The organism is Lamprocystis purpurea DSM 4197 (assembly GCF_000379525.1).
Taxonomy (GTDB): domain Bacteria; phylum Pseudomonadota; class Gammaproteobacteria; order Chromatiales; family Chromatiaceae; genus Thiodictyon; species Thiodictyon purpureum.
Genome location: NZ_KB902491.1, coordinates 1 through 57671, shown reverse-complemented (window position 1 = coordinate 57671; position 57671 = coordinate 1). Strand labels below are relative to the sequence as shown.

48 protein-coding genes (1 of these 48 running past the window's edge) are annotated in these 57671 nt (G+C 66.5%); 33 read left to right on the top strand and 15 right to left on the bottom strand.

Going from position 1 to position 57671, the window contains the following annotated elements; translation table 11 throughout:
- The 6 genes in view from A39O_RS0112025 to A39O_RS0112000 are tightly spaced (at most 28 nt apart) and all read left to right on the top strand, a layout consistent with a single transcriptional unit that may run on beyond the window.
- A protein-coding gene (locus A39O_RS0112025; protein WP_020504905.1) for a tubulin-like doman-containing protein crosses the window boundary here: on the top strand, window positions 1-1665 show its 3' portion. Its footprint begins 1620 nt before the window's first position; only the last 1665 of its 3285 coding nucleotides appear in the window; its start codon lies beyond the left edge, outside the window; its stop codon occupies window positions 1663-1665.
- Window positions 1666-1670: 5 nt separating this feature from the next.
- Window positions 1671-4160 carry a hypothetical protein gene (locus tag A39O_RS0112020; protein ID WP_020504904.1) on the top strand — a complete coding sequence of 830 codons (2490 nt, stop codon included), beginning with the start codon at window positions 1671-1673 and terminating at the stop codon, window positions 4158-4160.
- 2 nt (window positions 4161-4162) lie between these two features.
- Window positions 4163-7081 (top strand): Zn-binding domain-containing protein, encoded by a 2919-nt coding sequence (locus A39O_RS0112015; protein WP_020504903.1) that lies wholly within the window; start codon window positions 4163-4165, stop codon window positions 7079-7081.
- 28 nt (window positions 7082-7109) lie between these two features.
- On the top strand, window positions 7110-9413 hold the full coding sequence (locus A39O_RS0112010) for a coiled-coil domain-containing protein (protein WP_020504902.1): 2304 nt from the start codon (window positions 7110-7112) through the stop codon (window positions 9411-9413).
- Window positions 9403-11127, top strand: coding sequence for a TRAFAC clade GTPase domain-containing protein (locus tag A39O_RS0112005; RefSeq protein ID WP_020504901.1), 1725 nt, complete (start codon window positions 9403-9405; stop codon window positions 11125-11127). The genes A39O_RS0112010 and A39O_RS0112005 overlap by 11 nt, the downstream gene beginning before the upstream one ends.
- A complete protein-coding gene (locus A39O_RS0112000) occupies window positions 11124-12578 on the top strand; it encodes a hypothetical protein (RefSeq protein ID WP_020504900.1) in 1455 nt (484 codons plus the stop codon). Before A39O_RS0112005 ends, A39O_RS0112000 begins: the two co-directional genes overlap by 4 nt.
- 140 nt (window positions 12579-12718) lie before the next feature.
- On the opposite strand, the gene A39O_RS0111995 is transcribed toward A39O_RS0112000, so the two are convergent.
- Together A39O_RS0111995 and A39O_RS0111990 are read right to left on the bottom strand one after the other, a co-directional pair.
- Complete coding sequence (locus tag A39O_RS0111995; RefSeq protein ID WP_020504899.1) at window positions 12719-13825, bottom strand: hypothetical protein; 1107 nt, start codon at window positions 13823-13825, stop codon at window positions 12719-12721.
- A gap of 199 nt (window positions 13826-14024) precedes the next feature.
- Window positions 14025-16043 (bottom strand): hypothetical protein, encoded by a 2019-nt coding sequence (locus A39O_RS0111990; RefSeq protein WP_020504898.1) that lies wholly within the window; start codon window positions 16041-16043, stop codon window positions 14025-14027.
- A gap of 772 nt (window positions 16044-16815) precedes the next feature.
- Between A39O_RS0111990 and nifE the strand changes: the two genes are divergently transcribed.
- The 7 genes from nifE to A39O_RS0111955 all read left to right on the top strand — a co-directional run bounded on the left by nifE (window position 16816) and on the right by A39O_RS0111955 (window position 21937).
- Window positions 16816-18285, top strand: coding sequence for a nitrogenase iron-molybdenum cofactor biosynthesis protein NifE (gene nifE / locus A39O_RS0111985; RefSeq protein ID WP_020504897.1), 1470 nt, complete (start codon window positions 16816-16818; stop codon window positions 18283-18285).
- Window positions 18286-18289: 4 nt separating this feature from the next.
- A complete protein-coding gene (gene nifN / locus A39O_RS0111980) occupies window positions 18290-19678 on the top strand; it encodes a nitrogenase iron-molybdenum cofactor biosynthesis protein NifN (protein ID WP_020504896.1) in 1389 nt (462 codons plus the stop codon).
- A 147-nt stretch (window positions 19679-19825) separates the two neighbouring features.
- The gene (locus tag A39O_RS0111975; RefSeq protein ID WP_020504895.1) at window positions 19826-20266 is read left to right on the top strand and encodes a NifB/NifX family molybdenum-iron cluster-binding protein; all 441 of its coding nucleotides are present in this window, start codon (window positions 19826-19828) and stop codon (window positions 20264-20266) included.
- A gap of 214 nt (window positions 20267-20480) precedes the next feature.
- Window positions 20481-20954 carry a NifX-associated nitrogen fixation protein gene (locus A39O_RS0111970; protein ID WP_020504894.1) on the top strand — a complete coding sequence of 158 codons (474 nt, stop codon included), beginning with the start codon at window positions 20481-20483 and terminating at the stop codon, window positions 20952-20954.
- A gap of 27 nt (window positions 20955-20981) precedes the next feature.
- Window positions 20982-21197 (top strand): CCE_0567 family metalloprotein, encoded by a 216-nt coding sequence (locus A39O_RS0111965; RefSeq protein WP_020504893.1) that lies wholly within the window; start codon window positions 20982-20984, stop codon window positions 21195-21197.
- 26 nt (window positions 21198-21223) lie between these two features.
- Entirely contained in the window at window positions 21224-21541 is a 318-nt protein-coding gene (gene fdxB, locus A39O_RS0111960; RefSeq protein ID WP_020504892.1) for a ferredoxin III, nif-specific, read from the top strand.
- Between the two features lie 24 nt (window positions 21542-21565).
- A complete protein-coding gene (locus tag A39O_RS0111955; protein ID WP_020504891.1) occupies window positions 21566-21937 on the top strand; it encodes a hypothetical protein in 372 nt (123 codons plus the stop codon).
- A gap of 22 nt (window positions 21938-21959) precedes the next feature.
- On the opposite strand, the gene A39O_RS0111950 is transcribed toward A39O_RS0111955, so the two are convergent.
- From A39O_RS0111950 to A39O_RS33190, 9 genes are all read right to left on the bottom strand, one after another.
- A complete protein-coding gene (locus A39O_RS0111950; RefSeq protein WP_020504890.1) occupies window positions 21960-22982 on the bottom strand; it encodes an HD domain-containing phosphohydrolase in 1023 nt (340 codons plus the stop codon).
- Entirely contained in the window at window positions 22975-26232 is a 3258-nt protein-coding gene (locus tag A39O_RS0111945; RefSeq protein ID WP_245561883.1) for an ATP-binding protein, read from the bottom strand. Before A39O_RS0111945 ends, A39O_RS0111950 begins: the two co-directional genes overlap by 8 nt.
- 21 nt (window positions 26233-26253) lie before the next feature.
- Window positions 26254-26421 carry a hypothetical protein gene (locus A39O_RS40720; protein WP_020504888.1) on the bottom strand — a complete coding sequence of 56 codons (168 nt, stop codon included), beginning with the start codon at window positions 26419-26421 and terminating at the stop codon, window positions 26254-26256.
- A gap of 84 nt (window positions 26422-26505) precedes the next feature.
- Window positions 26506-27999 (bottom strand): GAF domain-containing protein, encoded by a 1494-nt coding sequence (locus A39O_RS0111935; protein WP_020504887.1) that lies wholly within the window; start codon window positions 27997-27999, stop codon window positions 26506-26508.
- Window positions 28000-28058: 59 nt separating this feature from the next.
- A complete protein-coding gene (tsaE, locus tag A39O_RS0111930) occupies window positions 28059-28550 on the bottom strand; it encodes a tRNA (adenosine(37)-N6)-threonylcarbamoyltransferase complex ATPase subunit type 1 TsaE (RefSeq protein ID WP_020504886.1) in 492 nt (163 codons plus the stop codon).
- A 167-nt stretch (window positions 28551-28717) separates the two neighbouring features.
- Window positions 28718-30226: a bifunctional ADP-dependent NAD(P)H-hydrate dehydratase/NAD(P)H-hydrate epimerase gene (locus A39O_RS0111925; RefSeq protein ID WP_020504885.1), complete on the bottom strand. Its 1509-nt coding sequence runs from the start codon at window positions 30224-30226 to the stop codon at window positions 28718-28720.
- A gap of 11 nt (window positions 30227-30237) precedes the next feature.
- Entirely contained in the window at window positions 30238-31704 is a 1467-nt protein-coding gene (locus tag A39O_RS0111920) for a glycogen synthase (protein ID WP_020504884.1), read from the bottom strand.
- Between the two features lie 164 nt (window positions 31705-31868).
- Window positions 31869-33044, bottom strand: a complete 1176-nt coding sequence (locus A39O_RS36525) for a hypothetical protein (RefSeq protein WP_026199346.1) — start codon at window positions 33042-33044, stop codon at window positions 31869-31871.
- A gap of 100 nt (window positions 33045-33144) precedes the next feature.
- The gene (locus A39O_RS33190; protein WP_211211572.1) at window positions 33145-34803 is read right to left on the bottom strand and encodes a polysaccharide deacetylase family protein; all 1659 of its coding nucleotides are present in this window, start codon (window positions 34801-34803) and stop codon (window positions 33145-33147) included.
- A 206-nt stretch (window positions 34804-35009) separates the two neighbouring features.
- On the opposite strand from A39O_RS33190, the gene A39O_RS0111905 reads away from it, so the two are divergent.
- Window positions 35010-35804: a hypothetical protein gene (locus A39O_RS0111905; protein ID WP_020504882.1), complete on the top strand. Its 795-nt coding sequence runs from the start codon at window positions 35010-35012 to the stop codon at window positions 35802-35804.
- A gap of 32 nt (window positions 35805-35836) precedes the next feature.
- On the opposite strand, the gene A39O_RS40715 is transcribed toward A39O_RS0111905, so the two are convergent.
- Window positions 35837-36115: a hypothetical protein gene (locus A39O_RS40715; RefSeq protein ID WP_157640013.1), complete on the bottom strand. Its 279-nt coding sequence runs from the start codon at window positions 36113-36115 to the stop codon at window positions 35837-35839.
- On the bottom strand, window positions 36109-36660 hold the full coding sequence (locus tag A39O_RS36520) for a DUF72 domain-containing protein (RefSeq protein WP_020504881.1): 552 nt from the start codon (window positions 36658-36660) through the stop codon (window positions 36109-36111). The genes A39O_RS40715 and A39O_RS36520 overlap by 7 nt, the downstream gene beginning before the upstream one ends.
- Window positions 36661-36936: 276 nt before the next feature.
- Between A39O_RS36520 and A39O_RS0111895 the strand changes: the two genes are divergently transcribed.
- The 13 genes from A39O_RS0111895 (at window position 36937) to ptsP (ending at window position 47407) form a co-directional block, all read left to right on the top strand.
- Entirely contained in the window at window positions 36937-37956 is a 1020-nt protein-coding gene (locus tag A39O_RS0111895) for a KpsF/GutQ family sugar-phosphate isomerase (RefSeq protein WP_026199345.1), read from the top strand.
- A gap of 8 nt (window positions 37957-37964) precedes the next feature.
- Entirely contained in the window at window positions 37965-38492 is a 528-nt protein-coding gene (gene kdsC / locus A39O_RS0111890) for a 3-deoxy-manno-octulosonate-8-phosphatase KdsC (protein WP_020504879.1), read from the top strand.
- A 28-nt stretch (window positions 38493-38520) separates the two neighbouring features.
- Entirely contained in the window at window positions 38521-39105 is a 585-nt protein-coding gene (gene lptC / locus A39O_RS0111885; RefSeq protein WP_026199344.1) for an LPS export ABC transporter periplasmic protein LptC, read from the top strand.
- Window positions 39102-39692 (top strand): lipopolysaccharide transport periplasmic protein LptA, encoded by a 591-nt coding sequence (gene lptA / locus A39O_RS0111880; RefSeq protein ID WP_020504877.1) that lies wholly within the window; start codon window positions 39102-39104, stop codon window positions 39690-39692. Before lptC ends, lptA begins: the two co-directional genes overlap by 4 nt.
- Window positions 39689-40414 carry an LPS export ABC transporter ATP-binding protein gene (gene lptB, locus A39O_RS0111875; RefSeq protein WP_020504876.1) on the top strand — a complete coding sequence of 242 codons (726 nt, stop codon included), beginning with the start codon at window positions 39689-39691 and terminating at the stop codon, window positions 40412-40414. Before lptA ends, lptB begins: the two co-directional genes overlap by 4 nt.
- Before the next feature lie 107 nt (window positions 40415-40521).
- Window positions 40522-42006, top strand: coding sequence for an RNA polymerase factor sigma-54 (locus tag A39O_RS0111870; protein ID WP_020504875.1), 1485 nt, complete (start codon window positions 40522-40524; stop codon window positions 42004-42006).
- A 29-nt stretch (window positions 42007-42035) separates the two neighbouring features.
- On the top strand, window positions 42036-42365 hold the full coding sequence (gene hpf, locus A39O_RS0111865; protein ID WP_020504874.1) for a ribosome hibernation-promoting factor, HPF/YfiA family: 330 nt from the start codon (window positions 42036-42038) through the stop codon (window positions 42363-42365).
- A 235-nt stretch (window positions 42366-42600) separates the two neighbouring features.
- Entirely contained in the window at window positions 42601-43050 is a 450-nt protein-coding gene (gene ptsN / locus A39O_RS0111860) for a PTS IIA-like nitrogen regulatory protein PtsN (protein ID WP_020504873.1), read from the top strand.
- A 20-nt stretch (window positions 43051-43070) separates the two neighbouring features.
- Window positions 43071-44096: an HPr(Ser) kinase/phosphatase gene (hprK, locus tag A39O_RS0111855; RefSeq protein WP_020504872.1), complete on the top strand. Its 1026-nt coding sequence runs from the start codon at window positions 43071-43073 to the stop codon at window positions 44094-44096.
- Between the two features lie 36 nt (window positions 44097-44132).
- Window positions 44133-44990, top strand: a complete 858-nt coding sequence (gene rapZ / locus A39O_RS0111850; RefSeq protein WP_020504871.1) for an RNase adapter RapZ — start codon at window positions 44133-44135, stop codon at window positions 44988-44990.
- Entirely contained in the window at window positions 44987-45409 is a 423-nt protein-coding gene (locus A39O_RS0111845) for a PTS sugar transporter subunit IIA (RefSeq protein WP_020504870.1), read from the top strand. The genes rapZ and A39O_RS0111845 overlap by 4 nt, the downstream gene beginning before the upstream one ends.
- A complete protein-coding gene (locus A39O_RS0111840; protein WP_026199343.1) occupies window positions 45399-45668 on the top strand; it encodes an HPr family phosphocarrier protein in 270 nt (89 codons plus the stop codon). Before A39O_RS0111845 ends, A39O_RS0111840 begins: the two co-directional genes overlap by 11 nt.
- The gene (gene ptsP, locus A39O_RS0111835) at window positions 45665-47407 is read left to right on the top strand and encodes a phosphoenolpyruvate--protein phosphotransferase (protein ID WP_020504868.1); all 1743 of its coding nucleotides are present in this window, start codon (window positions 45665-45667) and stop codon (window positions 47405-47407) included. Before A39O_RS0111840 ends, ptsP begins: the two co-directional genes overlap by 4 nt.
- A gap of 1189 nt (window positions 47408-48596) precedes the next feature.
- Here ptsP and msrA read toward each other — a convergent pair.
- Window positions 48597-49850: a peptide-methionine (S)-S-oxide reductase MsrA gene (msrA, locus tag A39O_RS0111830; protein ID WP_026199342.1), complete on the bottom strand. Its 1254-nt coding sequence runs from the start codon at window positions 49848-49850 to the stop codon at window positions 48597-48599.
- A 552-nt stretch (window positions 49851-50402) separates the two neighbouring features.
- Between msrA and A39O_RS0111825 the strand changes: the two genes are divergently transcribed.
- The gene (locus tag A39O_RS0111825) at window positions 50403-52289 is read left to right on the top strand and encodes a sigma-54-dependent Fis family transcriptional regulator (protein ID WP_020504866.1); all 1887 of its coding nucleotides are present in this window, start codon (window positions 50403-50405) and stop codon (window positions 52287-52289) included.
- Window positions 52290-52517: 228 nt separating this feature from the next.
- Here the strand turns inward: A39O_RS0111825 and A39O_RS0111820 are convergent, their stop codons facing one another.
- Window positions 52518-54218, bottom strand: a complete 1701-nt coding sequence (locus tag A39O_RS0111820) for a hypothetical protein (RefSeq protein ID WP_026199341.1) — start codon at window positions 54216-54218, stop codon at window positions 52518-52520.
- Window positions 54219-54617: 399 nt separating this feature from the next.
- On the opposite strand from A39O_RS0111820, the gene A39O_RS0111815 reads away from it, so the two are divergent.
- The 5 genes from A39O_RS0111815 to A39O_RS36515 all read left to right on the top strand — a co-directional run bounded on the left by A39O_RS0111815 (window position 54618) and on the right by A39O_RS36515 (window position 57505).
- Window positions 54618-54881: a BufA1 family periplasmic bufferin-type metallophore gene (locus A39O_RS0111815; protein WP_020504864.1), complete on the top strand. Its 264-nt coding sequence runs from the start codon at window positions 54618-54620 to the stop codon at window positions 54879-54881.
- A 67-nt stretch (window positions 54882-54948) separates the two neighbouring features.
- Complete coding sequence (gene bufB, locus A39O_RS0111810) at window positions 54949-55797, top strand: MNIO family bufferin maturase (protein WP_020504863.1); 849 nt, start codon at window positions 54949-54951, stop codon at window positions 55795-55797.
- On the top strand, window positions 55790-56596 hold the full coding sequence (locus tag A39O_RS33180; RefSeq protein ID WP_020504862.1) for an HvfC/BufC N-terminal domain-containing protein: 807 nt from the start codon (window positions 55790-55792) through the stop codon (window positions 56594-56596). Before bufB ends, A39O_RS33180 begins: the two co-directional genes overlap by 8 nt.
- Entirely contained in the window at window positions 56574-57050 is a 477-nt protein-coding gene (locus A39O_RS0111800; RefSeq protein WP_020504861.1) for a DoxX family protein, read from the top strand. Before A39O_RS33180 ends, A39O_RS0111800 begins: the two co-directional genes overlap by 23 nt.
- Window positions 57050-57505, top strand: a complete 456-nt coding sequence (locus A39O_RS36515; protein ID WP_026199340.1) for an SDR family NAD(P)-dependent oxidoreductase — start codon at window positions 57050-57052, stop codon at window positions 57503-57505. Before A39O_RS0111800 ends, A39O_RS36515 begins: the two co-directional genes overlap by 1 nt.
- The last annotated feature ends 166 nt before the right edge of the window (window positions 57506-57671 follow it).

The window sequence follows — 57671 nt, the reverse complement described above, 5'->3', positions numbered from 1 at the left end:
ATCGCCGAGCGCTATCTGGTGGTGCGCCTGCTCGAGGTCTGCGGCGGCGCCTGGATCCCGGAAGCCGAGAGCCAGGTGGAGGCGACCGGCCGCGGCGATCTGCTGACCAACCCGGCGGTGCGCAAGCGCCTGCGCGAGGACATCTACGGCTCGCTGCAGCGGGCCGCCGGGGCCCCCAATCTCTTTGGCCGCGGCGAGCGGGAATTCGAGCAGGTCAAGCAGGAGGCCCAGGCCGAGTACACCAAAACGCGCGGGGCCGCGGTCAATCTACTCGACGCCAAGGTCCGCCTGGCCCAATTTCGCGCCCTGCTCGACTATCTGGCGCGGCGCTCGCGCCAGTACGTGCGCCTGGCCACGCGGATGGATGGTCTGGTCAGGGAACTGGAGGCCCAAGCAGAGCAGTTGCGCCGCGGTGATGCGTCGCGGGTGCCGCCGTTCGCATTGCGCGTGGAGGTCTTCGAGACCCTGGAGGAACCCCGCACGCGGCTGTGGCGGGAGGTCTACGACACCCTGTTCATCGCCGCGGGCCGCTATCTCGGGACCTTCGACCGCCAACTGCTCGCCCGTACGGTCGCCCAGCAGTTGAAGCCGGTGGTCCAGGGCGACGGGCGCGTCGTCGAGAAGGGCGTCGACCAGACAGTAACGGATCTGCGCGAGGCCCTGGTCCGGTTGGGTCGCGAGCGGCTGGGACTGCGCATCCTCGGCGGCACGGAGGAAGCGGGGCTGGATATTGCCGCGGGCCTGGCCCTGGAGTCCGCCCTGGTGCTGGGCGCCGGAGCGGACGCGGCGGCCGGCGCCGCTTATCGCACCCGCAAGCTGCGCGCCCTGGACCAGATCGCCGGCCTGCTCGGACGGGTCGACTCGGCGGAGTCCCGCGCCTTGGACGACGGGGTCATCGTCAACCGCACCCGCCTCGCCGTCCTCGGCGGATCCGCCGCGGACGGGCGCGGCACCCAAGGTCTGCGCGCGGCGCTCGAGGACGTCCTGTCCAGCGGCGGACGCCAGGTCAAGGTCATCCCCGGGCACGACCCACGCCTGGTCATTGTCCACGATGTGGAGTTGCCCATCCCGCTCTATTACTTTTCACCCGTCACTCACGAGATCGAGGACGCCTACCTCAAGGTCACCGCCAACGAACGCCGCGGCTACAAACTACACACCGACTTCCACTGGGAGGAATCGCTTCCCAATCTCAATCCGCGGCGTGCCGAGTTGGTCGTGGGCTGGGCGCTGACGACCTTCGCCCGCGGTTTGACCGCGGGTGTGTTCTCCTTCGAGACCGGCGGCTGGACTTGGCACCGCGACGGCACCACCCGCGCCGTACCCCTGCACCCGAGCCTTGCCGGGGCACTCTATCGCCTGGGCGAGATCCACGCCGGCGACGAGCTGCGCAAGGACCTGGACGATCAGCTCGAGGCGGCGCTGGACGACCTGGGACCGGCGGGCGTGGCGCAGGAGGCAGCAGCGGCCGCGCGGTCCCTGCGGGGGGTCTTGGGCGAACTCAACCTCAAACGTCTTGACGGCGCCTTCACCCGGGAGGATGCCCTTGACCAACCCATCCTGCGCGCCCTGCTCCCGGTCTTGGAGGCGTTGACCGGTGACCGGGGCCCGGCGGCGGCGTCGGCCGATAGCCCGTACCGCGGCTTCGGGCGCCGCGGGACCTGACCGGCATGTCCAGGGCGACGATCCTGGTGGGGCACAGCGACTTCGGGCGCGACGTCCTGCAACGCCTGCTCACGAGCGCCGCCCCGCGCGGCGTGCTGTCCTGGACGCGCCGCCCCCAGGGTGGTCCCGGGGCCGGTGAACGCCAGTTGCGCGACCTCGCCCTGCTGTGGCTACCGGATCGCCCAGGGTTGGCGGGCGTCCCCGATCAGCACCTCCCCGACCCGGCCGCCGTCGGCACCGACACGGAGTTTTTCCGCGACCTTTATCGGCAGATCCTCAAGGTCGCTCCCGAAGGCGAGTCGGCCACCCCAGAGCAGGCCCTCGGGGCGGCCGTGGACGAAGCCAAGCGGGCGCTGCTCTCACCCCAGGCGCGCCGGGAACGGCCCGGTCAGGAGGGTGCCGTGCACGGACTCGATCTCATCGTGCTGGCGCGCCCGGGGACCGCGGCGGCCCTGGGGCAGATCGATAACCTGTTGCGCGCCGCATTGCGTCCACTCTGGGATGACCCGACCCTGCGCCGGGTCGGCAGCGAGGCACAGGTCGTCAACTGTATCGCGGTACTCGACTTCGACGACTTCTGGGCCAGGAACGAGGACGCCCGACGCCTACGCCGCGCGCTGATCAACTCGGCGCGGACCTGGGAGAGCGCTGGCCGCGACCGGCCGGGACCGGGGCGCATTTATCTCATGGACAGCAAGACCGCGGGCGCGCAGCGCGACCGCGACGCCCGCCTGGACGAGGCGACGCTGTTTCTGGAGTTCCTGCTCTTCGAAGGGAAGCGGGCGGACTTCGATTGGCTCTACCGCCAGCCGAGCCACGGCCAACCGCCCCTCGCTGCCTTTGGCATCCGCCTCTTGGAGCGCAGCCCGGCACTCCTCGGGCAGATCGCCGCCGCCCGCTTCGGTCAGGAGTGGCTGCCCTATCTCGCCGGGGACAAGTCCCCCCGGCCGCGGGCGACGCGCGTGCGCGCGGCACTGGCCCCGTTGCGTCAGGTCAGCACCCCAACCCCCGGGGTCGAAGACCCCTTGGTCAAGTGCTGGCGGATCGGCGTCGACCGTCTGGTGAACGCGATCCTGACGCTGTCCAACCAGGAGACCCCGGACTGGGCCGAGCGCGCCGGCCTGCGTTTCCGGCAGGGGTGTCGGGAGTTGGAATTGGACCTGGCCCGGACCATTGATCAGGTGGTCCTCGACCTGCGCAAGCGCCACCTCCAGCAAGGGGACAAGGTGCGCCAGGCGATCATCGATGACTTGCATGACGAGCGCGAGCCGGTCCCGCTGGCCAGCGTCCAGGAGGAGATTAAGGCCGCCGTCACGGATTTGATAAAGGCCCAAGTCGCGGCCCATCGTCCCCGCGGCAGCGACGGTCCCGTTGGGCTTGACGACCTGCACCGGCGTTTTCTCAGCCAATCGCGGGAATGGATCGGTCGCCAGGGCCGCGCCCTGACGCCCTTCTGGCTGCTGTTCGGCGCGCTTCTGGGCCTGGGTCTCGCGCCCTTTGCCCAGGCCTTCCTGCTGAGCCTGCCGGAACCCGACCCCTTGGCCCAAACACGCCATTGGCTTCATCAAGCCTCCCAATGGCTCGCCGAGCCGGCCCCCTTGGCGCTGGTCTTAGGCGCACTCGCGGCGACGCTTCTGAACTTGCTGCTCGGTCGCGGCGTACACCGGCGCATCGCCCGTGCCCGTGACCTCTATCTGGACCCCGCGGCTGGGCGCTTCGCCGCCGTGATCCGCGCCCAGGACGATCCCCTGACCATCTACCTGGAGCAGGCCCGCGCCGACCTCACCGCCACCCTGGCGGGCGAGGCACTCCAGTTCCTCGGTCAACTTGGCGAGCGCCTGGCGCAACGGCGTCGAGAACTGGGTTGGCTGCGCGAGCAGCTCGGCGGGTTCCTGCGCCTGCACGGGCAACACCCGGACCCCCTGGGTGTCCAAGGCAAACCGCGTCGACCGCAACTCAGCGTCCGCCAGTGGGTCGAGGCACCGGGTGACCTCGAGCGGATGTTGCAGACGAATCCACTGACCGAGGAGCGCTGGCGCGCCTACCAGGCGGATCTCCCGGAGCCCTTTCAAGGATGGGACGAACGTGCCGCCCGCGACGCGGCCAAGGAGCTGCATCAAGACCCTGGGCCCTGTCGCGGTTGGGCGGGGCATTATTGCGACGCCTTCCTGGACCCGTTGAAGTTCGTTGCGCTGCTCAGCCAAGGCTATGTCCGCCCCTTCAAGGCCGCCCTTGCAGCGTCCGACAGCACCGAACAGCAACTGCGGCAGACGGCCATCACGGACCTGCTCAAGCGTCCCGATTTTTCGTTGGCATTCGCCTTCGCCCCCGCCGCGGATACCCCGGTGAGCCGCCGTTGCTGCGTCATGCCGTCGTCCTGGAAACAGGGTACCAAGGTCGACGGGGTGAGTAACATCTATGAAGGCAAGGACGATACCCGAGTCTATCTCTTCGAGGTCGTCACCGGGGTCCCGACGACCGGCCTGGGCGATTGACCATGTCCGGCTTCACGCTGCCCACCTGGCTCCCGGCGCTGCTGCTGCTTGCCGCCGCGGCCACCATCGCCGTCATCGCCGACCGCCTGGCCGCCCTGGCGCGACTCGATCGCGGGCTGTACTGGACCCGGGTCACCGCCTGGACGATCCCGCTTTTCACCTTGGGGCTGCTCCATGCCTGGTGGCTCAAGTGGCTCCGCGATGACCTGTGGCGCACGGGTCGGCACGCCATGCCCGACGCCTCCGGAGGACTGGCTTTCGGACCGGAAGGGGCCTACTGGATAGCGCTGTGCCTGCCGCTGGTGCCCTGGCTCCTGGCGCTCACCGTCGCACACTTCCCCCGTGGCACCGAGCCCCAGCGCGCGCGCTGGTTGGCCGGGGCCATCGGCCGACGCGACACCCGGACCTGGGTCCTGGTCATCCCGGTCCTCGCCCTGCTGGTGCCCCTGTTGGCGGGGGCCGCATCCTTGGGACCCGCATCCGCCCCTTACCCGGCGGCACTGTGGTCGGCACTGGCCCTGACCTTGGCGACCCTGGTCGGGGTCGCGCTCAGCAAGGACCCGCCCGCCCGGGTGCGCACTCCCAAGCCCCAACCCGCCCCGCCGCCGCCACTGCCCGACTGGCCGGACGCGATGCGCCGGCAAGGTTTCACGGTCACGACCCTGGCGTCCTACCCGGCGACCGCGCAGATCCAGACCGCCCCGCCGCCGGGCGGGCTCGCCGGGCACTGGCCGGAACTGTCCCGCCACCAGCCGACCCCGGAACTGTTTGCGGCCATCGAGGAGTTCCTGAATACAGCCGACGGCACCGCGGGGGCCTGCAACCGGCTCATCCTGGCCCCTGAGGATTGCGGACAGATCGAATCCTTGGCCCTGGCGGCACAGATCGTGCGCCGCCGCGCTCAGGCCACCACCCTGGTCTTGGTCCCCGCGGCGGCGACCGCCTTTGCGACTACCCTCACCGGCTGGCTGGCCGACGCCGCCGCGGTGGACGCACCCTGCCCGGGCGCGGCCCCGCATCCACGCGCCTTCGTCTGGGTGACGGATGCCGAGGCTCTGTCGAGCCGACTTATCCCGAAGCTGGAGCAGGACCGCGCCCTGCTCCACCGGGTGGGCCTGATCGTCTTCTGGGACCTGCACAGCTATTCGGGGGTGCCGGCGGCCAACTTCTGGGCGATCTCGCAGCGCCTGCATCGGCTTACCTCGCGCCACGGGCGCCGCGACCTGCGTCACCTGGCATTCGTACGTGCGGCCCACACGCCCGACGCCCGGTTCATCCCGTTCTTAGGCGAATCCCTCCCGCAGCGTTTCCCGCCCGAGACCCAGGTCGTGATCCCACCGCGCCTCGCCCTACCGCTGTCGCTGCACCTGCTCGAGCCGACCGCCGCCGCCTCGGCCGGGGCCGAAACCCGGCCCCCCGTGACCGAGGCCGTGTTAGGGGCCGCGCGCGCCTCGGTGACCGCCGGTTGGCCGACCTACGCCGTGATCCCTGAGCATCTGGACCATGATGAGGCCGGGGCCTTCCTCCAACAGACCGTGGCCGGACGCCCCCTGCGGGCGTGCCTGGAGGCGGACAATGCCACGGCCGGGGCCGAAATCCGCGAAGTCGGGGCGGCGGAGGTCCTGTCACTGGCCCTGATCCTGGCCGCCGGGGGGCGCGCCGTCCCCGGACTGCGGTCGCGCCACGCCGGCCTCTGTCTCGCCTTCGGCAACCCTTATGTGGGCTACGCCCTGCGGCGTCTGATGGAAGACCCCGCCGCGCTGTTCCGGCGCAGCCGGACCCTGGTGGCCACCGGCCCCCAGCCGGGCGTCGTTCAACGCCATCTGCTCCTGGCTCTGAACGAGCTGCCTGAGGTCACCAGCGGTCTCATGGCCAGCTTCCATCACGAGGGTTCGGAGATCCAGCGCGTATTGCGCCAACTCGCCTCCAAGGGCCTGATCGACCGCCGCGATGTGCGCCACCTCAAGGACGGCCGCCTGGTGGCGGAGCTCGAGTTCAGCGGCCGCATCACGCGCGACTTCCCCCGTCCCCTGGATACCGTGGGGACAGACCTGGTCGCGGTCATCGATCCCGCGGCCGGGGAGGGCGAGCCCCGACTCCTGAGCCTGGACCCGGAGCGCATCACCATTCGCGCCTATCCGCAGCGGGTCTTCGTCCACGCCGGCCGGCGCTACCGCGTCCAGCCCTGGGGCTCGGTCGCCGCCGTACTCGACGCCCAAGGCGGCGACGGGGCAGGCCTGGGTACGGGCATCCTGTGCCGGCGGGAACAGGCCGCCGTGTCGACTTGGCGGGTTTTCGCCCCGCGCCTCGGCCGAATTGCTGCCGTCCCGGGCCGCCAGCGCATCGCCTTCGGCCACCTGCCCCTGGCACGCTCGCTGGTCACACTGGACTATCAGGAGGACATCTCCGGTTATCTCGAGTACGCCCGCGACCCCGTGAGCGGTACCTGGACCGCGGGTCAAGGTGGGACCTATAACCCCATTTCCAGCCTGTCCATGCACACCCAGGGTCTTTTCCTGGAAATCGAGGCGGAACGCCTGCGCGACTTCCCGAGCGGACTCAACTCACTGGCTCAAGCCCTGCGCCACAGTCTTCCCGTGCATGTGGGCATCGCCGAGGACGATATCGCCATCGTCGCCTGCGAGGGACGACTGTTGGCCGGCCGGCCGGCCTGGGGGTTGCTCTTCGTCGACCTCTACCCCGGGGGCATCGGACTCGCGCAGGCCATCGAGGCGGACCAGGGGCTCGTGGAACAACTGCTCGCGGACACGCGCGCCTGGCTCAGCGCGTGCCCCTGCGCCAGCGCCGAAGGCTGCCCCGCCTGCCTGCGCTCCCCGCTGGGGCGCGCCCATGGCGGGCTGTCCGCCCAGCCGCCCTATCGCGGCGAGGCCCTCGGGATACTCGCCGCCATTCTGGATTGAGCCGCATGGGGATACCCTGGGAGGAATCATGAGCACGACTGAACGCCTGCGCGGGCTGCAACAACGCCTGCAAGACCTCGGCGCGCTGCCGCCGCGCCTGCGCGGCTTCCATGACCGTCGTCTCGGCCTGCTGCACGAGGTCGAGGCGCAGGCGCAGCGTCTGGCCTGGATGATCCGGGGCCGGGACCTGCAAGCCCTGGAGACTCGCGCGGCGGCACTCGCGCGCCTGGCCAGCGAACTGAGCGTACTGACCGACGAAGCCGAGTCCCTGTCCATCCGCCTGAGGGGCCTGCGCGACACCGCGGGCCAGGTGCGCGATAGCCGCCTTGGCGCCTGGTTCCTCGAACGGGCCCAGGCACTTGCCGATGAGCTCGCCGGGACCGGGGAAGCGACGGTCGCGGCCGAGGCGCTGCCCGCGGAGCGCCGCCGCCTCAAAACGGTCCTGGACGCCCTGCCCGACCTGGAGCGGGCTTTGGATCTCTATCGTGAAGCCGAGGACTGGCTCCAGCGGCTGCAGGCCGAGACCCGTCGGGCCGCACTGAGTGCGGACCTGCCGGTGCTCAGTCAGCGCCTGCTTACCGAGGGAGTCGGCGCGGACTGGATCGCCGCACTCCAATCTCTGCTCGAACCGGTGAAAGACTTCGCCAATCGCCCGCAACCGCCCGGGCTCCAGGAACTGGGGGGGCGTATCCAGGGGCTGTTGCAGTGGCGCGCGGCGCTCGGCGAGCCCTGCCCGGAGTGCGACGGGCTGGCGCAAGAGTTCACCCGCAAGCGACAAGATTGGACCAACCAGGACGAGGATACCTTCGAGGTCCTGCGCGTCCGCACCGCGGTTCTGGAAGGCCGGCTCCAGCAACTCGCCGCCGAGCGGCAACACCTCGCGCTGGCCGAGATCGATGCCCAGCGGTCGCTGTTGCGGGATGTCGGGGTACAGGATGCACCGCTCGAGCAACGCTGGACTGAACTGCGACAGACCACTCCTGCGGATGCTGAAGGCTTTGCCGCCTGGCGCGACAACTGCACCCAGGCGCAAGAGGATTTCCGGTCCGTGGTCAGCAACAACAGCCAAGTGCTTGTCACGAGCTATGCGGACATGACGAAGACCTGCCGCGAGCGTGCGGCGCGGTTGGCGGAGCGGCCGCGTCTCGACGCCGCCGACCGCCGACTGCGCGACCTCGCGCTGGAACTGAAGCAGATGGAGGCCATCCCCGATGGCGCGGAGCTACTGAACGGCATCGGCACCCTGCGCGAGCTGGGCGCGCGCCTCGACACCCTGGAGCAGGACATCAACCAGGATTGGACAGTACTGGAGGCCCGCCGCACCGCCGTCGCGGCCCGCTGTGCCGATCTGACGAAATTGGCGCAACGCGTTGGACAGCCGCCCCCGGGCTTGACCGAGCTCGCAGCCACGGGGTCGGTCCGCCTTGAACAGATGCTGGCGCAGGCCGACGTCCAGGACCAGGGCCTGGACACGCTGGAGGCGGACTTGCTGGCGACCGGTGTCGCCAGGCTGGCCGCCCGGCACGGACGGGCTGCCGAGATCCAGCGCTTGCTCGGGGCCATTCCCATCCTGGGACTCGGCGACCTGAGCGAGATCGCCCCACCCCAATTGCGATCAGCCACCGGTCTCAGCCTGGCCCTCGACCGCGCTCAGGCTTCCCTGGAAACCGCCGAGACCGGGCTCGAGCAGGCGCTGATCCATCTGCAGCAACAGCGTGAGGATCTGCTGCAGCGCGCCGCCGCGATCGACGCCGACCGCCTGGGTCCGCTGCAGGCACGGCAGATCAGCGAGCAACGCCACCTCCTGGCGCAGTGGCAACTGTCGGCGGACATCGACCCGCTGGACCAGGCCCGTCGGCTCCATGGGCTCGGGTTGGCCATGCGCCAGGTGCTGCAACCGGTCGAACTGACCCAGAGCCGGGTCAGGTCCCTGCGCAAGACACTGGGTGAGCGCCTGCGACGGCTCAATCTCTGTACGCCAGTGCCCGAATTCCCGGAAGCCTGCACGGAGTGGGCCCAACGCATCGAGGCGCTGATTGCCCCAACCGACCAGGTCGTGCGCCCGATTCGGGCCGAGTCGGCTCAACTGGACGAGGCGGCGCGTCTGCTCGGTGCCTTGGAGGATCACTGCCGCCGTCTGGCGGCGGTGCAGGATGCCGCCGACATCACCCAACTGCGGGGCCTGCGGCGCCGGCCCACGGACCCTCAGGCCGAGGCGCTGTTGCAACGCCTCGCCGCCCTGCCCCGTCACGAGCCACCGCCGGACGCGCTGCGCCTGGACCTGCACGACCTCATCGCCGCCCGGATGGAGACCCAAGCGCATGACCTCTAGAACCAACCCCTGGCAGGACTGGCCGGCACTGGCCGGGTGGGTCGGACATCCCTTGCCCCCCCTGCGCTGCGAGCGCGCGGTCTGGGGCAGGGAACCAGGCGCCGGCGCCGGGCCGCACTGGCTCGCGACCAGCGCCGGGTTTGGGGGTAGTGCGGAGGGCATCGAGCGCAGCCTGGCGTTCGGCGACGAGGACGTTCCGTGGGTGACGCTCGCGTGGCGCAGTTCGGGCAGCCTCCACTACGCCGTCCGCTGTTACCCCAGCCGCGCCCCGGCAGGCGGCCGCCCGGGACTGGAGAAACAGCTGATCGAGTGGCGCCGCCCCCAAGACCTGCCGGCGGCCCTCGGGGCATTGGTGTTGCTCCCGCAAGCCGAACGCCTCGACGACACGATCTGGTGGGGCAAGTCCGGGGACGACGGGGACTTTGCGGACGGCTTCCATCTTGCGCTGGCACCCGACGAGACCACTGAGATCCCCTTCGACGAGATCGACCTGCAGACGACCATTCTGGCCGGTTGTCGGGAGCTTGCCGAGGCGACGGACCCGCCCGCCCTGGCGGCGCTCTATACCCGGCTGCTGGCCGGCGCCAAGGGCATCGCCCTGCCGGGACTCACCGGCCCCTTGTCCGGCGCTGCCCTCGCCGCGTTGCTGCTGCCACTGGCGCGGGAGCGGGCGGACCGCCTGGGCTTGGTCGCCTGGCTGCCGTCGCGCCGGCTTCGTCCGGGCCAGACCGTGCACCCCTGGGACCTGATCCTGGGCGGCGCACCGACCGACACCGCGTCCGTCCGGGCGGCCGCGGCGGACGAGACCCAGGTCTCGGCGGCCGAACGCATGGCGGCGGCCGTCCTTGCCGGCGACCCCCGGCGCCTGCAGACCCGACCGACCACGCGGCCGTCCCCCGCCACGCCCAAAGCGCCCCCCACGACCACACCGGAAACCCGCCGCCTGGTCCTCTGGGGCCTCGCCGCGGCCGGCAAGACCGCTTACCTGGCCCAACTCTACCTGCAGTTGGAACATGCCACCGACAGTGAATGGCGGGTCTATCCCGGACCCGATAGTCTGGGCTTCTTCCGTGCCCTGCGCGCTCGATTGCAGACGCAGAACCGCTTTCCGGCACCGACCCCGGTGGATAAGGCAAGCCCCGTTCGGTGCCGACTGGTCCACGGCGGCACCGGCGCCGAGGCAATGATCGAGGTCGAGGACCGTGCGGGGGAGGACTTCCGGTTGCAGACCGACGCGGTTTACCAACAGCTTGCCACGGCCGACGGGCTGATCCTGCTCTTCGATCCCTTGCTCGAGGTCGCACTCCAACGCGAAGCGTTCAAGGACGCACTCGACCGTATGTCGGTGGCTGAAACGCGCGAGGGGGGGCGCGACACCCGCCCCGTCGCCTTCTGTCTCGCGAAGGCCGACGCCTTTATCACGACCGCCGCGCACTACCGCAGTGCCCTGGAAGACCCTGACGCCTTTGTGCGGGCGCGCGTCGAACACGACATTTTGCAGAGCCTGGAACACCATTTCGCGACCTACCGGCTGTTTCCGGTTTCCGCCGCCGGAGTCTGGGTGGAGCACGGTGCCGTCACCCCGGCAGTGTTCTTCGACGAGGATCTGAATCCCCGCCTGAGCAGTCAGTCGCATCCACTCCATCTCCTCGACCCCTTGACCTGGGTACTCAAACGGCTGGAAGCGGCGACGCCTGGTGCCGAGACCTCATGACCCTCCCCGCTTGGCCCGCGCTGCAGGGTGCCGCCCCACCGCCCTGGAACCTGACCTGCGAGCGCGGGATCTGGGGCAAGATCCAGAGCGGTCCGCCCGAGTTCCGTTGGCTGGCGCGCAGCCCAGGCGTTGCAGCGGGGGCCTGGGATCCCGCGCGGGCACTGCGTCTGGGGGCCGAGGACCGGCCAGCCCGGACACCCGGATGGCGAGCGCTCGGTCCGGGCTACCTGGCCGCCGCCTATTATCCGAGTCGTGCCCAGGATGCCGCCGGGCGCGGCGGGTTTCTCGAGCGCCAGGTCCTCGCCTGGCGAGCGTTCCCCGGGGTGCCGCCGCCACTAGCGGCGTTGGCCCTGTTGCCCGCCGCGACCGGACTGGAGCATTGGGTCTGGCGGGACCGCCAACATCTTGGACGCTGGGGCGACCCGGACTATGCCCTCCCCCTGGATCCGCTGGAACTGACTGGTCTGGGTCCTGACTGGCTGGCCCGGACGATCGGCGAGGGGCTCGATGAACTGGGCAAGCGAGTCACCCAGGAGTGCCTGCGCAACCTCTATGCTCAGATCCTGTCCGGGGTGCGGCCGGCATGCCTGGCATTACCCGACGGTCCCTTGGGACCGCAGGCACTGGCGGCCCTGTTGCTGCCGCTCCCGCCGCAGGCCGCGTCCGCTCTCTCCCTGGCCGGATGGGTGCCCGCCGAGGCCCTGGACCCCGAGGATCTGGCAGGCAACTGGGACTTCGTAGTCATCGCAACGGGGCATGGCTGGCCTCCGGCCACGGTGGCATCGGAGCACCTGGAACTGGCCGAACATTTGGTCACTGCCCTGCTCGCCCAGGACCCCGCGCTCCTGGCGGAGCGACGGCCAGGCACGGGTACGAACCTCAAGGCGCAGCGTTGTCAAGTCAGCCCCCTATTGACGACCCTCGCCCAATTTACGGCTGACCCACACCGCCGTCTGCTCGATATGGCGGAGTTGCGCAGGATCCTGCGTCAGGTGACCGGCCCCCTGGCGATGCCCGGCGGCCCCGGCCAACATCCTCTATGCCGCTGGGTTGCGCAAGTCGCCGGGGATCGCCCACACTGGGCCGATGAACGCGGTTGGGGACTCAAGGTCGATCAACTGCGCGCCGCGGCCCTGTGTTTCCTCCCCCACCCCGAGACCCTGAGTCTCGTCGGACTGCCGCAGAGTCCTTGGGTCCCAGCGCTGCTCCCGGCACTCGCCAGCCACCCGAAACGGATCGGGGCCAGTCTCGGCAAGCACGGCGAGGACGGTTTACGCCGCATCCTGCACCAGAGCCTCGGCTGTCCAAGGGCGGTCGTCCGGATGCGAATCAGGGCCTGGCTCGCACGGTGGCGCGACCTCGACGAGACCGCCCCGGCGTTGCGTGCCATGATCGAAGATTGCCTGGCAGCGTCTGCAATAGTGCCGGACAGCGATAGCCTTGGTACCTGATATCCAGACAGACCCTGGTGTAGGGGCGGGTTTGAAACCCGCCCCTTGTCCGGTTATCACGTCCGAATGCTATCACTGAGACGCTGCTGGGCGCAGGGTAATCCCGGCCAGTCGCGACCCCCGGCACAACCGCCGAGCGGTCACCGCGGTCCAGCCCAGCCGACGGAGGGTCCGCGGGCCAAGGGATAATCGCGCTCGAGCAGGGTCGCGGCGACGGCCTCCACATCGAAGGTTTCCGCCATTGCCGCCAAACGCGCCTCGGAGGCCAGGCGGAGATACTGGTCGACGACATGGCGGACCAGCTCGCGCCGCTGCGCCGTCAAGGGATCACCGACACCCCCGGTGGGCCAGGGCTGCGCTTGGTAGAGTGTCAGTATCTCCACCCCCGCCCGGTGCAAGCGTCTAGCCTCCATGTCGACATCGTGGCGGCGGGCCCTGGCATTGCCGCCCCGCGGGACCGGTGCGGCGAGGGCATAGCCCGGCGAATCGCCGAACAGAACCACCAGCCGCCGGGCCTGGGTGCGCCAATGCAGTTGGCTGCACGCGTAGAGTGCGTCCCCTAAGGCATCCGTAAAATCGCCACCCGGGCTGTCCGGCAGATCGGTCAAGACTCGGGTCAGATCGACCCGCCCGACCGGGGTGAATCCATGTCCATCGCCGGCGAGGCCCCACCGCAACACATAAGCGCCCCGGTGTAGCCCCGGGTCCGAGACCCCGGGGAGCGGCGCGTCGCCGAAGGCCAGCACCGTCACCCGACTCGACCCGCCCGAGCCCTGGGCCAACCGCTCCACCAAGTCGGCGATGCGCCCCGCCATGGCGGGCCAGAGGTCGGGGTCGGCGAGCAACGGGCGCCGCTGCCCATCCCGGGACGACGGATCCGGAATGCGGGTGGTACCGTCGATGACCAGCGCGATATCCCAGGGTTGCCCCGCCACCGGCGCGGGGATCGGGTCGAGGGGGGCATAGCGGGCCTCAGCGGGCAGTACCACCGCGAGCCGAGGCCCGGTATCCAATGCGAAACGCGGCCCCGGCAGAGCACCTAAGCGAATCTCCACCGTTTCCTCGTCCGCCGCGGGGATCTCGCAGCGCAGACACACCGCGCCGCCGTCCAGGACCGCCAGGTGCAGCCCCCCGGATCCCGGCAGGGCGGTCAGGGTCAGCCGCGCCTCGGCACCTGCCGTCGGGGTCAGCGGCAGGGCGGTCACCGCCCCCTTGGCATTGAGGGCAAGGTACGTCAGATCGGTCATAGCCACGCTCGTTGTTTCGCTCCGGCCGGGTCATGCGACGCCGGTAGACATCATTCCATCACGACCCGCGCATGACTACCAGGCACATCGCCGTCACTTCACGGTTGGCCGGTACCATCCGCATACGCGCCGAACACCCGCAACCGCGCCCAGAGCATTGCGCTCATCAGCGAGGAATTGCGTCCCCGGCGCGGTGGCTTCAGGTGTCCCTGGCGGCAGCCTGCCGCAGCCAGTCCCGGCCTTCCGTGTCGAGACATCGCGCCTCCAGGTCAGCGACCTGTTCCTGCTCCCTTGAGTAAATCCAAGGCCAATGGGTCGGCGGTGCCGTGATCGATCGGACGTGTACCGCGGCGAGACCGGTATCCAGGTCAATCATGACCTGGCGCCAAGCTTCCCAGTTGCACTCGGGGGGTCGGCGGTCTGGAGCGCGTCCATGACCGCGGTGCCAGTGGGGCGGTAAACCCTCGGGGCCGGCCGCACGGTGATGGACCCATGCGGGGGCGACGAGCCACGACATGGCGGACTGATGACCCTCCCCCGGGTCGAGGACAGCGTGCCGTCGCCAGTCGTACCAGGCGTCGGCGGCGATTAGCGCATCGGTGACGGTGGGTGGGTCGCCCCTCCAGCGCTTGGTCACGGCCGCTGCCCAGGGCGCGGGGTCACCCCTCCGGCCGGGCCGCATCCGGATCAACTCCTTCAAGGTCATAGTGACCATCAGTTCCGGGCTGGCCAGAAGTAGGTCGGGTAGGGTGTGAAGCCAGGCCGGCCGCAGAGTGCCGCTGGTGTCGATCAGTAAACCGGGGCCGGGGCAGGTCCAGTGCCCCCCGAGCAGTTCCGCCGCGACCCGGCGCCTGGCCACGGGATCACCAATCACATCCAGGAGCGGCCACAGTCGCTCCAGGAGTGGGCTGGACAGGGCGCCCGGCGCGGGCTCGGCCGCGCAGACCAGGTCCAACAGGCCAAAATAGACCCCGGGGTGTACCGCCGGGTCGATTCCTTCAGCGATGCGGGCCAGGGTCAGCACTGTGGCCCCATCCACCTGCGGTAAGCCCCGCACCGCGGCGATCAATCGCTCCGTGGTTTCACCCCATGAAGCAGATTCTTCCGGGTAAGAAGCCAGGCCCAGGAGCACCTGGCTCATGGTCGCCGGTTCCCCGTGCTCGATGACGCGGGCAATCCAGGAGAGATCGAGGAGCCCGCGACGTGCGGCCCGACACAGGATCCCGGTCACTGCGGCATCCGCGGCTAAGAAGGTCAAGGTCGCCGCCTCTGTCGCGCGGCGCCCCAGGGTACCGGCGTCGAGCTCCGCCGCGAGGAGCCCCGAGACGGGGCCGTCGCCAAGCAAGGTGGCCAAGCTCAGGCCGCCGAACAGGCTGGCCATGAGGGTGGGTGAAATCAGGGTCGGTGTACTTCTTGCCAACGTCAAAAGACGAGAGCGTTTAGCCGCGTCCTCGCGGTCCCACCAGGAGTGGACACCTGAATCGATGCGAACCCCACCGACGCCGAAGGTCCCTTCGATCGCGCGTTGCAGCGCCAACTCGCCAGCGGTCAGCCCGCCGGGCTCGCGCAGGAGATAGGCCGTCAAACGGTCCTCCGGGAAAGTCCGCCACTCGTCGTCCGAGATCAGCAGCCGCCAGGGCAGTTCGGCGTTCTTGGCTCTCTCGATTAGGTGGTTGGCAAAGAGATTGGCGCGCTGCTGAGGGCTCCCGTGCAGTGCTACACCGAGCTTGAAGACGGTCGGGATCAGGTCGACCAGTGACTGGGGCAGCGGCCAGGCGCCGTCCCATAGCCGGTCGAAGCGCGCGCCGAAGGCGGTTAAGCCTTGGGGAAAACGGGTCGCTTCCTCCCACACCGCGAGGGCATAGGCCCGCGCCGTCGGGGCAGGTTCGCTCCCCACCTGGCGAACCCCGCGACGATCCAGGATCGTCGCGTCCCGACAAGCGATCAGGGCTGGCTCGGTCTGATCGGTTGGGATCACCAGAAGGTCGGCCCCTTCCGCACCGAGAAACCGTCCGGGATTTTGACTCGGGATGCGCACCCGGCAACGCTGCCGCAACCGGGTCGGAAGCCCCGCCCTGGCAAAGGCGGCTGCGGTCACCAAGAAATCGAGGCTGGGGCCCAGGCAGAGCAACTCCTTTGTCGTGGCCACCAATACGGGGCAACCCCGGACCATGCCATCGACAAGATGCGTGAGCAACTCCACCGCCAGGTTACGCAAAGGTTCGTCCGAGGCGACCGGCGGCCTTTCACAGTCGACCCTCGCGGGTGAACCGGAAGTAACGGCGACTCGATTGCCCAAGCAGGCACCAGGATCGAAGGTCTCATCGCAGCCGTCGAGGGGCCAACCCGCAACGTTCACGGTTACACCCTTCTCCAGTGATCCACCAGCGCCTTGGCAACACCCCACCCAGTAATAGTCCCCAGCGGGGAGACATGCCCAGCCCAGGTACTCGGTACTATCCTGCTGATTGGGGTCCGGCTGGAGCCAGCGCGTCAACACGGTTGCAACTTCCGGCGGTACCGTGCCGACCACCGGATCACCATCAAGTCCGCCCTGCCCCGGAACCAAAGCCCAAGTAAGCATCAGTGGAGTGTGAACAAGGGGCATGGGGTGAGACAAGACCAACTACCGAGAACCGCGCCAATGTGGACCGGGAATCGCTGTCGCCAGGAAACGGGATCCAGGTTCTGATGTCATGTCTAGACGCCTGTATCGAGTGCCGGCAGTCACCTGCGCCACCTATTTTAGGACAAAATCCTTAGCGTAAGCCGCACTTGCCGGGCAGCTTTGCGGCTGCAACCTGATGACTGGTGCGCACGCCGCTCGCGCCCACTGTAACCGATCCTCCACCACCCCGCTTTTGTCGCAGACACGACAGACCCCATCGCGCAGACGCCTCATATAAGACAATCATTTATATATTGGCACAAAGTCTGCATGAGCTATCGCAAACTTAAGACACCCCACACCGGAGACACCGGCAGTGTCCATGAATCGCAAAGACATCGCCGCCCTGCTCGACGAGCCGGCCTGCGCGCACAATCAGAAAGCCAAGGCCGGCTGCTCGAAGCCCAAGCCGGGGGCCACCGCGGGCGGTTGCGCCTTCGACGGCGCCCAGATCGCCCTGTTGCCGATCGCCGACGTGGCGCATATCGTGCACGGCTCCATCGCCTGTGCCGGGAGTTCCTGGGACAGCCGCGGCACCCGCTCGTCCGGCCCGACGTTGTTCAAGATCGGCATGACCACGGATCTGACTGAGCAGGACGTGATCATGGGCCGGGGCGAAAAGCGCCTGTTCCATGCCATCAAACAAGCCATCGACTCCTATCGGCCGGCGGCGGTCTTCGTCTACAACACCTGCATTCCGGCCATGATCGGCGACGATATCGAAGCGGTGTGCAAGCAGGCCCAGGCCCGCTGGGGGACGCCGGTGGTGCCGGTGGACGCGGCCGGTTTCTATGGGACCAAGAACCTGGGTAACCGCATCGCCGGCGAGGCGATGGTCAAGTATGTCTGCGGAACCCGGGAGCCCGATCCGGTGCCCGCGGGGATCGAGCGTCCGGACTTCAAGGTGCACGACATCGCCCTGGTCGGTGAATACAACATCGCGGGCGAGCAATGGCATGTGCTGCCGCTCTTCGATGAGTTGGGTCTGCGCGTGCTCTGCACCCTGTCGGGAGATGCCCGCTTTCGGGACGTGCAGACCATGCACCGCTCGCAGGTCAATATGATGGTCTGCTCCAAGGCGATGATCAACGTCGCCCGCAAGCTCGAAGCGACTTACGGGACGCCCTGGTTCGAAGGCAGTTTTTACGGCGTCGCGGACGTGTCCCAGGCCTTGCGCGACTTTGCACGCATCATCGCGGACCCCGACCTGACCGCACGAACCGAGGCGGTGATCGCCCGCGAGGAAGCGGCCATCAACGCGCGGCTCGAACCCTGGCGCGCCCGGCTCAAGGGCAAGCGGGTGCTGCTCTATACCGGCGGGGTCAAGTCCTGGTCCATCGTCTCCGCCTTGCAGGATTTGGGCATGAGCGTGGTCGCGACCGGCACCAAGAAGTCCACGGAGGAGGACAAGGCGCGCATCCGCGCCCTGATGGGCGAGGATGCGGTGATGATCGACGATGGTAACCCGCGTGCCCTGATCAAGATCGTGCACGAACAGCGAGTCGACTGTCTCATCGCCGGCGGGCGCAATCTTTACACGGCGCTCAAGGCGCGTATTCCCTTCCTCGATATCAATCAGGAGCGTGAATTCGGCTACGAGGGCTATGTCGGCATGCTGGAACTGGCGAAGCAGCTCTGCCTGACGATCGAGAGCCCGATCTGGGACGCGGTACGCCGACCGGCGCCCTGGGCCATCGGCGGGTCCGCTGTCCACGCCGCGGCCGACACCGCTGCCGAATCCATCATCGCGGATGCGGACGACGCATCCGCCGCGGAGGTGGCCCGTGCCTGACGTCATGAAACCAGAAATCCTCAAGCGCACCAAAGCACTCTCGGTCAACCCGCTGAAGACCAGCGCGACCCTGGGCGCCGCCCTCGCCTTTCTGGGGTTCCGTCGGGCGATTCCGATGCTGCACGGCTCACAGGGCTGCACGGCGTTCGGCAAGGTGTTCTTCGTGCGTCACTTCCGTGAGCCGATTCCGATCCAGTCCACCGCCATGGAGCAGGTGAGCGCCATCATGGGCGCCAACGAGAACGTGGTGGAGGGATTGCGGGTCCTGTGCGAAAAGAGCCAGCCGGACCTGATCGGGGTGCCGACCACCGGATTGGCGGAGACTCAGGGAACGGACATCCACATGGCCGTGCGCGAGTTTCGCGCCAAGTACCCGCAGTACGATGCGATTCCGATCGTGGCGGTCTCCACGCCGGACTTCACCGGCTGTATGGAATCCGGATTCGCACTGGCCGTGCGCGCCATCATCGACGACCTGGTGCCGGACGCCGCGACCGCCGGCACCAAGCCCGGCCGGCGGCGCCGCCAGGTCAATGTGCTGGCCGGCTCCGCCCTGACACCAGGCGATCTGGAACATCTGAAAGAGCTGATCGAATCCTTCGGGCTGCGTCCGGTCGTCCTGCCGGACCTCTCCGATTCGCTCGACGGGCACCTGCCGGAAGAGGAGTTCAATCCGCTCACCATCGGCGGCGCCTTGGTGAACGAGCTGGCGACCCTGGGCGACGCGGCGGCGACGCTGGTGATCGGCGCCTCGATGGACGCGGCGGCGGACCTGCTGAAAGCCCGCACCGGGGTCCCCGAGCATCGCTTCCAGCACCTGATGGGTCTGACTGCCGTCGATGCGCTGGTGCAGACCCTGATCGCGATTTCAGGCAATCCGGTACCGGAGCGTGTCGAGCGGCAGCGTGCGCAACTCCAGGACGCCATGCTCGACTGTCATTTCATGCTCGGGCTGACCCGTGTCGCCATCGCCGCGGACGCGGATCTGCTGATCGGGTTCAGCCAATTCCTTGCGGGCGTCGGGGCCGAGACCGTTGCGGTGGTGGCCCCGGCCACGGCTCCGGCATTGGAACACGTGTGCTGCGACCGGGTGGCCATCGGCGATCTGGAAGATTTGGAGTCGATGGCCCGCGAACGCGAAGCTGAAATCCTGATCGGCAGTTCCCATGCGGTGCACACGGCGCAGCGCCTGGATATCCCGCTCCTGCGTGCCGGCTTTCCCCAATACGACCGGGTCGGCGGCTATCAGCGGACCTGGATCGGCTATCAGGGTGCGCGTACCGCATTGTTCGACCTGGCCAACCTGCTGTTGACGTTGGAGCGCGGTGAGATCCATCCCTATTACTCCCGCCTGTCGCCACGGCCGGACGAGCCGCGGCAACACACGCATTAGTCAGACGCAGCCGGGGTGGACGGCGCTGTCGCTTGTCCACCCGAGGGCCGGAACGATGATCAAGGTCCAGGTGGGATCACAGCAGCCAGGGCGAATGCAATGACAGTGGAACGACGTCTCAAGATTGTGACTAACGGGGCCAATACGATGGATGACAAGACAACAGTCCAGGTTGCCTTTGCCACCGGCGATATGCGTCATGTCGATCAACACTTCGGTGCGGCCGTGTCCTTTGCGGTCTATGCCATTGACCCCGACAGCTCTCACTTGGTGGAAGTCACTCAATTCGATCGGATGGTCATGGACGGCAACGAGGATAAGCTGGCCGCGAAGTTCACCGCATTGGATGGCTGCATCGCCATCTACTGCCAGGCAGTCGGGTCGTCGGCGGTGAATCAGTTAAGGGCCAGAGGGATACAGCCGATCAAGGTCACTCCCGACGCCAGGGTGAGCGACCTGATCGAGACCCTCCAGGAAGAACTGCGGGCCGGACCTTCGTCCTGGTTGGCGCGGGCGCTCGAGGCACGGCAGCGGCCGCGCGATGAGCAGCGCTTCGATGCGATGGAGTCGGAGGGCTGGAGCGAGTAAGTCATGGGTCGGGCCGCTGGCCTTGATCGTAATCCCGGCCAGCGGCGTGCGTAGTCAGGGCTTCCAGCCCTGACGGTGTCAGGCCAGGATGGCCTGACTACGCACCCGGCGAGCCCAAGTGGCCGGAATCTTGATCGAGGCCCGTCCGCTGCCCGGACATCACGCATTCGTTTTCAACAGATTTCAAACTCAACAAAAGACGCGAGGCCAACCAATGAGCGTGGCAGTTGCCGCAGTGACGGAGAACGACCCGGTCCTGAAGACCGACTTTGCCGTGGAGATGGTGCGCCAGATGCGGGCCATCGACAGCTACGGCACCTTCGACAGTTGGCCGGTGGAGCGCATCCTGGAGCCCTTCGTCCTCACCAAGGAAAAGAAGCGCGAGATCCCCATCATCGGCGACCCGGACGAAATCGTGCTGGCGCGGGTCAAGGCGTTCTACAACGCGATCTCCGCGATGATCGAGAAGGAATGCGGACTCATGGCCGTGCCCATGCTGAACCTCACCCATGAGGGGTTCGGCCGGGCACTGATCACCGTCGGCCGGCTGGTCGTCATGGATCGGACCTTGCGCGATGTGCACCGTTTCGGTTTCCCATCGCTCTCCAAGATGAAGGATGAGGCCGACAAGATCCTGTCCGTGGCCCTGAACATGATCGGCGAATACCCGAAGGTCGCCGGGCTTTAGGCGGCGGCTCGGGATGGGAGACACTGCATGACTGAAGCAACCATCGGCGAACTGGAGAAAGCCGTCAAGAAGGCGAAGCGGATTGCCAGCGAACGGGCCGGCGAACTGCACGATCTGGTGGAGGAACGCCTGCCGGCCGCCTATGACGAGATCCCCGGCATCGCCCAAGCCACCTATGACGCGTGTCGCGCCTGGGCCGATGCCGAAGCGCGCTTGAAAGCCGCCACGACGGCCGACGCATGAATTAGACGTATCAAGAGTTTACCAGTATGAGCACCATTACCGGAATCACCCGCGGCGGCATCGCCTGGACCCCCGCCTTCGTCACCAACATCAACCAAACCCGCTGCATCGGCTGCGGCCGCTGTTACAAAGTCTGCCCGCGCGACGTCTTCGAACTGGTCGATCGGGACGACTTGGATCTTGAAGAGATGGAGGCGGATGACGGCGATGATGACGAATTCGACGAAGTGCCGGGCATGGTCATGAACCTCAAGGACCTGCTGGACTGTATCGGCTGTGAGGCCTGCGCGCGGGTCTGTCCCAAGAAGTGCCTCACCCACGAGCCCGCGTCAATCGCGGCCTAAGCGATACCACGAGAATTGTCCACGATGACCCAGGCCCAAGCACGCTACGATCAAATCGATCCACTGGCTCAAGCGATCCATGCGGCCCTGCTGGCTGAATTGGACAAACTCGGCTTCATCCCCGGCACGATCACCATCGCCGACCCGGCGAAGGTCGGCTACCGACTGGAGCGGGACCCCGCCTCGGGAGAGCACAGCCTGGTCGGCGAATGGCGGGACCCACGGGGTCAGAAACTCGGCGGGCTGGTGTTTCATGAGGATGGCAGCTTCTTCGTCGAACACGATGTGATTCGATCCCATCCACGGGATGACCGTTGGTTCGTCGAGGCGGTGAACGCCTGGGGCCGGGACTTCGACATCCGTGCCGAGCCGCGGCTGCTGCCGCTTCCGAAGTAAGCCTGCTCCCCGGAGCACTCAATCATTGGTCCTGCCACTTCTGCATCACCGCGCGGGCCTGCGGCAATAGCTCGAGTAATACAGCAATCAGCGTGGGGTCAAAATGCTTGCCGGCTTGATCCTTCAGATAATCGACCGTTTGCTCCACCGGCCAGGACTCCTTGTAGGGACGCCGGGAGGTCAATGCGTCGAAGACGTCGGCCACGGCGACGATCCGTCCTGCGATGGGAATGTCCTCACCGCACAAACCCGCCGGATAGCCTGAACCATCCCACTTCTCATGGTGGGTCAAGGCGATGATTCTTGCCATTTCGAACAGCTTCGACTCCCCCTCGCACTCTCCGATGATCTTGGCGCCTGAGGCACAGTGCTGCCTCATGATCAACATCTCTTCAGCGGTGAGCTGACCCGGCTTGCGCAGGATGTGATCCGGCGTGCCAATCTTGCCGATGTCATGCATGGGCGCCGCATTGAGCAGGATATCGCATTCTTCTTCTTGCCAACCGCTGGCGCGCGCCAACAGTTGCGCGTAATGAGACATCCGAATCACGTGCCGGCCGGTCTCGTTGTCCTTGAATTCGGCCGCGCGCCCAAGCATCTGCAGTGCCGTGAGCCGCGACGCCAGCAGATCCGCATGGATCACATTGATTTTATTTTGGAAGGCGCGATTCTGATCGCTCAGGGCGAGTTGGGTCTTGACGCGGGCCAGGACCACCGCCGGACGCACGGGCTTGGTGATGTAGTCCGCGGCCCCCAAACTGAACCCCTTGACCTCGTCGACCTCGTCGCTCATCGCCGTGCAAAAGATGACTGGAATGTCGCTGGAACGGGGGTCCTCCTTGATGCGCTCGCACACGGCGTAACCATCCATGCCCGGCATCATCACGTCCAGCAGCACCAGATCGGGCTTTAGCTTGAAGACATTGTCCAACGCGTCCGCCCCGGACTTGGCAAACGCCAGATCATATTCGTGCTTGAGGATTTGCCTGAGCAAACTCAGGTTTCCCGGCTCATCATCCACGACCAGTATCTTTTGCTTACTCATCGCTTGCACTGCACTCCAGAATGCTTGACTTCAGTTGCATGGCGCAGTCGCCGGCTTGCGCAAACTCGAAGCGATCCAACAACTCCTCCAACGGCTCGAAGATCTCCGGGTCAAGGGCTTCGCGTAGCCCATTGACGGCATCATCATCGAATTCGGCTTTTTCGAGCGCCAGGATCAAGGCATCGAGCAGCGCGATGACGCGCGCGGCATTCATGGGCTTGACACCCGCGGGATGGTTGTCCGCCGCGGCCTCCGCCTCTGCGAGGACTCGCAAATCCGCCTGCAACCGGTCCATGGTCGAGCGCAATTGCTCCAGTAACGCGGAAAACGCGTAATTCCCCGCTTTGATTCTTACCTCGATGTCATTGCTGATGACGGGCACTTCGCGCACACCGAGATTCGCCGTGACCCCTTTGAGCGTATGCAGGAGGTGTTTCGCATCCTCGTATTGCTCAGCCGCCACCAGCTTGACCAGCCGCGCATGGGCATCGGCGAAGTCGGTACCCAACTTCATGAGCGACTTGCGGTAAACGGTCGGGTCTTTCCACAACTCCAATCCGGCACGCACATCGATCATTCGCAGACCCAAACCTTCAAGGCGCTCGCTATACGTGTCCGTGATGCTCGGCACCTGTGAGAACGAAGGGAAATGCCGGGCGATTTTCTGATATAGGTGGTCAAAGTTGATCGGTTTAGGAACAAAGTCATCAGCGCCCGCGTCAAAACAGAGCTGTTGATCGCTTTCCAGAACACTGGCGGTGAGCATGATGATGGGGATATGTCCCTCAGTCCCGCGTTCGCGTGCACGGATGGCGCGAATCGCATCGAAGCCGTTCATCACCGGCATGTGAGCGTCCATCAACACGAGATCGAACGGCTCCTGGTCAAACTTGTCGACCGCCTCGCGGCCATTTTCGGCAATGGTGATCAGATGATGACGCTGAGTCATGCGCATCACCACCAGTTCCTGATTGAGCTGGATGTCTTCGACGAGCAGAATCTTGAGCGGACGCGTCCAGCGATCGGTCTTCAGCCGCCGGTCGTCCTGACTGCTGCAGTCGGTGACTCCCGGGGCCGGGGGTAATGCGACGACGAACTGAAAGGTGCTGCCGATGCCCTCCGCGCTTTCCGCCCAGATGCGCCCCCCCATTTCCTCGACGATCCCGTAACAAATGGTGGTCCCCAGGCCGGTACCGCCGAATATGCGGGTTGTCGATTGATCTGCTTGGGAAAAGCGCTCGAAGACCCGGGCCAGGTTGGACGGCGCGATGCCGATACCAGTGTCGATCACGCAGAAATGAACGTCGTCATTGTTCGGGCCGGGCTTGATGTCGAGTGTGACACTGCCGACGGGGGTGAATTTGACCGCGTTACCCATCAGATTGATGAGCACCTGCCGCAGCTTGGTCGGATCCCCCAGGCTACACGGCGGGAGTCGGTCGTCCACGCGCACAAAGACCTCCAGTCCCTTGCGTGTCGCGTTGATTTCAACCAATTCCGCAACGCTGGTCGCCAGCGCCAGGATGCTGAAGGGGATGACCTCGAGTTCCATCCTGCCGGATTCGAGCTTGGATACGTCGAGAATATCATTGAGAATCGTCATCAGCGACTTCGCCGCCGTTGACACCGAGCGCAGCAGCTTATACTGCTGATCGTCGAGTTGCGTCTCCATGACCAGCTCGGTCATCCCCATGATCGCGTTCATCGGGGTCCGGATCTCGTGGCTCATGTTGGCCAGAAACACCGATTTCGCCTGACTGGCCTGCTCCGCCGCCTCCTTGGCCCGCACCAGTTCAGCCATCAGCCGGACCCGATCGGTAATGTCCTGGATGGTCCCCACCAGCCGTGCCGGCCGGCCGTCCTCGTCGTGGAACATCTGGCCCAGCGCCATCAGGACCCGCTCCTCGTGCTCGAAGCGAATGATCCGATATTGAATCTCGTAAAGCTTGTCGGGGTGTGCCGCCAGGTCTTGAATCACCGCCTGCAGCGCCGCGCGGTCGTCAGGATGGGCGAGCGCAATGATCGTGTCCTTGGTCGGGACGAAGGTCTCCGGCCGGAGGCCGAAAATGCTGAACATCTGCGGCGACCAGCTCACCGCATCGGTCATCAAATCCCAGTCCCAACTGCCGACGGAAGCGATACGTTGCGCACTTTCCAGGCTCACCCGGCTGTATTCGAGGTCGCGGGTCCGGTGGCGGACGCGTTCCTCCAGTTCCTCGTTGAGCCGCTGCATGCGCAGCGCATAGGCCCGCTGCTCGGTAATATCTCGCGTCAGCACAACGCTACCCAACCAGTCGCCGTTGGGTGCACACACCGGCGTGATCCGGATCTCGAAGACCTGGTCCGGCAGCCCCTTGAACGCGGTCGCCTCGAAGACGTATTCCCGGCCGTCATGGACAGCCTGCAGGCCCTGACGAAGGTGCTCGGGGTCCAGACCCAAGGCCTCCCGCAGCACCTCCAGCGGCCGGCCGATGGCCTCCTGTTTGCCCAGGCCGAAGATAGACTCTGCCGCGGGGTTGAAAAAAGCGATGCGATGCTCGCCGTCGATGGCGAAGATACCGAGATGGCGCGAGGAGTCGAGGATGCTGTTGAGGAAGGTGCGCTGCTCCAGGAGCGCCAGCTCGGCCCGCTTGAGCGCGGTGACGTTCTGGCGGACGATCAGCGCCCCCTGGAAATCCCCTTGCAGGCGGGTCGCGACCAGATGGAACCAGTGCGTGTCCCACGCCAGCTCGGCAGCGACCTCGATCTGGAACTGGCTGCGCTCGCCCGCCAAGACCTCACGCACCCCCGCCGAAAAGGCGCTGCCACCCAGGGCGGTATCCTGGTCCGCGGCGACGATGCCGTGAAAAATGAGGCCTTGCCAGGCCGCCGGGGTGGTCCTGGCGTGGCCGCGAGCCAACTCATAATCGAGCCAGGCGTTGTTGACCATCAGGATCTGCGCGTCGCCATCGAGCACTAGGACATGGGACTCCATGGCCTCGGTGATGGAGTGCAGGAGGCCGCGGCTGCTGTCCACTTCCTGCTGCAACTTGGCCAGGCGCTGGTTGGTCCGGCGTTGCTCCGTGATATCGGCGATCAACCCCTCGCGGGCGACAGACAGGCCCCCTTCACGCAACACCCGCCCGGCATCCCGCACCCAGACCTCGGCACCGTCGGGCCGCAACAGACGGTACGCAACGGTGTAACCGTCACCGCGGTGGATCTGATTTTCGCGTTCGCGCTTGATCCGCAGCCGGTCCGCGGGCAACACCAAGTCATCAAGGCTGAGCGCTTACTCACCCGTGAAGGCATCAAGGGCATGCCCCAGCAGACCTTGCGTATCACCACAGACCCGCTGCTCCGGGCAACCCTCAATGGTCGACACCCGATAGCAAATGACGCTGCCAAGATGAGGCGCCAGCAATTCCAGGGACGGGTTGACCCAGTCGGCGGTTGGCAAGGGGGGTGCTCCTTGACGAGTTGTGAACGGTTCCTTAAATCGAATGGCTGAATGGCGACGGCGACGTGCTGTTCCGACAATCGCCTAAAGCCAGGTCAGGAGCTGTTCGCGCAATTGCGTGGCCGCAAACAGACTCTCCTCATCCCAAGCCCTGGAATAGCCGTGGCGCACCTGCACCCATTTCTCGAATGAATGGCGCGGAGACAGGCGTTGCCCGTCGGGTGTCAACTCCAGGGGCTTTTCGGGATTGCCGGCCCAGGCGATTTCTCCGGCCTCCTCGGGGCGCAGCAGGTAGATGTTGACCGGCACATTGCCGAGGCGCTTGGCCCGCAGACTGACGGACAAGACCCCATGCACCTGGTCGCCGCCGGGCTGAAGCGCCTGGACCAGGGCCTCGGGCAAGTGATCCAGTGCGAAGACGGCCTCGCCCTGATTGCGCAGGCACCACTGGTGCAGGGCCTGCACTGTCCCAGGATCTTGCGGCTCGCCGAACAGGGAGGGCGCGTTGTCGATAAAGAGGGCGCCGCTGGGCGCGCCGAACACTTGGGCGAGCGTGGGGAATTCGCGTGCGACGGCCTCCGGCAGCGCCATCCCCAGGGCCACATTGGCCTTGATCGGTGCCAGACAGGCGGTCAGCGCTTCATAGATCGCCCGCCGGGCCGTCTTGCGGACGGTCTGCAGCGACTCGACGAATTCCGCGGCGAGTTCTTTGCAGCGCTGGCGGCGCTGCAGCGAAATGAGTTTCGGCTCAGGATGATGGCAGGCAATCAGCCCCCACAGCTTGCCTTCCACACTGATGGACACGGAGAATGACGAGCGCACATTCATATTGTGGAGATACTGAGCGTGTACCGCCGAGACCGAACGCAGGTCCGACCAGGTCTGTTCGAGCGCGGTCGCGTCGCCGTTGCGGCTCACCAGGGCGATCGGGGCCGCCGCCGCGTCCGGAATGTGTCGATAGGGTGTCTGGGCATAGAGCCCCCGGGCGATGGCGGGGATGTCCGACGCGGGGAAGCGCAGTCCCAGATAGGTGCCCGTGGACAGCCGCACTGTTTCGGCGAGCACCTCACCCGACCAATCGGGATGAAACTGGTAGAGCATCACCCGGTCGTAACCCGTCACCGCACTCACCACCTCCACCAGACTTTGCTGCAGTTGCCGGAGTTTTTCGGTATCGATCGGCGGTCGGAGCGCTAAGAGTCGGTGCGCGCTGGGGTCGCTCTCATCCGGAATCGTGGGTTCGAACTCCAGGTGCCAGCCGGCGCTGGTCGGGGAGATCAGCACATCGAGTTCGCCGCAGCCCAGGTCCAGTGCCCCGAGCAGGTGGATACGCTTGCCAGCACTGGTCGGCAAGTCCACCAACTCCGGCAGATAGCGATCCAACCAATCCCTGCCATCCTGACCCAGCAGGGTCTGCGGGTCTTCACCGAGCAGTGACGCGGCGTTGGCGCTGACATAGCGGAACGCACCGGACTGCTTGTCCATGAACAGCAGCACACCATAGGATTGGATGAGCCCCGAGTTGGCCAACCGCTCCCGTTCGCATTCGAGCACCTGAGATGGATCGACATCGGTCATGATCTAAGTCTCCGCAGGCCGTTAACGAATGATAAGGAGGCTGACTGCGTGTTTCAGGTTTAAAGCACCCCTGCGCCGGACCGCAGCACCTCGATCATGCCGCCCGCCGCCGGGCCTTGAGCCGTCAGGTGCAGCCGTCGACCCTCATCAAGATAGTCGATGGCGATCGTCAGATCGGGCGCGGGCAGGAGTCCGGCACCGCGCTCGGGCCATTCCACCAGCCAGAGCGCCGTCTCTGCAAGCAGATCGCGCAGCCCCAGATATTCCAGTTCCTCGGGGTCGGCCAGGCGATACAGATCCAGGTGAAAGACCCGTATAGCGCCGATTTCATAGGGTTCGATCAAGGTATAGGTGGGGCTGCGCGCGGCTCCACGGTGGCCCAGGCCGCGCAGGATGCCGCGCGCCAGGGTGGTCTTGCCGGTCCCCAGATCGCCGCGCAGATAGATCACCAGTTGTTCGGGCAAGTGCGCGGCCAGGGCCGTGCCAAACGCGGTCTGCGACTCGGCGTCGGGCAGCCGGATCTCGATCGACCCGTGATCATCTGTGTTCATCTGTTACGGAACGCCTTTGGCGTCTCGGTCGTTGTCGTTGTCGTAATCGTATTCGTAATCGTAATCGAGGTGATGATACCCGCGAGGATGCCCAAGTTAAATCGCTTCTTCGATTACGACAACGACAACGATTGTATTCGTTGGTTAGCCTGTTCTTGACTCGTTACTCAAGGACGCTTGAGTACGCCATTGGCGACCGGCCGCAGGGCCGCCAGGATGTCACCGGCGAGCAGACCCTTTTCGCCGTCCCGTGCCGCATGGTCGCCCGCCGCCGCGTGCAGACAGACACCGGCGGCGGCTGCTGCTTCCGCGTCCAGACCCTGGGCGCGCAACGCGGCGATGACCCCGGTCAGCACGTCGCCCGCACCCGCGGTGGCCATGCCCGGATTGCCGTCTGAACACAGAGCCGGTGGACGCTGCGATTGGCCCTGAATCAGAGTCCCGGCCCCCTTCAGGACCGCGACTCCGCCGTAGCGTTGTCGCAGCATAGCCACCGCCGAAAAGCGGTCCTGGCCGATCTGCGCCGTGCTCGATCCGAGCAGCCGCCCGGCCTCCCCCGGATGCGGGGTCAGCACCCAGTCCGGACCGGCGCCGGGCTGCTCGGCCAGGAGGTTCAGCGCATCGGCGTCGACCACCAGCGGTTTGCCGCAGCCGCGGACCCGCTGCCAGAGTGCCCGCCCCCAGGGCCCGCGCCCCAGACCGGGACCGATGGCGATGACGTCGGCCCGCTCGATCAACCGATCCAGTGTCCGTCGGTCCGCGACCGCGCTGACCATGAGTTCCGGCCGGGTCAGATTGAGCAACTCGGCATGGGCCGGATGGGTGGCGATCGTGACCAATCCGGCCCCGGCGCGCAGCGCGCCCTCGCCCGCCAACCGCGCCGCGCCGGACATGCCAGGCGCTCCGCCGACCACCAGCACATGACCAAAGTCGCCCTTATGCGCACTGCGGCGACGCCGGCCCAGGCGGGTGGACTGCTGTGCCCAGTCGACCCGCCGGGCCGCGAGGATCTGCTGGGAATAGACCAGCGGGGGCACGTCCAGCGTGCTGAAGTAAATGGCGCCGCAGTGGTCCGGGCCGGCACCGGTGAAGAGCCCCTGCTTCAGACCGATGAAACTGAGGGTGGCGTCGGCCTGCACGGCGATTCCCAGCACGGCGCCGGTGTCCGCGGCCAACCCCGAGGGCAGGTCGATCGCCAGCACCGGGGCGCCCGCGCCATTGACCGACGCGATGGCCTGGGCCGCGAGACCGCTCACCGGTCGATCGAGCCCGATGCCGAACAGCGCATCGACGATGACGCCGGGCCGGCGCGGCAAGCCGCCGAATGGTTCGACCTCACCGCCGGACGCACGATAGGCCGCCAAGGCCAGTGCCGCATCGCCGCCGACCCGTTCCGCATCGCCGACCAGCAAGACCTGCACCTGAAGGCCGTCCGCCCGGGCCAGGCGGGCGACCACGTAGCCATCGCCGCCATTGTTGCCCAGCCCGGCCAGCACGGTGACACGCTCGGCCGCCGGCCAGCGGGCGCGCAGCAGATCGTAGGCCGCGGCCCCGGCGCGGGTCATCAACACGATTCCCGGAATGCCATGCGTCTCGATGGCCGCACGGTCCAGTGCCCGGACCTGCGCGGCCCGATAGAGCGCATGCGGCAGTTGATCGGTCGCGGTCGGCGGCATCGCAGCGGCCCTCACCCACGCAGGTGATGATAGATATCGAGATACTGCTGGCCCGGCTTGTTCCAGGAGTTGTCGGCGCGCATGCCGTTGGTCCGCAACTGTCTGAAATATTCCGGGAAGCGGAACCAGAGCCCGATGGCGCGGTCCATCGCGGCTTCCAGACTGGCCGGCGTGAGCTCGTCGAACAGGTAGCCGTTGCGCTCCTCGAACGGCTTGTCCGAATAGTTGGCGTCGAAGACCGTATCCGCCAACCCGCCGACCCGCCGCACGATCGGCACCACGCCGTATTTCATGGCGATCATCTGCGTCAAACCGCAGGGCTCATAGACGCTGGGAATCAGGATCATGTCGGCCCCGCCATAGATCAGGTGCGACAGCTCTTCGTTATAGGTCAATTCCAGATGGCAATCGGGATTGGCGTCCATCTCGTGCTTGATGCCCCAGAACAGCTCATTGACTTTCGGCTCCGGGGCTGAGCCGAGGAGCACGAACTGACAGCCGCTTTTCAGCGTGTGATAGATGGCGTGACGGATCAGGTCCACGCCCTTCTGCCGATCCAGCCGACTGACCACCGAGATGATCGGCTTGAACACGTCTTCCAGCCCGACCCGTTCGCGCAGGGCGCGCTTGCTTGCCGCCTTATTGGGCAGACTGTCGGGGCCATAGGGCTTGGGCAGATGGGTATCCAGCTCCGGATTCCACACCGAATAATCGATGCCGTTCAGGACGCCGCCGAATTTCCGGTCATAGTACTGCAGCACCCCCTGCAAGCCCATCCCCTGATCGGTATGCTGGATCTCCCAGGCATAGCGGGGCGACACCGTGGTGACGAAGTTGGAGAAGACGATCCCGCCCTTCATCAGGTTGCCCGCGCGGTGACTGACCGGGTCGAGCAGCCGCTCCATGACCAATAGGCGATCGGGCCGCAGGCCGACCTGACGCAGCACGTGCTCGCCCACCACGCCCTGATGGCCCATGTTATGGAGCGTGTAGCAGACCCGCGAATGGGTCATCCCCAGCGCCTGATAAATCTCATACAGGAGGACCGGCACCAGACCGGTCTGCCAGTCATTGCAATGGATGACATCCGGATGCCGGCCGGACTTGTACATGAACTCCAGTACCGCGCGGCAATAAAAAGCGAAGCGGTTGGGATCATCCGGCTCGCCATAGATCTTGCCGCGCCGAAAGAAGTTCTCGCGGGCATGCTCGTCGATGAAATAGCACTTGAGTCCGTCGACCTCGCCACATTCGACGTCGCAGTGAACCCATTGGTCGTAATAGGGCACCCACAGATCCCGATGACACTTGGTGAGGTTCCAGATTCGATCAAAACGCAACACGTCGTACTTGGGGAGGAAGATCTCGACCTGGTTGCCGCGGATGGCGAGTTCCCGCGCCAGGCCCTGGACGAAGTCCCCAAGACCGCCGGCCTTGGCAATCGGCGCGCACTCGGCGCTGACCATCGCGATGTACATGAGCCCTACCCCCTAGATTCGCTCGTGTGTCGGCAGCGCTCCGCGTCGCCACTCGTTGATGCGCTCCCTGGGGCTGCTGGGCGGACGGCAAGTCCGGAACGCGGCCAGGGATGCGAGGGTGGAAGTATAACCGCCGACGGGTCGCGACCGACGCCCCCTGGGGCTCAGTCTTCACGCTTCTCGCGCAGCTCCGGTGGCGGATGCAGTGCCAGTGCCCGGCGCAGCAGTTCGGGATCATCCACCAGCACGACCAGTTGGAACCGACCGCCGGGCCCCACCCGATAGGGATGACCGAACAGATCGATCTCGGTGCCGGGTGCCGCCTGACCGCTGATCCGCAGTTCCGCCAGGATCTGAACCCCCATGGACCGGACCGGTTCCTGGCCGTAGGACAAGGGTGGGATCGGTCCATAGGTTACCGACTCGGCCGCCGCAGGTTCCGCCGCGGTCAGCAACTCCGGAAACACCGGGCGGACCGGCAACGGCGGATACTCCGGTGAATCCGCCCGCCCCCCGTCCGCGTCCGGCGCTCGTACTTCCTGCTGCACCGGCAACCCTTGGGCGACAGAGTCCAGCATGACCGCAAGGGTCACATCATCCCCGGGCGCGCCGGCGGACGCGGTCGGCATGCCGGGAGCGAGCAGCGCGACCGGTGCCGGACTGGCGGGCGCGGTCGGCGGGATTGAACCGGCGCCCGGCGGCAAATCGCCGGTGTGCTCCGCAATCAGGCGCAGTGCGAGCGGAAAGATCGGCACGGGCCGCGCGTCAGTCGGCCGCTGGTCGGCCGGTGCCCCGACTGATTCGGCCGTGTCCTGGGCGTTCGGGGATAACGGCGTGGCGGGCGCCGCGGCCAGGCGGGTGAGATCGACCCCGACTTTGGCGACATTGTCCAGGTCGTTCGAGCGGGCCAGCATCAGCCACCCGCCATCCCTATTGATCAGACCAAGTTCCGCGCGGTAGCGTCCGTGGTCAAGCGGCACGCTGAACTCGCGAAACCCGCTTCCCGACCGGGCGACCGCTGCCAACCGGACCTCATCGAGTTGATCCGAGCCGCCGTCCGGCCGCAGGCGCCGCAGCCGCAGCACCAGCGTGGGGCGCGCGCCGGCCACGGGAAAGGAGCCGACCGCCTGCTCCAGCGTGTCGGGTTCCAGGCGCCACTGAACCCGCAGAACACCGCGGGCGGCACCATAGAGCACCACGCCAGTGCCGCGCTCCTCGCCGGGAAAGTGCGGCGCCAGTTCGGCGGTCACATCGTCCTCGGCAGCGGGCGGACTGGAGCCGTCCGACCCCGGATGAGCGGGCGGCGACCCTGGTTCTGAGGTCTCTCGTTCCGTGCTCATACCGGTCCCCTGGACCGTCGCGCAGCACTCCGGATTCGCTTGCTGATCACCGGGCGCGACGCGGCCCGCGTGCCTCCGCGGTCAAGCACGGTTCACCCTGTCAGCGCCTCTGTGTCCGCTTGGGTCCAGTCCGCCCGCCGCCGGGATGCACCCTGGCAGGCGGCGAACCGGGACGCGTCGCATTGGTAGTCGTGTCCGGCAGGGTATCCAGCGGATCCCCGGCCGTTTCGAACGGGTTGGTCGTGGCCGTGACTTCCAGCGGGCCGGCGCGGCGGGCCTCGGCGACATGGGTCGCTGGTTCCGCGAGATCAGGCGACCGGACACGCAACAGTTCAGACAGCAACTCAGTGGGCTGACCGCCCGGCAGCTCAGGCGGCAGTTCACCCGGCATCTCAGGCGGCTGCTCGCCCGGCAGTTCAGGCGGCAGCTCACCCGGCAACTCAGGCGGCTGCTCGCCCGGCAGCTCCAGCGGCGGTTCGGACGGCAACTCGGTCACGGCCTGAACGCTCGGGGTGGCGGCCTGATCGATCTGTTCGGGTTCCGGCTGCCCCTTCCCGGAAACCGGCGGGCTCAGCGCGGCATCCAGGGCCGCCGCGACCGTGTCCAGGTCTTTGAACGCCGACGCGGTCCGTTCATACAGGAGCGGAATCCAGGAATCGCCCCACACAAAGTAACAACTGGTCTCGGCCTCCAGGAGCAGGCGGCGGGCACGTTCCAGCGCCTCCCAGCAATGATGGACACGCCGGGTCGCATGCAGACGCGTGAGCAGGTCCCAATAACGCGCGCTCAAACGAGTGACCTCCTCCACCGCCGCTTTCTGCTCCGCGCTGCCGGCCCATTGGGACAGATCCGGCACGAAACCCATGCCGACATTCCAACTGCCGGTCTGCACCTGGGCATAGGCCTGCGGTGGATGCTGTTCAAGATAGGCACTCAGTGAAACGGGGTTGACCGGATACTCTCCGCCACGGTAATGCTCCATGTAAGGAGCGAAGAAATAGCCGAAAAACCCGGATCCCTCGTGGGGCTCACGAAACCAGTTGCCGTTCTCCCCATCGGACCAGGTGGTGACCAACCGCGGCTCATGCGGGCGCGCCGAACCCCCGGTGCGCCAGCGCACCTCGTTCTGAAACCAGGTGGCATCGAGCCCGGTGTGCTGGGCGGCGGACACATCGCGATCCCGCGGCACCACGGTGATACACACGCCATCATGGCAGGCCAGGTAAGGGCGGAAGACATCGCTGATGCCGTCCTCGGGCAGCACATGGATACCGTCGGCCACCACATAGTCGAAACCCGCCTCGACCAGGGCCGGGATCATCTCCATGGTGAAGGCCAACTCCGGCGGCCAGAAGCCGCGGGGCATGCGGCCGAAGGCGCGCTGCATGGTGACACGTCCCAGTTCCAGTTGCTCGGGCCAATCCTCCCGCGGGATGAGCGGAAAGATCGGATGATGCTGGCCCATGCCGATCAGTTCGATGTTGTCCGCCTGGGCGTAACCATCGAGCATCGCGGGAATATCCAGGATGTGGCGGTAAAGATCGACCACCCGCTGGTCCAGCAGTTGATCCAGCAGCCCACCGGAGAAACCGACGTGCAGCCTGGCCACGTCGCGATACCGCGCGGCGTAGCGCACCGGGCGCTCGTAACAGCGCATGATCTGCTCGGCCTCCCAGGGGTTGGCTTCGATCAACAGGCGCAGATTGCCCGGCGGCTGATGCATGTGCAGCCCAAGGGCGTGAAAGAGAGTGCTTGTCATCGGTTCCCACCGCGGCTCCGGCCGGCCCTCGAACGGGGTCGTACCCACAATGGTGATCATCGCACGGCCCCAGGATCAACGCCAGATCGGCGCCGGAGGACGGCGGCGCCTCAGACTGGGCCGCCCGGCCCAAAGCCGAGAGATCGACGTCGATTCCTCGTAAATCCGGCGCGCTTGGCGCCTCGATATGAGATCATCCCTGCGGTATGAACAGCAACGCCAACCCGGCCTTCGCCCGCTATATCGGCATCGACTACTCGGGCGCCGCCACGCCCAAGTCCAGCCTCCAGGGGCTGCGTGTCTACCAGGCGGATCGGGCAGCGCTGCCCGCGGAGGTCGTGCCGCCGCCCAGCCCGCGCACCTACTGGACGCGGCGCGGGATCGCGGAATGGCTGGTGGACCGTCTGGCCGAAGACCAGCCCACCCTGGTCGGCATCGACCACGGCTTTTCGTTTCCGTTAGCCTATTTCGAGGCCCACCACCTGCCCTTCGATTGGCCGGCCTTCCTCGCCGATTTCCAGCGCCATTGGCCGACCGACGACGACATCTACGTGGATTTTGTCCGCTACGGTAACGCCGGCAATGGCGCCGCGCGGATGGGCAGCACCCGCTGGCGTCGCCTGACCGAGACACGCGCGGGCGCGGCCAAGTCGGTCTTTCATTTCGACGTGCAAGGTTCGGTCGCCAAGTCCACCCACGCCGGCCTGCCATGGCTGCTCTATCTGCGCCGGCACCTGGGCGACCGGATCCACTGCTGGCCGTTCGACGGCTGGCAGGTCCCGGCCGGACGCTCGATGGTGGCCGAGGTCTACCCCGCCCGCTGGAAGCGTCTGTTCCCTCCGGACGGACGCACCCCGGACCAGCACGACGCCTGGAGCGTCGCCGCCTGGCTGCGTCAGGCCGATCTGGACGGCCGCCTGCAAGACGCCCTCGCACCCGCCCTGACGCCGCCGCAGCGCGCCATGGCCGACATCGAAGGGTGGATCCTCGGGGTCGACTGACGCTCAAGGCCCGCGTAACGGGCTGAGAACCATCAAGCGCGAAGCGAGAAGATATAGCGCCCCAGCGATTTGTATTGACTTCCGTATTCACCGAGATGCGGGACTCTTGGTCCATCGCCAGGCAGATAAGTCAGAACCACCGAACGCGGTGTTCCACCATAGGCCAGGGATGCCCTGCCGTCTTTCAGGAAAGTGGCTAAGACGCTGACGAACAGCCGAATATGCGCGCGACTGCGTTGCTGCGACTCAAGCGTGACGATCTGCCAACCATCGAAGTCCCGAGCCCGGCCATGGCTATCATAGGCTAACATCCCATCAGTTCCACCAGTGTCTGCCATCGCTCGACCACCGCCGCCGGGCAAGGCCCGAGCAGCGCCAGGATCAGCCCAGCGGGTGACGCCGAGACCCGCCGCTCGATCCAGGCGCGGGACGCACGCGGGTCGTCGATGACGGCCGCAGGGACCGTCCAGGCCAGACCCCTGATCACGGACGGGTCCCTGCCCGGCCCGGCTCCCGGGTCCAGGATCGGCCTGGATTCCAGATCGAACTCGGCGCCCGGCGGCGGCCCGATCAGGCCGCCAAAGCGTTCCCCCAGCGCCGCGGCGACCAGCGCGGCCAGGGCGGACGGCAGACCGGGCTCGGCCTCCAGATAAAAACGGAAGCGGCTGGGGGTATCGCGCGCCCAGTCGCGGGCGCCCGCGACGCCCGCCGCACGCCAGCGCGGTGCCGGAACCGCGACCGCCCAGCAAAGGTTGGCGAAGTATGCAAGCCGCCACTCCGGCGGCAGATCATCCGGATAAAACAGGTCGTCGCCCGACCAGGGGTCCCAACCAGAGCGCACGGGAAGCAAGGGCATGTTGGCAGTGGTTAGTGGTTAAACCGCGTCCAGCGCGGAATGCGTGGTTTTCATGGTGTGTTCGGCCTTGGAGATTTCACCGACCTCGGTGGAGACGCGGTTGAATATTGATACTTTTTTCAGGCTGTAAACCGCGCCAGATCCAGCCATCGTCGAGTCTGCCGGGACCGATCCCATCCAAGAACATCGCATACCGCGCTGGGCGCGGTTTAGTGTATGGTTATATGGCCCACCGGCGGCAAGACAGCCCTCGATGTCAAACCCTACGCGAATCCCATGACTGAACCACGCAGACTCGGCACCCGCAAGCACACCCTGGCCCCCGGTCAGGAGGCGCGCATCCGCGACCTGGGTCGTGCAGTGATCGAGACCGAGGCCGCCGCGGTCGCGGCCTTGGGCGCGCGGCTGGATGGCGGATTCGTTGACGCCTGTCGCTTCCTGCTGGCTTGCGAGGGGCGGATCGTCGTGCTGGGCATGGGCAAGTCAGGACACATCGGCGGCAAGATCGCCGCGACTCTGGCCAGTACCGGCAGTCCGGCTTTCTTTGTGCACCCTGGCGAGGCCAGTCATGGCGATCTGGGGATGATCACTCCGCGCGACGTGGTACTGGCACTCTCCAACTCCGGCGAGACCGCTGAATTGCTGACCATTCTGCCGCTCATCAAGCGGTTGAGCGTACCGCTGATCACCATGACCGGGCGTACCGATTCGACCCTGGCCCGTGAGGCGGATATCAACCTGGATGTCAGCGTCACCCGCGAGGCCTGTCCCCTGGGTCTGGCACCCACCTCCAGCACCACTGCCACCCTGGCGATGGGCGACGCTCTGGCGATTGCCTTGCTGGAGAGCCGCGGCTTCACCGCCGACGATTTTGCCCGCTCGCACCCCGCCGGCACCCTGGGACGGCGCCTGCTGCTGCATGTTGAGGATATCATGCACCGCGGCGAGCAGGTGCCGCGGGTCCCGCTGGGAACCGCGCTGCTCGCCACCCTGGAAGAAATGTCACGCGCCGGGCTGGGCATGACCGCGGTGGTCGACCCCCAGGGCCGGCTGGCCGGCATCTTCACCGACGGCGACCTGCGCCGCGCCCTCGACCGCGGGATCGATGTCCGACGGACCCTCATCGACACGGTGATGACGGCCGGCTGTGTCACCGTCGCCGCCGCGGACCTGGCCGCCGAGGCCCTGCGGCTGATGGAGGCGAAATCAATCAACGCGCTGCTGGTGGTCGACGACGAAGGCTGTCCGACCGGGGCGCTCAACATGCATGATCTGCTGCGCGCCGGCGTAGTCTGAGAGGAACCGTGAGCAAACAAGCGATTCGCAAGCGGGCCGCCCGCATCCGCCTGGTGATCCTCGACGTCGACGGGGTCTTGACCGACGGCAGTCTGTTCCTGGGTGACGATGGCCAGGAATTCAAAGCGTTCAACGCCCGTGACGGTCATGGTATGGTGTTGCTGCAGGAGACCGGCGTGCGCCTGGCGGTGATCAGCGGGCGCAACTCGAACCTGGTGCGCATCCGCATGGAACACCTGGGTGTCGCCCATGTCTATCAGGGGTGCCGTGACAAAGTGCCGGCCTACGATGAGCTGAAACAGATTCTGGAACTGCCCGACGACGCCTGCGCCTACGTCGGCGACGATGTGATCGACCTGCCGGTCATGCGCCGGGTCGGTCTGGCGATCGCCGTGGGCGATGCCCATCCGCTGGTCCGGCAGCATGCCCACTGGTGCACCGAAGCACCCGGTGGACGGGGCGCCGTGCGCGAGGTGTGTGAATTGATCATGGATGCCCAGGGAACCTGGGATACCATGGTCGAGCCTCCCCGCTGACATTCCCCGTTACGGTTGGACGGCAGGCGTGTGGACAACCAGACAAGGCCGGCTCGCGGTGGTGTTCGCCCTGCTCGGCGGGGCCGGCTGGTGGCTGTCGCGGAGCCTGGTCGAGGAGCCGGCGCCGCGCGCGCGCGACCGCGCACCCAACTATGTCGTGTCCGACTTTCGCGCCATCGAGACCGACCCGACCGGCCGACCGACCCGGCGCCTGGTCGCCGCACAACTGCGACAGTTCGTTCCCGAAGACCTGTCCGAGCTCGACGTGCCGGCGTTGACCTTGTTTGAACCCGACGGCGCGCCGCCCTGGGAGATCAGGGCCAAACGCGGCCTGCTGTTATCCGGCGGGGACGAGGTGCGCCTGAGCGACACGGTCACCGTCGAACGGGCCGGCACCGCCTTGTCCCGTTCCATCCGGCTCGCCACCTCCGAACTGACCCTGTGGCCCAAACGGGACTATGCCCAAGGAGACCAACCCGTGAGAATCGAGAGTGATCGCGACTGGCTGACAGCGAATGGTGTGCGACTGTGGTATGCACGACCCGCCCGCGCCGAGTACCCCGGCCGCGTGCACATCTCCATCGCTCCCGCCCAGAGCGCGGCCGTCCCATGAACCTCCGGCCACCGCGCGCGCTGACCAGCCGCGTCCTCGCCGTCGGCATCGCCCTGAGCCTTGGGTTCATCATCCAGCGGGCGGCCGCGCTCACCGGCGACGACCAACAACCCATGTTGATCGAGGCCGATACGGTCGAGGTCGACGAGGCCAAGGGCACCAGCCTCTATGTCGGCCGGGTCCAGGTCGACCAGGGCACCATGCGCCTGCTCGCCGATCAGGTCACGGTGCACCACCGCAGTGATCGCCGCATCAAATTCATCATCGCGCGCGGCAACCCGGCATCCTACAAACAGCAGATGGACGGCGACCAGGGCGAGGTGCAGGCGTTCGCCAAGCGCATGGATTACGACGCCGAGCGGGATGAACTGGTCCTGACCGACGAGGCGCTCCTGATTCAGGGCACGGACCGCATCACCAGCGATCGGATCGTCTACGATCGGGCCAAAGCGCGGATGCAGGCCGGCGGCAGCGGCCGGGTCAAGATCACCTTTACTCCAGATGCCAAGAACGGCGCCCCGGCCAACGGCGGCACTCCGCCCAAGCCCCCGGCTACGCCGCCGCGCGCCCCCGCGAGTCGTCCTTGACCACCCTGCGCGCCACCCAACTGAAAAAGCGCTACCGCAGCCGGCAGGTGCTCCATGACGTGAGCGTCGAGGTCGACGCCGGCGAGGTCGTTGGTCTGCTCGGCCCGAACGGCGCCGGCAAGACCACCTGCTTCTATCTGATCGTCGGGCTCATCGCCAGCGATCATGGCCGCATCGAACTGAACGGACGCGACCTCACCTTGGAGCCGATGCATACCCGGGCGCGCGCCGGGCTGAGCTACCTGGCTCAGGAGGCATCGGTCTTCCGCAAACTGACGGCGCGCGAGAACATTCTGGCGATCCTGGAGACCCGGCGTGACCTGAGTCGCAGCGCGCAGCGGCAACGCTGTGATCAGCTGCTCGAAGAACTGGGCATCGCCCACGTGGCGGCCTCGCTGGCGCTAAGCCTGTCCGGCGGCGAGCGGCGGCGCCTGGAGATTGCCCGCGCCCTGGCCGTGGACCCGGTCGTGATGCTGCTCGACGAGCCCTTTGCGGGCGTCGATCCGATCGCTGTCGGCGACATCCAGGCCATCGTCGCGCATCTGCGCGAGCGGCAGATCGGCGTCCTCATCACTGACCACAACGTCCGCGAGACCCTGGACATCTGCGACCGTGGCTACATCATCAACGCCGGCACCGTGATCGCCGCCGGCACACCGACGCAGTTGCTCGCCGACCAGCAGGTTCGGGAGGTTTATCTTGGAACGGACTTCTCAATGTGAGGCCGCAGATGACGACACGCATTCCGCCGCGCGCCGCGGTAGGCTAGAATCAAGGAAGGCACCGTTATTGCTTTCATGAACCGGATCACACGCCCATTAACGCATCCATGAAGCAGTCCATCCAGCTTCGACTAGGTCAGCACCTGTCGATGACGCCGCAGTTGCAGCAGGCCATCAAGCTGCTGCAACTGTCCAGTCTGGAACTCCAGCAGGAAATCCAGGAGGCACTGGATACTAACTTCATGCTCGAAGAAGGCGAGGAGTCCGAGCGCTTCCAGGCCGCTGACGCGGCCGACATCCGCCTGCCCCAGGACCAGACGCCGGAACCCCCGACCGCCACGGTCCAGGAGCAGACGGTGGAGCGGGAACTTCAGGTCGAATCCCAGGAAATGCCGGACGAACTCCCGGTCGACACCCAGTGGGATGACGTCTACGAAAACTATCTGCCGACCAGCAGCCAGGGCGGCGGCGACGACGATTTCGATCCCTTCTCCCAACAGAGCCGCCCGGAGACCCTGCACGACCACTTGCTCTGGCAGCTCAACCTGACCAAACTCAGTGAACGGGACCATGCCATCGCCCAGGCGGTGGTCGACGCCATCGACGCGAACGGCTACCTGCGCACCGATGTGGATGAATTGCTGACCACGGTCGGCGACCCGGACATCTCCCCGGAGGAGGTGACCACGGTGATCCATCGCGTCCAATCGTTCGATCCCCCGGGGGTGGGTGCCCGTGACCTGCGCGAGTGTCTGCTGATTCAACTGAGCCAGTTACCGGATTGCGCGCCGACGCGCGACCTGGCGATCGCCATCTGCACCCGCGGCTTCGACTACCTGCCGCGCAACGACGTGGCCGCCCTGGCGCGCCTGCTGCAAACCACGGAAGACGCCATCCTGGCCGCCCTGGAGATGATCCGTCACCTCAACCCGCGGCCCGGTACCCTGATCGCGGAGGTCCCGGCGGAGTATGTGGTCCCCGACGTCCTGGTGCGGCGCACCGAGGGCGCCTGGCATGTCGAGCTGAATCCGGAAACTACGCCTAAACTAAGAGTGAACGCGGATTATGCGCGCCTGATCCGGCGCGGCGACCAGAGTGCCGACAGCATCGCCTTGAAAAGTCATCTACAAGAAGCCCGGTGGTTCATCAAGAGCCTGTCGAGCCGCAACGACACGGTGCTGCGGGTCGCCTCCAAGATCGTCGAGCTCCAGCAGGAGTTCCTCGAACAGGGCGAGGTCGCCATGAAGCCGCTGATCCTGCGCGACATCTCCGAAGCGCTCGAACTGCATGAATCGACGGTCTCGCGGGTGACCACGCAAAAATATATGCACACCCCACGCGGCACCTTCGAGTTCAAATTCTTCTTCTCATCGCACGTGAACACCGCGTCCGGAGGCGAGTGTTCGTCCACGGCAATTCGTGCCCTGATCCGTAAGATGATCACCGGCGAATCGGCCAGGAGGCCGCTGAGTGACAGCAAGATCGCAGACGAATTGGCTGACCAGGGCATCAATGTCGCCCGACGCACGGTCGCCAAGTACCGCGAGGCCCTGGGGATACCCCCCTCGAACGAACGCAAACGCCTGGCGTGACAGGCTGTTTGAAACCTAAGGAGCACACTATGCAAATCAACCTGACGGGTCACCACATCGACGTGACTGAAGCACTCAAAGGCTACGTCGATAACAAGTTCGAGCGACTCGCTCGCCACTTCGACCACGTCATCAACGCTCACGTGATTCTGAGCGTGGAAAAGCTGGCCCAGAAGGCCGAGGCGACCCTGCATGTCAACGGCGGCAAGCTGTTTGCCGACTCCGTGCATGAGGACATGTATGCCGCGATCGACACTCTGATCGACAAGCTGGACCGTCAAATCCTTCGCCATAAAGAGAAAAAGGCGAACCACCGGCCGGTAGCGGCCACCGGCGCCAAGAGCGGCGAGTCCGAGTAGCGCGCCGCCCGCAGCCACGGGCCGACCGGTACCCCCGACCGAGCAAACACCTTGAACGGTCTCGTTCAAGGTGTTTTCATTGAGACAGGAGCGGATCCGAGCTACTGTGAGGCTCCCGCACCGTCCGGATGGCCTAGAGGAAACAATCGACATGACCCCCAATGACCAGCCCGGTGCAAACTTGCGCACCACCCCCTCGACACCGCCTCGCACCACGCGCGGGGGACGCTGACCCATGTTCCGGCCCGACTTCATCACCGAGCAGCGGCTTGGCTGTCGCCTCGTCATTGCGAGCAAGAAGCGCCTGCTCGAAACCCTGGCAAGCCTCCTGGCCGCCGACCATCCGCGGCTGGACGCGGACCTGGTCTTCGACTGCCTCCTGGAGCGTGAGCGACTCGGCAGTACCGGCCTCGGCCACGGCATTGCGCTGCCGCACGCCCGCGTCAAAGAGGTGACGCAATCCATCGGGGCCTTCGTCTCGCTCAGCCAGGGGGTGGACTACGATGCCATCGACGGCGAGCCGGTCGATCTGGCCTTCGCTTTACTCGTGCCCGAGGCGGCCACCGACGAGCACTTGCAACTGCTGGCCCAACTGGCGGGCCACTTCAACGACCCCCAGGTCCGCAAGCGATTGCGCGAGGCCGACTCGCCGAGCGCCATCCTCCACGTGTTCAGCGGCCACTAGCCCAGCACGGACACCGACCCATGGCCGACAGTCTCCAGTCACTGATCCGACTCACCTGGCCGCGCGCCCGGCTGAACTGGCTGACCCCCGAACCAGCGGCACCCCACTCCTTGCGGGGGACTTGTCCGGAAACGGCCAGACAGGCGTTGATCGGATCGTTGAATTGCATCCACCCCAACCGGCTCCAGGTCATCGGCCGCGCGGAATTGGTTTACCTGGCGGGTCTTGGTCCAACCGCGTTCAGGGAGACCGTCGAAAAACTCTTCAGCGAGCGGCCGGCGGCGGTGATCTTTGCCGACGGCATCGAACCCGCGGCCACCTTTTGGGAATGGGCCGAGCGCACCCAAACCCCGCTGGTCGGATCGCCCGTCACCGACGATGACTTGATCAATCAACTGCGCTATTACCTCACCCATGCCCTGGCGGAACGCACCATCGTCCACGGTGTCTTCATCGAGGTGCTGGGCATGGGGGTCCTGCTGGTCGGAGACCCGGCGGTCGGCAAGAGCGAACTGGCACTGGACCTGATCACCCGCGGCCACCGCCTGATCGCTGACGACGCCCCCCAGTTCGCGCGGATCGCCCCGGAGAAGCTGGAGGGCTCCTGCCCCGAGCCGCTGATCGATTTTCTCGAGGTACGGGGCTTGGGCATTCTCAACATCCGCGCCATGTTCGGCGAGGGCGCGGTCGTACGCCGCAAGACGCTCAACCTGATCATCGACCTGAAACCGCTCGACCAGACCCAACTCGACCGCATCGACCGACTCGCCGGGAGTCTGTCCGCCACCAACATCCTGGGCGTGGCCATACCGCGTATCACCATGCCGGTCGCCCCTGGGCGTAATCTTGCGATCATTGTGGAGGCGGCCGTCCGCCATCAGATCCTGCGGATCCGCGGCTACGATGCCGGTGTAGACTTCATTGACCGGCAGACGCGCGCGATCAGCAACGATCACCCCGACCCGCCGGGCTCCAGGCCCGGTGCGGCGGCAGAACCCGCGGCCGCCGACGGCAAACCCGACGGACACGCGTGTTCGGGCACCTGACATCATCCCGCAACCCATCGACCCACGGACCTCGCCATGAGACTCGTCATCGTCAGCGGATTGTCCGGCTCCGGCAAGAGTGTGGCGTTGCGCACGCTCGAGGACCTGGGATTCTATTGCATCGACAACCTGCCGCTGTTCCTGCTCAAGGACCTCGCGCTGGGCCTGAAAGATGCCGGTAGTGAGGCGTTCAAAGACACGGCCGTCGGCGTCGACGCCCGCAGCAACCCAGGCGAACTCAAGAACCTGCCAGGTCTGATCGAGTCCGCCCAGGAGCGCGGCGTGGCCTGCCAGGTGGTCTTCCTCGACGCGCACACCGATACCCTGATCCGCCGCTTCAGCGAAACCCGCCGCCGCCACCCCTTGACCCGGCCCGACCGTCCGCTGGCGGAAGCCATCAAGCTCGAGCGGCAACTGCTCGAACCGATTCGCCAGGCAGCCGATATCCGCATCGAGACCACGCTGACCAATGTTCACGAATTACGCGACCTGATCCGCGTGCGGCTCGCCGGCGAGGTTTCGCCCAAAGCGTCGATCCTGCTGCAATCCTTCGGCTTCAAACACGGCATACCGCACGACGTGGACTTTCTGTTCGACGTGCGGTGCCTGCCCAACCCCCATTGGCAGACCGAGCTCAAACCCCTCACCGGACGCGACCGGCCGGTCGTGGAGTTCCTGGAGGCCAGCCCGGCGGTCATCGAGATGCGCGCGGACATCGCGGCGTTTTTCGACCGCTGGATTCCGCGGTTCGAAACCGATGGGCGCTTCTATCTCACCATCGCCATCGGCTGCACCGGCGGCCAACACCGCTCGGTCTATCTCGTGGAGACCCTCTGCGAGCACTTCGAGCGCGGCGGACACAAGGTCATGGTGCGACACCGGGAGCTGCCGTGACTGTCGGTCTCCTGTTGATCACCCATCAGCCGCTGGGCTGCGACCTGCTGCGCGTGGCCACCGCGATTTTCGGTACCCGCCCCGCGCGCGCCGAGGCGCTCGAGGTGGAAAACGACGCCCCCGGCGAACAGATTTTGGCACAGGCGCAGGCGCTCGCGCAGCGGCTCGACGAGGGCGACGGCCTGCTCGTGCTGACCGATCTGTATGGCGCAACCCCGGCCAACCTGGCGCTCGCCCTGCGTGATCGCCACCCGCGTACACGCGTGGTCGCCGGAGTCAATCTGCCCATGCTGCTGCGCGCCCTGACCTATGCGGGTCTGGACCTGGATACCGTGGTCGAGAAGGCCCTGGCGGGCGGTCGCGACGGCGTCTGCCGGTGCCCGCGCGACGGGCTGGAGGGTGCTGCCGGTGGTGCGTAAAGAACTGGAAATCATTAACAAACTTGGGCTGCACGCGCGTGCGGCGGCAAAGTTGGTCAACTGCGCCGCCGGCTTCGCCAGCTTCATCGAAGTGGAACGGCGCGGCCAGCGTGTCAACTGTAAGAGCATCATGGGCATCATGATGCTCGCCGCCAGTCGCGGTTCATGGATCACCGTCGACGCCACCGGCGAGGACGAAGAGGCTGCTATCGCGGCGATCGAGGCGCTCATCCGCAACCGTTTCGGGGAAGGCGAGTGACCATCGCATTCCAGGGCATCGGGGTGGCCGCGAGCCAGTCGGTCGCGATCGGGCCGGCCTTTGTCACCGGACATGGCATCCACACCGCGACCCAGACCCTGATCGACGCCGATCAGGTCGGCGACGAACTCGACCGGCTCAACACGGCCGTCGCGCAGGCGCGCCGGGCGCTCAAGGCGGTACGCAGTCAGATCCCGCCCTCCACGCCGCGCAATATCGCCGAGTTCATCGACACCCACTTGTTGATGCTCGATGACGTGGCCCTGATCGACGAGGTCCGCAAGATCATCCGCGACCAGCTCTTCAGCGCCGACTGGGCGCTCCAGTTGCAGCGCGACACCCTGGTGAGCGTCTTCGACGCGATGGATGACCCCTACCTGCGCAACCGCCGCGACGACGTGGAGCACGTGGTCGATCAGATCATGTCCTTCCTGCATGGGGCGCCAACCCAACTGGAAGCGACCGGGCGCGACCTGGAAGGCTGTGTGGTGGTCGCGCGCGACCTGATGCCGGCCGACGCCATCACCCTGCGCAATCGGGGTGCGGCGGCCTTCGTCACCGAATTTGGCGGCCCGGTGTCCCACACCGCCATCCTGGCGCGCAGCCTCTCGGTCCCGGCCGTGGTGGGGGTGCACAACATCACGCGCTATATCCGCTCCGGCGAGCCCCTGGTGGTCGATGGGGATACGGGGACCGTCCTGGCGAACGCCGACGCCCAGAGCCTGGCCTATTATCGCCAGCGACTGGGGGCGATCGAAGCACGGCGCCGCCATCTGCGCACCCTGGTGGATCGGCCTGCCATCACCCGCGACGGCGTGACCATCAACCTGCTCGCCAACCTGGATCTGCCGGAGGATGCCCAGGCCGCACGCTTCAATGGCGCCGTCGGCGTCGGACTCTATCGCACTGAATTCCTGTACATGAACCGGAATGACTTGCCGGATGAAGCCGAACACCTGGCGACCTACCTGACCATCGTGCACGCGCTGGATGGACTGCCCCTGACCATCCGCACCCTCGACCTGGGCGTCGACAAACGCAGTGAAGCCTTGGGCGACCCCGGAGCAAGCTGCTGCAACCCGGCCCTGGGGCTGCGCGGCATCCGCCTCTGCCTCAAGGAGCCGATGCTGTTCCGTCCGCAATTGCGGGCCATCCTGCGCGCCGGCGCACTGGGACCGGTGCGGGCGATGCTGCCGATGGTCACCAACCTGCAGGAGGTCGCGTCCGTCCTTGCCATCATCGCCGAACTCAAAGAAGAACTGACCCACGAGGGACTCGCCTTCGATCCGGCCCTCCAGGTCGGCGCCATGGTCGAGGTCCCCGCCGCCGCCCTCGCCGCCCGCGCCCTGGCCAAACGCGTGGACTTCCTGTCCATCGGAACCAACGACCTGATCCAATACACGCTCGCCATCGACCGCCTGGACGACAGCGTCAATTACCTGTTCGATCCCATCCACCCGGCCATCCTGCGTCTGGTGCGAATGACCATCGAAGCCGGCCGTGCACTCGCCACGCCGGTCGCCATGTGCGGCGAGATGGCCGGCGACCCGCGTTTCACCCGCCTGCTGCTCGGGCTGGGCTTACGGCGCTTCAGCATGCAGCCGGGCGCTCTCCTCGGCATCAAAGAAATTATCCTGGACGCCGACACCCGCGAACTGGAACGGCGCGCCACCGCCCTCTTCGCCGGGCTCGATGAAGCCGAGCCCGCGCAACTGCTCGATGCGCTGAATGCGGCCTAGCCGCTCCCAAGGCCCCGCCATCGCGTTGCGCCTGTTGGACCTGTTGGTTGGCTTGCTGATAGCAATGCCCGCGGTATGAATGCCGTTTCGAAATTGCCGACGCATTTCGAAAGCTTACTGAACGGAGGACGCCGTTAGCCCCACGAGGTCAAGCGGCTGCGTATTGCATAGCTCGTCGATGGAGTGCGGGGTAGCATTGAGACGTTCGAAAGGCGGTTCCCAGGCCGTTTCTCGGTCGATCCAGCTTGGCAACGGCATGACCATGGGCAGATGGCCATTCGGGCGAAACCATGAGTCGACACTCCAGGGAAGGCCACTTTTCGTATCGAAACGGATGACGCCTGAGCGTCATCAACAAACATCTGTGACGGGGCGGCACCAACCATACCGGTATGGCCGACTGATAGAGCGAAGAAGCCGATCACAACGGGCCGGAAAAACATTACAGTCACTGCCATGGTGCCGGAAGTTTGTGCCAACAAGAAGGACCTTGGTCATGGTTCCGGCCAGCCGAGGCACCGGCCGGCTGGAGTCCAGGCGTTGGCAGCAAGTACTGCCAAGACCGGGAAGCAATCAGTTGCGATCCGGTTTCGGCTCATACGTCGGGGCTGCGGCGTATGGCGCCGGCTCGTGCTTCGATGCAGTGCTGCACGCCGCGAGCAACAGCACCAAGATCATGGCGCTGAGAAGGGCGATTGTCGATGTGGTTTTCATTTGTCGTTACCTATTCAGAATTGGTTTTGGAAAGGCTGTGTTCGCGTTAGGTGTTGATCGGTCACACGACACTCGGAACCGCCTGTTCTTGCGAGACCGGCAGCGTGACGTATGCAAAGCAACTCAATGACTTAAAACACCTGAACACCTATCGCCCACACGGCCGTTGGAATTCACGCTACCGAAACGACAGCGGCGCTGTCGATGCTTGACGAGCAGCATCACCCGCACAGAGCCGTCTGTCTGTACGCTAGCCGACATCTCCTCTCGATGCGTGGCTGTCAGCATCACCTATACGGAGCTGCTTATCCGTTCGGTGGCACACATTGGCCTGGATCGCCTGTGGCATGCCTTGTATTGTTAATCGGCATCAGGCGAAGCGCCGGTTGAGGGGGTCGCGGGGCTGTCCGCCCCGGCAAGCCCCCGAAACGCGGCCGGACAGTTTCACAACCCGAGGATGCAGTCATGGATCACTTCAATGATCCGGCACGAATTTCAGCACGTTTCCGTTGATGCAGTAACGTTTGCCGGTGGGCGGTGGGCCGTCATCGAAGACATGGCCTAAGTGAATGCCGGAGCTGGCGCTCCTGACCTCGACGCGGCGCATGCCGTGGGCATTGTCGGTATGCTCGGTGAGCGCCCCGGGCAGCGGGTTGAAGAAGCTCGGCCAGCCGGTGCCGCTGTCGAACTTGGTGTCGCTGCGGAACAGCGCCGCGCCGGTGATCGGATCGACGAAGGTGCCGGGACGCTTCTCGTCGAGGTGCGAACCGGAGCCGGGCCGCTCGGTGCCTTGTTCGAAGGCGATCTGCTGCTGCTCGGGCGTGAGCAACTGGAAACCGAGCCATTTCCAGAAGCGCGGCTGATCGCCTTGCCAGCCGGTAAAGCGCGAGACCTCACGGCCGTTCTCGAACAACACGATGGTCGGCGTGGCGAACAGCGCCTTTTCCAGTTTCCAGCCCGCCGGCGGCTCGACACTCAGGGTGCGGGCGATGCCCACCTCCGACCGCCAGCCGTCAAGGACCTCGGCCTTGAACTGCTTGCAGTAGGCGCAGTCCTCGGCCTCGAAGACGATCAACTGGCGTTTCGCGTTGAGGGCCTTGGGGTCGAGGGGCTTGGCCGGCGCGGACGCCGTGGCCGACTGCACTGAGCCTGGGTATTTCACGCCGGTGCCGCCGAGGCCGCAGTAGCCATCCGGGTTCTTCTTCAGGTAGTCCTGGTGGTAGTCCTCGGCACTGAAATAGACCTTCAGCGGCGCGATCTCGGAGGTGATGGCACCGCGACCGGCGTCCTTGAGCGCCGCCTGGTAGGTGTCGCGGGTCCGCTGCGCGACCGCCAGTTGGGCGTCATCGTTGGTGTAGATGGCGCTGCGGTAATTGCTGCCGACATCGTTCCCCTGGCGGTCGCCTTGGGTGGGATCGTGGCTCTCCCAGAAGCGCGCGAGCACCTGCTCCAGACCGACCGTCTTCGGGTCGAAGGTCACCTTGATCACCTCGGCATGGTTGCGACCGCCGGCCTTGCCCGCCTTGAGGCGTCGTTCATGGGCGAGCACGGCCTCGTAGGTGCCGGGCACGTCCCCATTGGCGTAGCCGCTCTCGACGTCGAGCACGCCGGGCAGCTCCGCCATCCGTTTCTCTGCGCCCCAGAAGCACCCCATGCCGAGGACGATGGTTTCCGCGTTCGCCAGTGATGACATGAGAAAAAGCCCCGCTGCGATTATCGATTTGATCATGAAATAGAAAGCTCTGCGTTGGTGGATGGATGAGTCGGTCCCGACGTTTGCGCGCACGCTCGCGGGTTGTGGCAGCACTTGAACGAAGGCTCAAGGACCTTGGACGCCTCGGCAAGCGAACCGTACTGCAAGCCAGTGATGGCCTTCGGACGTGATAACGGGATGTCGGGGCGGGTTTCAAACCCGCCCCTACACGAAGGTTCGTCTGGATATCCGGTGCGAACGCTATAGCAGGCGTCGTGCCATCGCAAGAAAGGACGTTAAGCCAATGAAAGAAAATCGTAAAATGAAAAATTCAGCCGGCGTGCCGCGCGCACCAGGCCACGGATAGCGGTGGTCCCGCGACATATCGCGGGGTACCATGGCCGGCACTGGCCGGGTTCGGATCGCAGGCCCGGATGCGACCGCGGGGGCGCAGGGGCGCACCCTGCTCCTGCTGTCGACCGGTCGGCAACGATTGTCGGCGGGTACGGGTAACGGATCGGGCCGCGCACCCCCGGCCGAACTCGGGGGGCCTCGCCCTTACATCCCTATGGCGGTTAGAGGCAGCAGATGCAAGAGACGCGCGAGCACGGTGTCGACCGGGTCCTACAGGAGATCGTCGCGGGAACGGCCGCGGTCATCGGCGACGACTTCTTTGCCGCGCTGGTTCGCCATCTCGCGCGCGCGCTCGGTGTGCGCTGGTCCTTCGTCTCCGAGTTCACGCCGGGCCGGGATCGGGTCCGCACCCTCGCCTTCTGCGCCGACGGCGAGCTGCTGGAGAACGAGGAATACGCGCTCGACGGCACGCCCTGTCAAGAGGTCCTGGCCGGCGAGACCCGCCTGTACACCCATGATGTTGCCAAGCTGTTTCCGCGCGAGCCGGACCTGGCGGAGATGGGCGCGGAGGGCTATCTGGCCATGCCCTTGACGAATCTTCAGGGCGAGGTCATCGGCCACCTCGCGATCATCGACGACAAGCCCTTCTTCGGCGAGCCGCGCGAACTGTCGGTCTTCGAGGTCTTCGCCTCGCGGGTGGCGGCGGAGCTGGAGCGCCGCACCGCGCAGCTCGCCCTGCGCCGCAGCGAGGCCCGGGTGCGCGGGATACTGAACGGCGCGACGGACGCGATCATCACCATCGACGGCGAACGGCGGGTCACGATGTTCAATCGCAGCGCCGAGCAGGCCTTCGGCTGTTCGGCGACCTGGGCCCAGGGGCAGCCCTTCGACCGCTTCCTCTCCAAGCGCTTCCGCCACCTGTTGGACAAGTATCTCAGCGGGCCCCCGGGGGCGCGCGATGCCCAGGCACGTAAGGTGTGGGCTCCCGAGGGCATCAGCGCCAAACGGGCGGACGGCAGCGAGTTTCCGGCGGAGCTCACCATCTCGGAGGCGCAGCTCGAGGGCGAGTGCCTGGTCACCGTGATCCTGCGCGATCTCAACGAGCGTCAGGCGGCGGCGGGTCAGCTCCGGCAGCTCATGCTGGAAATGGATAGCCTGAAGGAGGAACTGCGCCAACAGTATGGGAAGGTCGAGGTGGTGAGCGCGTCGCCGAAGATGCACGACCTCCTGGCCCAAGTCGAGCGCGTGGCGGCAACCGACGCGACGGTGCTGCTGACCGGCGAGACCGGGGTCGGCAAAGAGCTGATCGCGCGCACCCTGCACGACCGGAGCCGGCGCCGCGAGCGGACCCTGGTCAAGCTCAACTGCGCGGCGCTGCCCGCGGAGCTGATCGAGAGCGAGCTCTTCGGCCACGAGAAGGGCGCCTTCAGCGGTGCCGCGGCACGGCGGATCGGGCGCTTCGAGCTGGCCGACGGCGGCAGCCTGTTCCTGGACGAGGTCGGGGAGTTGACCCTCTCGGCCCAGGCCAAGCTACTGCGCGTGCTCCAGGACCAGGAGTTCGAGCGCGTGGGCGGAACCCAGCCGATCCGCACCGATGCGCGGGTGATCGCCGCGACCAACCGCAACCTCGCCGCGATGGTCGGGAATGGCACCTTTCGTGAGGACCTGTACTTTCGTCTCAACGTCTTCCCGATCCATATCCCGCCGCTGCGCGAGCGGCCGCAGGACATCCCGGTGCTGGCCCAGCGGTTCTTGAACGAGTCGGCCCGCAAGCTCGGCAAGCCGATCAAAGGCATCGACCCCAAATCCCTCGCCCGGCTTCAGGCCTACGGCTGGCCGGGCAACGTGCGCGAGCTGCAAAACCTGATCGAGCGTTCGGCCATTCTGGCCGATCATCCGGTCGTGGAGATCGCCGACAGCCTCCTCGGAGCGGCGCGCGCCGAGCCCGCTCGCCATGCGCGCTGCTCCCTCAAGGACGCGGAGCGGGCTCACATCCTCGCGATCCTGAACGAGACGCAGTGGGCCATCGAAGGCCCGGGCGGCGCCGCCGCACTGCTCGGCCTGGCGCCCAGTACTTTGCGCTCGAAGATGATTCGGCTCGGCATCCGCCGGGCCGAGTAGACCCTGGCCCTTGGTCGTGGCTGCAACGGAACAGAAGACTAAAGATGAGTTCGCGTAACAGAGGTACCACCTTGTAGGGGCGACTTCAGTCGCCCCTTCAGCCCCCCGCGGATCTTGCCGCACCCGCACAACAGACCGGAGGTCTGGGTTTCCGCCGAACGCGGCGCCGCCGCCCGCTAAAGCGTCGACCTCCGGTCGCGTCGCCCCGGTCAGCGAAGACATCGTCCGCTAAGCCTTGTTGTTCAGCGCGACGGCGGTTTCGGGGTGATCCGCACCCAGCCGCGACTCGGCGAGAGCGAGTGCCCAGCGGACCAGTGGCTCCAGCAGGGTGTGGCGGGCGGCATCATAGAAGACACGCCAACGCTGCCAGAACCAGCCCAGCGCCGCTTGCGTATCCGCGGTGTCGCGGTGGGCGACGGCCTCACGCAGGGCGGCGGCGTGGGCGGGCGTGATATCCCGCGGTCCCGCGGGCTGGCAGCGGGCATCGAACCAGTCGAAGAGCCAGGCGTCGAGTTCCGTACGAAGCCCCGGCGGCAGGGCCGCGAGGAGGTGCGAGCGCATCAGTCCGTGCAGCCGAAAGCATCCGTCGGCGCCGGGCTCGATGATGGAGAGGTCGCAGAGGTCTTCGAAGGCGGTCAGCGGATAGGGGATGCGGAATCGCGTCAGCAGGGCGGCGAAAACCTCCCGATCGAAGGCGGCGGGACCGGCCAAAACCTTGAGCGCCTCCTGCTCGGCCGGGGTCCGGTGGCGCAGGAAGCGGGCCAGGACCTCGGGATGGGTGGCACCGAAGTCGGCCGGAATCGGGGTCCGCCCGCCGGCGGCCAACAGGTCGAGCCAGGTGTCGATGGCCAAATCCAGGTAGAAGGGGTGGGCGCCCTGGTCGCCGGGGCCGGACGGGTCGCTGCTGCCGGCACCGCGGATGATGGCCCGGCGCACGTGCAGGTCCGGGATGGGAATGCCGGCAAGCAAGCGGTCGGCATCGGCCGCGGCGAGTCCACTGAGCAGGTGCTGGTCGTCCAACCGGCTCGCCCAGTGGTGCGGGAAGCGTTGGTCCCAGGTCAGGCGCTCGCGCCCCAGGATCACGAAGACCACGCCGGGGGCTCCGGCGACCAGGTCGCGGACCCAGGCGTCGGTCTCCAGGGCGGCGAGCCCGGTCTTGTCCGGTGCCGCGCTCCACAATGCCTCGTACGTGTCGATGAAGCACACCGGTGCCGGGGACCGCGGGTGACGGGCGCGGTGGGATTGAAGGTCCAGGCCCAAGAACCCGGGCAGTTGCTCAGCGATCTGGTCGGGCTCCAGATGTTCCAGATCGCGCAGGGCGGCGCAGGCGGCTTCGGCGCCTTCCTCCTTGAGTCGCTGGCGGATGCAGTTGATGACCTTAACGCCCAGACCGAGACCGGCCGGGAGATCCTCGACCAAGTCGAGCCAATCGGGTGCCCCATCGAGCAGGCCGCCGAGCAGGTCACCCAGTGCACGGGTCACGTCCTCGCCGGGATAGGCCCGTGCCCAGAAGCGGGCGATGGCGACATCGAAGGTGTCGCAGCGCAAGGCCCCGGAGTCACGCAGCGACCGCCGCAGGGCCAGCAGGCCGCGGGCCGGCTCACGGCAGGACTCGACGTGGAAATCGAGCACGCCGAAGCGGTGTCCCGGGTCGCCCGCGGTGCCCAGCCGTTGCATCAGGTGTCGGCGTAGCGCCGTCTTGCCCTGGCCGCCGACGCCGTAGAAACCGAGGATGCGGTGTTCGTCCGCCGCCAGCGTAGTGTGCGCACGGTCAAAGGCGGCGATGGGCCGGTCGCGGTTGGTGAAGACGCGGTTGGCCCGCGGGCGGCCGCGAGGCGTGGGACGACCACGCGGCCGCTCGGGGTTCGGCTCCGGGTTCGGCTCCAGGTTCGGCTCGGGCGTGGGCGGCTGGTCGGGCGCTGGTGACATGAGGGTCTCCCGCGAGGGTTGAGGCTCCAGTAAGGACGATGCGCGAGTCTGACGCAGGGGGCGGCGGGCGGCAATCGTGACCCGGCACTCGACGTCCATCCCCAGCCCCATCGCCACGCCGGAGCGTGGCGGCCGCGAAATAGCGTGGGCCTGCCGGCCGCGCATACCGCCCGCGCACGGCACCCGACATCAATCCAACGCTCTGTTTTCCTTAAATCTCTTCAGCTTCGCCAGCAGCAAGATCGATCTGGCACATGTTTTGTATTAACCAATGTGTCAAGCCCGCTTGACCCAGGCGACGGCCCCGGCCGGCGCGATGCGGGGGGCCTTCCCGGCCTTCGCAAATAGAACGACGATTCCTGACCATCCGTTTCAACCTTTTTTATCGGAGACGATCCCATGACCAAGCGTGACCTTCTGCTCGCCGCTACCCTTGCCGCTGTCGCCACCATGGGCGGCAACCTTGCCCAGGCCGCTCAGGACGGCAAGGACAAGTGCTTCGGCGTCGCCAAGGCCGGCGCCAACGACTGTGCCAACGCCACCGGCACCCACTCCTGCGCCGGTCAGAACAAGACCGACAATGACCCCAACGAGTGGAAGTACGTCGCCAAGGGCACCTGCGAAGAGATGGGCGGCAAGCTGACCGCCGCGGCCAAGAAGTAAGGCGGCCCCTGGGGCCGGCGTTGCGCTGCCGCGCACCCTCGGCCCCGGCCCGCACCCGGACCCCGCCATGCGACCTCACCCCCCTACCCTGGACGGCTTCGGCGTCGGCCTGCGGGCCTGCCACTATCGTGATTTCCTGGACCAGCGCCCGGTGGTGGACTGGATCGAAGTGCACACCGAGAACTACTTCGGCGCCGGCGGCTGGGACCTTCATGTGTTGGAGACCCTGCGTCCGGATTATCCGTTGAGTCTGCACGGCGTCGGACTCGGGCTAGGCTCGGCGAGCGACGCGCATTTCGCGGCCCATCTCGACCGGGTCGCCGCGGTGGCACGACGGTTCGCGCCGGCGCGCATCTCCGAACATCTGTGCTGGTCGGCGGTCCCTGGCCGTCACCTCACTGACCTGCTGCCCCTGCCGCTGACGCAGGAGGCGCTGACATTGGTCTGTGCCCGGGTGGACCAGGCCCAGGACCTGCTGGGACAGATCCTGCTGGAGAACGTCTCCACGCATTTGAGATTCGCCGCGGACACCTTAGGCGAGACCGAATTCCTGAACGAGGTGGCACAGCGCACCGGCTGCGGCGTGCTGCTGGACGTAAACAACCTGTACGTCAACGCGTGCAACCACGGCGAGGACGCCCGGGCCGCCATGGCGGCGCTCGACCTCACCGCGGTGGGCGAAATCCACCTGGCCGGGCACCTGGTGACCGAGGACGCGGTGATCGACCACCACGGTGCCCCGGTGGCTGAGGTCGTCTGGGCACTCTATGCCGACTGCGTCGCCCGGTTCGGCGCCCTGCCCACCCTGATCGAGTGGGACACGGACATCCCGGCCCTGCCCGTGCTGCTTGCCGAGGCCCGGAAAGCCCGCGCCGTGGCGGCACGGGTGCTGTCACCGGAACCGGCCCATGGCTGAGCTTAAGCAGCTCCAGGCCCGCTTTGCCGCCGCCCTGCTCGCTCCCGGCGGCGACCCCGGACGACTCTTCCGCGGCGCACCGGACTTGATGGCGCGGCGCTTCGCCTTGTACCGCGGCAACCTCACCGCCAACTGGGAGCGGGCGCTGGCAAACGCCTATCCGGTGATCAAGGCACTGGTGGGCGAGGAGTTTTTTCGGGCACTGGCCCGTGAGTACGGTCGTGCCGTGCCCCTCACCGAAGGGGATCTGAACCGCTTTGGGCAGCTCCTTGCCGGCTTTCTTGAGCACTTCCCGCCGGTCGCCGACTACCCCTATTTGCCCGACATGGCGCGGCTGGAGTGGGGGCTGCACCAAGCACACTACGCGCGGGACACCCCGCACCTGACCCCCCAGACCCTGGCGGCCCTGGGGATCGCAGGACTCGACGGGCTGCGGCTTGCGCTCCACGGGGCCTGCACCCTGGTCGAGTCCCCCTGGGACGTGCTGGGCATCCGGCAGGCCCACGCGCCCTCCGGAGCGCCCTGGCCCGAGGACCTGGCGCAGACCAGCCGAATCCTGGTCTGTCGTCCGCGTTGGCGCGCCGAAGTCATGCCCCTCAGCGCCGGGGAACTGGCGGCCCTGCGGGCGATCGACCGGGGCGAGACCCTTGGTGAGGCGCTGGAGCAGGGCGGTGACGCCGATCCGGATTTCGATCCCGCCCAGGCCGTCCCGCGGTGGCTGGGTGCGGGGGCCTTTGCATCAGTCCCGAATTCGCAACCCAACCGAGAGATTCCCCATGAGCGCGATGCCGCATCCTGATTCCTTGCTGACCCGTGGCTATGCCGCCCTGACCGACTGGGGCGGCGGCCTGTGGGCGCTGACCATCCGGCTCTATGTGGGCTGGCAGTTCTTCAAGGCGGGATTGACCAAGATCAAGGACTGGGAGAGCACCCTGGCACTGTTTCGCGACGAGTACGCGGTGCCCCTGCTCCCGCCGGATCTCGCGGCGGTCGCCGGCACCTTCGGCGAATTGGTCTTCCCGGTGCTGTTGTTCGTCGGCCTGCTGTCCCGGCCCGCCGCACTCGGGCTCTTCGTGGTCAATGCGATGGCGGTCATCAGCTACCCGGCCCTCTTCGGTTTCGAGTGTCCGGCGGCCATCAACGACCACTTCTATTGGGGCGCGCTGCTCTTGGCCATCGTGGCCTTTGGTCCAGGACGGTTCTCCTTGGACGACCTGCTTGGGAATCGCCTGCTCGGCCGGCGCCGCGGGTGATGGACCCATCCGTGTCCTGTCGTGTGACGGCCAGACCGCCGGGCTACGGTCAGATCCTCGCCGGACAGCGGGCGCTCGTGACCGCTGCCGACGCCGGGCTAGGCGCGGGTATCGCCAGGGCCTTGGCCGCGGCCGGGGCGCGGCTGGCGATCAACCATGCGGGCGCCGCCGCGGCGACCGAGCGCCTGGTCGGCGAGATCGCGGCAGCCGGAGGCCAAGCCTTCGGTGTCGAGGCTGACCTGGGCAGCGAGGCCGAGGTCCGCGCGATGTTCGCGCAGGTGAGCGACACCTTCGGCGGCCTCGACATTCTGGTCAATACGGCTGCAATGCGAGACATTTGCGCTGCGGCGTTTTTCGCGGACGCGCCGGAACCCGGGGTCGGCGCCAGGTGGGCTGACGCACAGGCATTTCCTGGCGAGCATCGGCGAAATCGGGTCGCCGGGGCGCCCATTTGAGAATTATTCTCAACAACCCTGTCCCGCGGACAGCCGCGCCCGCAGGCGACGCGCGAGCGGCCTGGCCGGACGTGGCAGTCGGTGAGGGGCTATCCGGTCGCGGGGATGGGCTGAACCAGCGAACGCATTTGTTCGAGGCGACCGGCTTTGACGTGTCCCAGCGCCA

Excerpts from the sequence above, each read along its gene's own strand:
- A39O_RS0111955 (WP_020504891.1), top strand. The coding sequence starts at position 21,566 with ATGACCCAGGCCCAAGCACGCTACGATCAAATCGATCCACTGGCTCAA.
- nifE (WP_020504897.1), top strand. The coding sequence starts at position 16,816 with ATGAATCGCAAAGACATCGCCGCCCTGCTCGACGAGCCGGCCTGCGCG.
- A39O_RS0112000 (WP_020504900.1), top strand. The coding sequence starts at position 11,124 with ATGACCCTCCCCGCTTGGCCCGCGCTGCAGGGTGCCGCCCCACCGCCC.
- A39O_RS0111950 (WP_020504890.1), bottom strand. The coding sequence starts at position 22,982 with ATGAGTAAGCAAAAGATACTGGTCGTGGATGATGAGCCGGGAAACCTG.
- A39O_RS0111870 (WP_020504875.1), top strand. The coding sequence starts at position 40,522 with ATGAAGCAGTCCATCCAGCTTCGACTAGGTCAGCACCTGTCGATGACG.
- A39O_RS0112010 (WP_020504902.1), top strand. The coding sequence starts at position 7,110 with ATGAGCACGACTGAACGCCTGCGCGGGCTGCAACAACGCCTGCAAGAC.
- A39O_RS0111800 (WP_020504861.1), top strand. The coding sequence starts at position 56,574 with ATGAGCGCGATGCCGCATCCTGATTCCTTGCTGACCCGTGGCTATGCC.
- A39O_RS0111905 (WP_020504882.1), top strand. The coding sequence starts at position 35,010 with ATGAACAGCAACGCCAACCCGGCCTTCGCCCGCTATATCGGCATCGAC.
- A39O_RS40715 (WP_157640013.1), bottom strand. The coding sequence starts at position 36,115 with ATGTTAGCCTATGATAGCCATGGCCGGGCTCGGGACTTCGATGGTTGG.
- A39O_RS0112005 (WP_020504901.1), top strand. The coding sequence starts at position 9,403 with ATGACCTCTAGAACCAACCCCTGGCAGGACTGGCCGGCACTGGCCGGG.
- A39O_RS0111825 (WP_020504866.1), top strand. The coding sequence starts at position 50,403 with ATGCAAGAGACGCGCGAGCACGGTGTCGACCGGGTCCTACAGGAGATC.
- A39O_RS33190 (WP_211211572.1), bottom strand. The coding sequence starts at position 34,803 with ATGACAAGCACTCTCTTTCACGCCCTTGGGCTGCACATGCATCAGCCG.
- lptA (WP_020504877.1), top strand. The coding sequence starts at position 39,102 with ATGAACCTCCGGCCACCGCGCGCGCTGACCAGCCGCGTCCTCGCCGTC.
- hprK (WP_020504872.1), top strand. The coding sequence starts at position 43,071 with ATGGCCGACAGTCTCCAGTCACTGATCCGACTCACCTGGCCGCGCGCC.
- A39O_RS0111925 (WP_020504885.1), bottom strand. The coding sequence starts at position 30,226 with ATGCCGCCGACCGCGACCGATCAACTGCCGCATGCGCTCTATCGGGCC.
- A39O_RS0112020 (WP_020504904.1), top strand. The coding sequence starts at position 1,671 with ATGTCCAGGGCGACGATCCTGGTGGGGCACAGCGACTTCGGGCGCGAC.
- nifN (WP_020504896.1), top strand. The coding sequence starts at position 18,290 with ATGAAACCAGAAATCCTCAAGCGCACCAAAGCACTCTCGGTCAACCCG.
- A39O_RS0111970 (WP_020504894.1), top strand. The coding sequence starts at position 20,481 with ATGAGCGTGGCAGTTGCCGCAGTGACGGAGAACGACCCGGTCCTGAAG.
- tsaE (WP_020504886.1), bottom strand. The coding sequence starts at position 28,550 with ATGAACACAGATGATCACGGGTCGATCGAGATCCGGCTGCCCGACGCC.
- A39O_RS0112015 (WP_020504903.1), top strand. The coding sequence starts at position 4,163 with ATGTCCGGCTTCACGCTGCCCACCTGGCTCCCGGCGCTGCTGCTGCTT.
- A39O_RS0111815 (WP_020504864.1), top strand. The coding sequence starts at position 54,618 with ATGACCAAGCGTGACCTTCTGCTCGCCGCTACCCTTGCCGCTGTCGCC.
- rapZ (WP_020504871.1), top strand. The coding sequence starts at position 44,133 with ATGAGACTCGTCATCGTCAGCGGATTGTCCGGCTCCGGCAAGAGTGTG.
- A39O_RS0111920 (WP_020504884.1), bottom strand. The coding sequence starts at position 31,704 with ATGTACATCGCGATGGTCAGCGCCGAGTGCGCGCCGATTGCCAAGGCC.
- bufB (WP_020504863.1), top strand. The coding sequence starts at position 54,949 with ATGCGACCTCACCCCCCTACCCTGGACGGCTTCGGCGTCGGCCTGCGG.
- msrA (WP_026199342.1), bottom strand. The coding sequence starts at position 49,850 with ATGATCAAATCGATAATCGCAGCGGGGCTTTTTCTCATGTCATCACTG.
- A39O_RS36515 (WP_026199340.1), top strand. The coding sequence starts at position 57,050 with ATGGACCCATCCGTGTCCTGTCGTGTGACGGCCAGACCGCCGGGCTAC.
- ptsN (WP_020504873.1), top strand. The coding sequence starts at position 42,601 with ATGTTCCGGCCCGACTTCATCACCGAGCAGCGGCTTGGCTGTCGCCTC.
- A39O_RS0111820 (WP_026199341.1), bottom strand. The coding sequence starts at position 54,218 with ATGTCACCAGCGCCCGACCAGCCGCCCACGCCCGAGCCGAACCTGGAG.
- A39O_RS0111975 (WP_020504895.1), top strand. The coding sequence starts at position 19,826 with ATGGATGACAAGACAACAGTCCAGGTTGCCTTTGCCACCGGCGATATG.
- A39O_RS0111935 (WP_020504887.1), bottom strand. The coding sequence starts at position 27,999 with ATGACCGATGTCGATCCATCTCAGGTGCTCGAATGCGAACGGGAGCGG.
- A39O_RS0111965 (WP_020504893.1), top strand. The coding sequence starts at position 20,982 with ATGACTGAAGCAACCATCGGCGAACTGGAGAAAGCCGTCAAGAAGGCG.
- A39O_RS0111995 (WP_020504899.1), bottom strand. The coding sequence starts at position 13,825 with ATGACCGATCTGACGTACCTTGCCCTCAATGCCAAGGGGGCGGTGACC.
- A39O_RS36520 (WP_020504881.1), bottom strand. The coding sequence starts at position 36,660 with ATGCCCTTGCTTCCCGTGCGCTCTGGTTGGGACCCCTGGTCGGGCGAC.
- fdxB (WP_020504892.1), top strand. The coding sequence starts at position 21,224 with ATGAGCACCATTACCGGAATCACCCGCGGCGGCATCGCCTGGACCCCC.
- hpf (WP_020504874.1), top strand. The coding sequence starts at position 42,036 with ATGCAAATCAACCTGACGGGTCACCACATCGACGTGACTGAAGCACTC.
- A39O_RS33180 (WP_020504862.1), top strand. The coding sequence starts at position 55,790 with ATGGCTGAGCTTAAGCAGCTCCAGGCCCGCTTTGCCGCCGCCCTGCTC.
- A39O_RS36525 (WP_026199346.1), bottom strand. The coding sequence starts at position 33,044 with ATGAGCACGGAACGAGAGACCTCAGAACCAGGGTCGCCGCCCGCTCAT.
- A39O_RS0111895 (WP_026199345.1), top strand. The coding sequence starts at position 36,937 with ATGACTGAACCACGCAGACTCGGCACCCGCAAGCACACCCTGGCCCCC.